Here is a 54955-nt window from a genome sequence, read left to right as displayed (position 1 = left end):
ATGTTTGATGAGGCGCGTATAGTAGCCCTTTATGCGTCTTGTAGTGGCCTTACAATGAGGGCAGATGTGTTCTTGAGGCGGCAGCTGAACCGCTAAAACCAAGGCTGATTCCGTTTCCTTTAAATTTTGAATCCATTCCTCTTTAATTCCTGTTAATTTTTCGATATAATCTAGAGAAGGCATATGTATTCAACTCACTTTCTTTATTGTTTGATCACTTTAATTGTAGAGGATTTGAGTGCATATGCCTATTTTTTTATTGAAAAAAAAGTAGGCGCTGAGAGGACACGCATCTGGACGGTCACTTTAGCGCCCCAAAATAAATTATAGAACCACAAAAAACACCCGGCAAGTCTCCAAAGACTTGCCGGGTGTTTCCTCTTCTTGTTTCTCTTATTCCCACTCGACAAATTCAAGTATATGAGGAAGTATTTCTCTTGAATCTACAGGTAAAGTATTCGCAAATTTGTTAATATTTTACCTGCTATTTTCGGCTGTCAATTTTCTTAGTATCAAAATAGTATCACAAGAGGCTGGAAAATGCAACAGAATTATGTGGAGCTCTACATAATTCTGTAACCTTCTTTGCTGTGGCGTATCAAGTAATCTTACTGAACATATGGCGCACCTTGTCCAGGCGGCTGTTTGGACGGCGGGGCTGGATGACCGGCTCGCCGACAGCGGCCTGATACCCTTTCAGTTCTGTAAGACATACGCTCCGCCCGTTGGTGTAAAAGGCCAGATCAGTACGGTATGCCTGTATATAGCGGGCGGGAATTTCGCCAGTAAAGACAACTTCATCCTTTTTTACCTGGGCCGTTTCGATGGTGGCACAGTATTTTGGCGCATCGTGATAAGCCCTGGAAAGGTATTCCTGGGGCGCATAGAGGGTGAAGGAGAGATAAGGTTCCAGCAACTGCGTTCCTGATTTCTTCAATGCCTGTTCCAATACAATCGGGGCCAATGAGCGAAAATCCGCCGGCGTGCTGACCGGGCTATAATAAAGCCCGTATTCAAAGCAAATCTTACAGTCCGTTACGTTCCAGCCGCACAAGCCTTGCTCCAGCCCGTAACGGATACCATCCATGACAGCGTTTTGAAAACTCTGGTTCAAGTATCCCAGGGAAACCCGGCTTTCGTATTGTACACCGGAGCCAAGCGGGAGCGGCGTAACAGACAGTCCGATGGATGCCCAAAACGGGTTGGGTGGCACCTCAATATGGATAGTGTGGTTGGCTGCTTTGAGCGGCCGCTCTAAATAAATGACGGTGGGTTCCTTCACCGCTGTTTCAATCTTGTACTTTTCCGCCAGCAAAGCGGAAACAACCTCCAACTGCACCCGGCCCAAAAAAGAAAGAATGATCTCATGGGTGATGGAATCCACCTCGTAGCGCAAAAGCGGGTCAGTATCCGCAATTTGCGTAAGAGCGTCCAGCAACCGTTCTCTTTGCGCTGCCGTTTTCGGCGCAATCGTCGTCCGCAGCATGGGGAGGGGGGCATCACGCCACCTTTCACGAGGGAGCCGGGTTTGGTCCCCCAATACATCGTTTAATCCCACGCTGTCGCTGGGAAAGATGACAATTTCGCCCTTATGGGCGGTGTCTGTCCGAACAATTTCCCCTTTGGATGGAATACGCATCTCTGTGATTTTCAGCTTTTCTCTCCCGGCCAGGGCCACCGTATCCCGCAGGCACAGCGTTCCGCTGTATAGCCGCAGATAGATGAGCCGCTGGCCACAATCTGTATACTCCACCTTAAAAACGCTGCCGCATAGGGCGGCGCTCCCCTGTTCCCCAATCGGTTGGAACAGCCCTGTCACTGCATCCATCAACGGTTGAATGCCAAGGCCCTTTTTGGCGCTGCCATGATAGACTGGGAACAGGGAAGCGGCTTGAACCCGCCGCTGTTCCTCCTGCGCAAGTTCTTCCTGACTGATTGGCTCTCCTGCGATATACTTTTCCAATAATCCATCGTTATTTTCGATGACCGCATCCCATGCTTCTATGCCGGTATTTTCCTCCAGGACTATTTCCGGGGACAGCGATACCGTCTGCTTGATGATAATATCGGCGGAGAGCTTATCCCGAACAGACTGATACACGCCCTGCAAATCAACGCCAGCCTGGTCGATTTTGTTGATAAAGATAACGGTGGGAATGTTCATTTTCCGCAGGGCATAGAACAGAATACGGGTCTGGGCCTGCACACCATCTTTAGCGGAGATCACCAAGATAGCCCCATCTAAAACAGCCAAAGAGCGGTACACCTCCGCCAAAAAATCCATGTGGCCGGGCGTATCCACTATGTTGACTTTACATCTGTGCCACTGGAAGGAAGTGACTGCCGCTTGAATGGTAATCCCACGCTGCCGCTCCAGCAGCATGGTGTCCGTCCTCGTTGTCCCTTTTTCGACGCTCCCCGGTTCTGAAATGGCTCCGCTGGCATATAGCAGGCTCTCTGTCAAGGTCGTCTTTCCAGCGTCTACATGGGCAAGAATCCCAATATTGATAATGTTCATGTCTATCCTCCATGCAAGGCCCAAATGGGCGCAAAAATCCCCAGCGGCTAATACTTTTACCGCTGGGGATCATGACTTCGGACACACAAAAACACACACGGCTTACATAAGCTGCTGTCCGTCACGATATTTGCTTAAAAGGCAAAAGTATTCTTAAATTGGGTACAAAAACCAAGCCCCTGCAAGGGGCAAGCATTTTTGCGCCCATTATCAAATTTTATTTAAGAATACCTTGCCGCATATTTGGTAGACTCCTCAAATCAGGATAATAACAGTATATCATAGTACGCTCTAAAAAGCAAGAAATTATTTTACCCGATTCCACAAATAAAATCGGAGGGTATTCACTGAAATACCTTCCGGTTTTGGTGATTATCGTGCGCCTACCCTTGTTTTTTGCCTTGCGGCCCGTTTCCGTTCCTTTTCGGCCTGTTCCTGCTGGTAAGCTGCCTCTAATATTCTGTCCGCTTGTTCCAGACCAATGGCCCGCCTGACCCGCTCGTAGTCCCTGACCTTTCCCTTTAGACTGTCTCTCTCGGCGCAGACCTCGTAAATCCTTTCTGACAAAGAACTGTTTTTGCTGACCTCCCGGCCATAGTCCGCTTGTAGCCGCTCAAATTTGGATTTGAGGTCGAGATAGGCCCGGTAGACCGAGCGCAGCACCTTGACGATCTTCGCCCAAAGAGGCTTGGCCTTTTTCTCCCGGTAGGACTTGGCGCTCTCCAGCGGCCCCGGCTCTGGTAAGACTTCCTCTGGGTCTGCCGAAAACTCCGCCGCCAGCCGTTCCATGTTCTTTACTGCCGGGGCCAACTCCTTCAACCGCTGTTCCTGCCCCGCCACCTCTTTTTGCTTCTTGGCCTTGAACTTATCCAGTTGGGCGATCTCCTTGGCCCTCTGCTCCTTTTTGTAGTCCAGCACAGACAGGTGCTGGTCGTGGGTGCCCTTGTCCTCCCACTCTATCCCGTGGCGCTCCATCACGGCGGCAAGCTGTTCCTTTTCAGAGCGTACCCACTGGCTCCATTCTGTGTCCCCTCTGGTGCCGCCCTTGAAACCCTGGGCCGCTAACGCCTGTTTAAGTGATACCCTGGTGTCCAGACCCCGCTTGCTGCCGGTGGTGAACGGCACAAAATCAATGTGCAGATGGGGTGTGGCCTCGTCCATGTGGAGGTGAGCCGAGAACACCCGAAGCTGGGGGTTGCGCTCTTGAAAGCCCCTCATGTACTCGTCCAGCACCGCCGCCGCAAGCTGGCCGTCCTCGCTGCCAGCACTCATGTCGTCCTTGTTGCCCACTTGCAGGATGATTTCGTGGAACGGCTTTTCCTGCTTACTGGAGCGTATCTTCTCATAGTAGTTCTCAATCCTGCGGTCTGCCCTGGTCTGCTTGTCGTTGTACCGCTTGAGGGCCTCGTCAAACATCTCATGAAAAACTGCCTTGATATTTTCCTGGCAGTAGGTTATATTCAAATGGGAGCGTTCCGGGTCGGTGTTCTTGGCGTTGAACTTCCTGCTGTTGTGGTTCACCGAGCCTTGCCCCACCATCGCACTAATCGTCCTTTTCAAATCAACACTCCTTTCGCCGCGCCAGCGGCGGCCTTTGTTACTTTCTGCGAAAGTAACGCAAAAGCACTTTTGACAGCCTGTCGGCCATCAAAAGCGCATTTGCGCCCTACGGGGTGGAATGGGGGCTTTGCCCCCGCCGTCTGCGGACGGCTCCCCCAGCAGGGCCGCCCTTTGAAAAGGTCACCCTGCACCCCGCCTAAACTTTGCCACTCGCCGTTGGGCAGGTGGGAAAGGCACGGCCTTTCCCACCACCCGGCAAGTGTTCTCCGTGGGCCAAAAGTCAAGGGGTACGGGTTGTATTGCCTTGCGGCAATCTCCACCCGCAGGTATGCCCCCTTGACTTTTGACCCCGCTCCCCGTGACGGCCGTGACGACCGTGACAATGTTTCAGACACCGCCCCCGCCCTCAAAAAGCCGTCACAGCCGTCACGGTCGTCACGCCTGGGACGGTTCCAGCGTCAGGCTGATACTTCTCCCGGCGTGGCTCCTGCTGTTCTCATAGCGGATGTGGTAGTCTGTCAGCAGCTTCCCGGCCCGGACATTCAGCCGCATTGCCAAGGCGTTGGGCTTCATGTCGGTCTGGAGCGCCGCCGCCAGTTCCGTGGCCGTCCCTCCCCAGGAGGGGCTTTCCGCCGTCACAAGGGCGGCTACGGCCTCCAGCACCGGGTCGGGCGGCTCTGTCCATGCCTCCGTTTCCGTACGCTCCAGCGTCCATATCAGCCGTTCCTTGTCCTTGGTAAGATAGAATCGCTGGTCTTGCTGGTCACGCCCGGCCACGTCCAGAACGGCACTGCCATCTGTCCGCTTCTCCTTTTGAAGAAGAAAGGCCCCGTCCGCCGCTCCCAGCAGACCGTTGGTGCCGGAGATCATATCGAATTTGTCATCTGCCTGTTGCTTTCGAGTGTGGTGTACCAGCAGGAGGCAGACGCCGCAATCATCGGCAAGGCGTTTCAGCTTGCCCACTACCTCGTAATCGTTGGCGTAGCTATACTTCTCACCGCCAGCCTCCCGTATCTTCTGGAGGGTGTCAATGATAATCAGCTTGGTGTCCGGGTGTTCCCGGACGAACTTCTTTAGCTGTTCTTCCAGGCCAACGCCAAGCTGCTTTGCGTAGACCGCAAAGAGCAGATTGTCGGTGCCCTCTGTGCCGAACATTCGGTACAGCCGCCCCTGCAAGCGGCGGTGGTCGTCCTCCAACGCCAGATAGAGGACAGTCCCCTTGTGGACAGGGTAGCCCCACAGGGGGAGGCCCATGCTGACATGGTAGGCAAGCTGGGCCATCAGGAACGACTTGCCCACCTTGGGCGCTCCCGCAAAGAGGTACGTCCCCGGATAGAGCAGACCGTCAATAATAGGCGGTCTGCTCAGATACACATTCTGGTAAAGGTCATTCATGGAAACCGTATGGAGATAGGCTGGGTCGCTCTTGCGCCGCATATCCCGGAGCATTTCCTCCAAACTTTCCTCTTGGGGGTTGTTTTCAGCCGTTCCCTCTGCTATACTTTGGGTAGTTGTTTGAGAATTGGGCTGTTCCCCGTCTGTTGGCGCAGACGGAATCGGGACAGTCCTTTTCGTCTCTCTGGAATCCATCAATCTATCAATCCTCCTTCATGCCGCCCAGCGTCACCGAGATAAGGTCAATGGTGGAGAGAAGTTCATCCCCCACGCCGCCCCCGGCCTCAATGAGCCGCAGTTCCTCCAGGACGGCGGCGAGTTGGTCACGCAGGGCCTTGTAGACCCTGGGATTGCCCTGCACCACCACGGCCCGGTCTAAGAGCCGTCGGGTGATGTAGTCCTGCTTGGTCAGCCCGGAGAGGCGGACGGCAATCTCAATCTGTTCATTTTCCTCCGGGGACACCCGGAACGCTATGGTCTTGCTTCTCCATCGGTTGTGGTTGTCGAGGTTCTTTACAGACATGATTTAAGCCCCCTTTCGCTCCATGTCCAGCTTGTCCGCCATCTCCGCCTGCCGGGTGGGGAACAGGTGAGCGTAGCGGTAGGTGATGTCGATACTTTCATGCCCCACCCGGTCAGCGATTGCCAGAGCCGTAAAGCCCATGTCAATCAGCAGGGAAATGTGGCTGTGTCGGAGGTCGTGAATCCTGATACGTTTGACCCCCGCCGCTTTCGCTCCTCTGTCCATCTCCCGGTGAAGATAGGATTTCGTCACCGGGAAAATACGGTCTGTCGGCTCTGCGGCATACAGGCTCTTGATGTAGTCCTCCATTTCTTCACAGAGGAAAGCGGGCATTTGAATGATCCTGTTGCTCTTGGCGGTCTTGGGGTCGGTGACTACATCCTGGCCCTTGATACGCTGATAGGATTTTGAGATGGAAACCGTCTGCTTCTCAAAGTCGAAGTCCCCAGGGGTGAGGGCCAGCAATTCCCCCTCCCGGATACCGCACCAGTAGAGCATTTCAAAGGCATAGTAGGATAGGGGCTTGTCCATCATAGCGTCAGCAAATTTCAGATACTCCGCTTTCGTCCAGAACAGCATTTCCCGGCCCTTGGCCTTGCCCATATTGCCTACCTGGGCGGCGGGGTTGGTTTTCAGCTTGTAGTGCCTGACTGCATGGTTGAAAACGGCGCTCAACTGATTGTGGAGCGTTTTCAAGTAGACAGGCGAGTAGGGCTTGCCGTTCTTGTCCCGGTAGTTGAGCATTTCGCTTTGCCATGCCATGACCTCTTTCGAGCCAATCTCGCTCATTTTCCGCTTGCCGAAATAAGGCACCAGCTTCTTGTAGAGGATATGCTCTTTCGTCCCCCAGGTGTTCTCCTTGATACGGCCTTTCACGTCCGCAGCGTAGAGGGCCACGAAACTCTCAAAGGTCATGTCCAGGTCGGCGGTCTGCTGTTGCAGGAATGTCCGTTCCCACTCCAGCGCCTCCCGCTTGGTCTTGAAGCCCCGTTTCATCTTCTTTTCCTTTTTCCCCGTCCAGTTCTCAAAGTAAAAGGACGCATACCATGTGCCTTTGGCCTTGTCTTTGTATGCTGGCATTTTGTTCCCTCCTTACTGATTTTCCCGCAGTCCATAGAACTTTTCCTCGAAGTAGTTCCTGCTCACCCGTCCGGGGATGGTGAGGAAACCTTTCTGCTTCAGTTCCTCGTTCATCTCCCGCACCAGCTTGTAGGCGTAGGGCTTGGAGATACCCAGCACCCCGGCCACTTCCTCGGCCCGTACAAACAGTTCCTTGCTCATGTTTTCACCTCCTTGCTTCTGGTTCGCAAAATTGTTAATGCCCACGTTCTTATTATACATTCGCATGGTTGTTAATGTCAAGAGGAAATTTCGCAATTTTGTTAATTTTTCTCTTGCATATTTCGCTTATTTGCGCTATACTATGTTCAAAGGCGGTGGAACATATGACAGTAGGAGAAAAAATCAAGAAAATCCGAACTTTTCGAGGCATGACGCAAAAGGAATTGGGGCTGGCTGTCGGTTTTGAGGAAAAGGGAGCGGACAATCGTATCGCCCAGTATGAAACAAACTACCGTGTTCCGAAAAGGGAACTGCTGGACAAGATTGCCCAGGCACTTCGGGTAGAGAGCCAGAACTTCTACACGCTTCGCCCTGGCTGCGCCGAGGACTTCATGCGGACATTCTTCTGGCTGGACGAGGACAGCCCCGGCTCCATCCGCCTGTTTCAGCTTGTCCGCAATCCCGGCAAGACGGGGGCCTCCGATGATACCGCCGTCCGATACAACGACACGGACGACTGGCCCGCTCAACCTCCCGTGGGCATTTACTTCAACTATGGGCTGGTAGACGAGTTCATGCGGGAATGGCTCTTGCGCCAGCAGGAACTTCACGCCGGGGAGATCACCAGGGAGGAATACTTTGAATGGAAAATCAACTGGCCGTGTACCTGCGATGACAGCAAACGGTTTGACTACTATGTTCCTTGGAGAAAAGAAAAATAGGACAAGCAAAGCCGCCCTGCTGAATTTGTCGTTCAGCAGGGCGGCTTGCTTGCCCTTTGCAATCATTCTCTTGTGTGGCCGGGTTGAAACGAATAGTATCAATCCAGTATCACAAGGCAAAGTGACAGGTCAAAAACCCTGTATTCATGCGGGTTTGAGCCGTTTTGACGGTTATTCCCACTCAATCGTTGCAGGCGGTTTGCTCGTGATGTCATAGACGACACGGTTGACGCCAGGCACTTCATTGACGATGCGGCGGGAGACGATATCAAGGACATGGTAGGGGATATGGGACCAGTCACTTGTCATGCCGTCGGTGCTGTTGACGGCGCGCAGAGCGATGGTGTTGGTATAGGTTCTGAAGTCACCCATGACCCCAACACTGCGGATGTTCGGCAGGCAGGCAAAGTACTGCCAGATACTGCGGTCAAGACCGGCTTTGGCAATTTCTTCGCGGAAGATGGCATCGGCTTCGCGGACAATGGCAAGTTTTTCTTCCGTGACTTCACCAAGGACGCGGATGGCAAGACCCGGTCCCGGGAAGGGCTGACGCCAAACAAGTTCACTTGGAATGCCGAGTTCTTCCCCAACGGCACGGACTTCATCCTTAAAGAGCGCACGCAGTGGTTCGATGAGGTCAAGGTCCATGTCTTCCGGCAGGCCGCCGACGTTATGGTGGCTCTTGATAGTGGCACTGGTGCCGGTGCCGCCCGATTCAACGACGTCCGGGTAGATAGTGCCCTGAACGAGGTAATCGACATGACCGATTTTCTTGGATTCTTCTTCAAAGACGCGAATGAATTCTTCGCCGATAATCTTGCGTTTCTTTTCCGGATCGCTGACGCCCTTGAGTTTCGACAGGAAACGTTCCTTGGCGTCAACACGGATGAGGTTCATGTCAAAGTCTCGTTTGAAGACTTGTTCCACTTGGTCGCCTTCGTTCTTACGAAGCAGGCCATGGTCAACAAAGACGCAGGTGAGCTGCTTACCCACGGCCTTGTGGACGAGAACCGCAGCAACCGAGGAATCAACGCCGCCGCTCATGGCGCACAGGACATTCTTATCCCCCACTTTTTCACGAATGGCTTCAATCTGGGTCTGGGCAAAGCTCGACATGGACCAGTCACCGGAAAGGCCGCAAATATCAAAGAGGAAGTTGCTGAACATTTTCTTGCCAAAGGGCGTATGCATGACTTCCGGATGAAACTGGACGCCGTAGAAGCGTTTTTCCTCGTTCATCATGGCCGCAACAGGGCATTCTTCCGTATGGCCCGCCACAACAAAGCCTTCCGGTACGGTTTCGACATAATCCTGATGACTCATCCAGCAGATGTTGTTCTTTTCGATCCCGGAGAAAAGGCGCGTTTCGTTATCGAGGGAAACCGCGGTCTTTCCATATTCACCGGCAGAACCCGCATGGGCAACGACGCCGCCCAGTTTCTTTGCCATGAGCTGATGGCCATAGCAAAGACCGAGGATAGGAATACCCAAGGAGAAAACACCATCGTCGATAGACGGCGTATTTTCAGCATAAACACTGTTCGGTCCACCGGAGAAGATCAGGGCTTTTGGATTCTTGGCCTTGATTTGATTGATGGTATAGCTATAAGGAATGATTTCGCAGTAAACGCCACATTCACGGACACGGCGCGCAATCAGCTGTGCATACTGGGCGCCAAAGTCAACGACCAGGACAAGTTCATGCTGTAAGTTTTCCATGTTCTTCCTCCCTATTTGTTATATTCAGAACAATATATCATAATTCTATCATATTTTCAATGAAAGATGCGCCCATTTTGCGCTCATTTGCGAAAAAAGTTCGTCCTTTATTCCCGTTCCACCCAGCCGATTTTTTCAAAAATCAGGAAGGCAAGGCTGGCAAGGATGGCGACGACCGTAGCAAGGCCCATTCCCTTAAGCTGAACAGGACCAATGACGATGGTGGCACCGCTAAGACCGGAAATGAGGGTCAGGGCAGAAAGAATCAGATTCTTCGGTTTAGTGAAATCCACCTTGCGATCGACCATCATGCGCAGGCCCGACGAAGCAATGAAACCAAAAAGTAGGATGCTGACGCCACCCATAACAGGACCGGGAATATTGTGGATAAGGGCAGCAATCTTTCCTACAAAGGAAAAGACAATGGCGAGGATGGCAGCGCCGCCAATGACCCAGGTGCTGTATACGCCGGTAATAGCCATAACCCCCATGTTTTCCCCATAAGTCGTGTTCGGCGTGGAGCCCGCAAGCCCGGAAAGCACGTTCGAAAGTCCGTCGGCAATGAGTGAGCGGTGAAGGCCTGGGTCCTTGATGAGATCACGGCCGACAATGTCGCTGGTCACAAAAAGGTGTCCCAAATGTTCGGCAAGGACGACAAAGACGGCCGGCAGGATCATCATGATGGCGTTCAGATGGAAGCTGGGACGATAAAAGGTTGGAGCCGAAATCCAAGCCGCGGCCGCAACGCTTTCAAAGGAGACAACGCCGAGACCATAGGCAATGGCGTAACCGCTCACCACGCCGATGAGGATGGGAATGATGCCGATAAAGCCCTTCCCCAGGAGGGTCGCAAGGATGGTGATGATGAGCGTTGCCGACGAAATCTCCATGGCCTGGATGTTCGTCATGCCCTTTACAGGATCCATAAAGCCTGCCATGTTCATGGCCATCGGTGCAAGTTCAAGGCCGATGATGGCGACAATGGCCCCCATGGCAGCAGGCGGAAAGAGTACATCAATCCACTTGGTCCCGATTTTCTTCACAAGAAGGCCCACAAGGATGAAACAGAGCCCAAAAGCAATGAAGCCTCCCTGCGCGTCCCCGTACGTAAGGCCCGCCGTGTGCGTAACGGCAAGGACAGGAGAAATAAAGGCAAAGCTTGAACCCAGGTAGCTTGGCAGGCGCCATTTACAAATGCTGAGATACAGCAAGGTGCCTACCCCGTTCATAAAAAGTGCCGTTGATGGGTCGACATTCAGCAGGAAAGGTACAAGGACCGTGGCGCCAAACATCGCAAATAGATGCTGCAGGCTAAGCGGCAGCGTCTGAAGAATAGGCAGCTTTTCTTCGACTTCGATAATGCGTCTTTCTTTCATTAAGATTGATCCCCCTCAGCAAATTTGTTGGTACTGCGCTACTAGTGTATCACAATGGATTCCCCGTGGTACAGTCATTTTTTAGGTGTTCTGAAAGCTTCGTGTCTCTTATCCATCCCAAACAGGATGCAAAAATTCTCCCACCAAAACAAGATCCGCTTTGCTGGGAGAACGCTTGTTATTTGTTCGTGAAGTGCTTCACAAGTTCCGTCACGGTATAGACGCTAAGGGGAAGGACATCTTCGTTGAAGTCAAATTCACTGGTGTGATGACCCGAAGCTTCTTCCGTCCCATAGAGCATGTAAACGGCCTTGCCGCCATGATCCTGGACGCGGCTCATAAAGTACGAGCAGTCCTCACTGCCACTGACAGTATGATTTTTTTCAATGTCGCTGTAGACGCCAAGCCCCTTGACGACTTCATAGACTTCTTCGCCCATGTCAGGAGAAGAATTGCCTGACGCCGCACTCCCGCGGGCGACCATCTTCACGGTGACGCCGTACATATCAGCTGCGGCCTTGATCATGCGGCGGGCTTCTCCTTCCATAAATTCATTGATTGCCGTCGAACCGCCACGGGTCTCAAATTTGATGACCGCGTTGTCGGGGATGACGTTTCGTCCCGTCCCTGCCTTGAGAATTCCCACATTAATGCGGGAAGGGCCGTCGCTGTGACGGGAAATGGTATGGAGGGCCAGCGAAGCTTGGGCCGCTGCAAGAAGGGCGTTGCGGCCATTTTGGGGATTGGCACCGGCATGGGCCGGTTTTCCCGTAAAGAACGCATCAATCTTGCTTGTTGCAAGGAACCCTTCGGTCATACAGACTAGGCTGTTATTTTCGCCATTGCCAAGACCAATATGCCCGCTCAGGAAATAGTCCACATCATCGACAATCCCGCTTGCCACCATCCCGCGGGCTCCCATGACCCCTTCTTCACCGGGCTGGAAACAGAGCTTTACAGTGCCGGCCATTTCATCTTTGTGAGCGGCAATAAGGCGCGCCACGCCAAGACCGATAGCTGTATGTCCATCGTGCCCGCAAGCATGCATCAGACCCGGATGGGTCGACGCAAAACCATCCCGGGTCGGCCGATGGGCGTCCGTTGGGTTTTCTTCAACTAGAAGGCAGTCCATGTCAAAGCGCAGACCCACGGTCTTCCCTGGTTTTGCAAAATGCATGATGCCCACGACGCCCGTCTTGCCGCCTTCCATCTTTTTCACAAGCTCCGGGTCCGCCCCTTCTTTAATGGCCCGCCCCATGGCGCGGGAAAGTTCCGCTTTATCAGGCACGCCCATCATTTCATCTGCCTTCATGCAGGCATCCCCCATGAGCACTTCATAGCCCAAGGCCTTGAGGGATTTTGCTACATGAGACGCGGTGCGAAATTCCGTCCAGGCAAGTTCCGGGTGGGCGTGAAGATCACGCCGGCAGGCCACCAGCTCCTCTTTCATCTGCATGGCTTCATCATATATCGTCATGGTTCTCCTCCTCCGCCGCCATAAGGCAGCCCATTCATTTCAGTGTCTTTTTGACCACCGAGACTTCAAACGTCCGGTTCCACGGCAGGTCAAAGGTGTAGTCATCCACACGCTGACCCAAATAAGGAAAAGCCTGTTCCTTCATTTCCTTTTGAAGGGCCGTATGGAGGATGCCCTTTTCCTTTGGGGTAAACTTTCCTTCCTGCCATTTATTGGGATAGGTGTATTCAGCACGCAGGCGCTGCCGCACGACGGCTTCATAGGCCCAATCGTCAAGATAGCGCACGTTCAGAAGATCCTTTCTTTCCTGTGACAACATATGCCGCGCCATAAGGCCCTGTCCCAAGGTGTAGCCCAGGGAATTGCTTGCCGTATTCCAGCCGGCATAGGACGCCAGGTCATAAGCCATCGGCTCATCGCTGTGAGGCAGGCGACGTTCAAAAAGCCCCTTGATGAGGCCCTTGCTGCTGCCGTTGCCAAAAGCAATATCTGCAATGCCCACGGCATAGCCCGCCCTGAGATAGGCCTCCGCCTGATCAAGAAAAGCCGTCATCCCCAGCGTCACAACGTCCGTGTTGCTCATCCCATCCGCTCCGCGCGTCACGCCGTCCTGAGGCGTATAGATTCCCGCCACTAGATCCGCCCGCTTGGCCCGTTTAGCTGGATATCCGCCAAGGGCCCAGACATGTTCCCGGTAACTATGGGCAATGGTTCCATCTTCGTAATCAGGGACAGTCTCTTTTCCCGCACCGGGGGCATAGAACCCATACACAAGGGGAGTGAGGCCTCGCGCTTTGTAATAGGCCCTCGTCAAAAGAATCATTCCCATCTCATCGGTGCCCGAAAAGGAGCGGATCGTATAGGACTTTTTCCGGCCCTGGAGCAGACTGCGAGCATCATGGTGGGCCTCGGAATAAGGCGCCGAGTCGTCCCGTGCAATCAGAAAATAATCAAAGGTTCCTGCTTCTGCCGCGTCGTACAACTGGGAAAGGACGGCTGCGTTTTTCTGCCGCCGCTGCAGCAGGTCCTCTTGGATGGAGACCGGGATTTCCTTTTGCAGGGCCGCAAGTTTCTTATCTTCCTTCCGGCTAAGCTGCCCCATCGCCTTTTTATCCCGCAAAGCGCCCCACAAAAAGAGCTTCGGCCCCCACTGCGCATAGTACTGAGGCTCCTGAGGGGCGCTGCTCCACTTGGGGGAACGCATGATCGTCGCAAAGGCGTAGATGGGAATATCGATATGACGGGCCTTGAAATCGAGCAAGACCTTGACCCGTTCATTGAGCACAGCCTCACTGAGTTCGTGGGTTCGGCTCGTGGTAAGGCCCCCATAAATGAGGGAATCGGCGGCAACAACAGCAGCCTCTGCAAAGGGGCCTTCTTCTTGGAGCCATTTTCCTAGGGCATCGGGATTGCCCTTGCGCGAGGCCGAACTTAGAAGCTCAGATGGCGGCGTTACAACATCGACCCCCGCTTTTTTAAAAGTATCCACCGTATAAGCAAGGTTAACGGGGCGATCATCAAGGGGAATATATAAGATTCGTTCTGCCGCCAAAACTGTCTCCCCCCTTGTAAGGGTCCCAAAAAGCAGGGACAGGAAAAATGCCCCTATGAGTTTCCTGCGGGCCCAAGTAAACACAAGCGACCCCTCCTTCTTATGTTTTCCTCTATTATAGCAGGCAAAAAGCCACAAAAAAAGTCCCTGCCAGCAAAGCCAGCAAGGACAGTGCGCAACAACTTATCCTTCAGGACCTTTCGTGTGCACATGCTCGATGGGAATCCACTGGGCATTGGGCCGGAAAAGCGAGTACACACTTAACAGGGAAATGAGGATACAGAAAAAACCGCCCGTCAGGATGCCCTTAGCAAAATGGCGGCTTTTGTAGCCTGCTCCCGCAATGGCGGCATGACCTACGTAAAGGCTCAAAAGGTACAAAAAGATCCACCAAACAATATCCTTGATGTGGAAAAGCGGCAGCCCGCAAAGAGCATTATAACAGAGCCAGAACACATTCAAGATAAAATAAAGGCCAAACACAACACTCATCAAGTAGGGAATAAAATTATCGATGAGGCGTCCATCCCGATGCACTTTAAAATGGGGCAGCCAGATTTTTCCATAGACCCGGGCAATCTGGTAGTTTCCCGTAAACCAGCGCCGGAACTGATGGACCAAGGTCATGAAATGGATGGGCTGTTCATCATAAAAGCGCGCGTCTTCCTGAAATTCCGAAAAAACATCCTTAAAATTCATCTGCATGGAAAATTCCATATCTTCCGTAACCGTAACCGTCTGCCACCCATCAGGCTCAATGAGGGAAAGGTCAAAACCAAAACCCGTTCCGGAGATAATGCTCGGCATGTGGACATTAAAACGGGGTTTGGAAAATAGCACGTCCACGCTGAGCCAGTACATCGAATACCACTGCGAAATCAGGGAATCATAAGGATTGAGTGGGAGCCGGTTTCCCATGACAAGGCGGGCGCCGCTGTCAAAAGAGCGGTTCATGGCCTTGAGAAAGTAAGGATCTGCCACGTTATCGGCGTCAAAGATCACGGCATACTCAAAAGACTCCGGCCACTCCTGCCTTATCTTTTGAAGCCCCCAGGAAAGGACCGCCCCCTTTCCCGTTCGAGGGCCTTCGTCTCGTTTCCAGACCGTGATATTGGGAAACGCTTCCCCAATGGCAGCCGTATCATCCGTGCAGTGATCGGCACAAAGGAAGATATGGTAGGACGAGTGTGGATAGTCCTGCTGCACAAGGCTTTCGAGCAATTTTCCTACAACCCGTCCTTCATTGTGGGCGCAAATGAGGACCGCCATGGTATGGGAATGTCCGGCAGGCGGCAAGATCCTTTTTTTTGTTATGAAACCCACGAAAATCGTGCTGACGCCCCATAAGAAAACAAGAAGCAATACGACTTGCACGGCAAGGGTGAAAAAATACATGAAAAGACCCTCACATTCCGCTCAGGATAAGAAGCACGGCGGCAAGTCCTCCTGAAACGTATAGGACCACAGGTTCCCCCAATTGGGGTGGAAAAATCAGGCAGAACCCTGCACCGACTGCAAGGGCCGTCAGGGAAATCCGCAAAAGGGCAACCGAAAGGAGATGACTGGTCCATTTATCATCCCGCACAGCTTCCCACCATTTTATCCCGCCGCCGCGGCAAAAATAGCGGCCGCTCCAAGATAGGACGGTCTGCCCGCCCAAAATGGATAAGCCCAGTGCAGGGAGCATGATGGGAAAATAGGTCAGCTCAAAAGGGATAATCTGGAAAAGATCACCAGCAAAGGCAAGTGTGAGCCCCAAGGGCGCTGACGATGCCAGTGAAAGGACAAGGGCCATCATACGAGTCCGCTGATCATAGACAAGAAGGACCGGTTCATTTTCGCTTCTCATTCCCTGCCAAATGCGGAAAGGAACGTAGCTAGACAAAAAGACGGCCAAAAAGTGAATGGGCAGAAGCATCGTATGAAGTCCGCCAAAAGAGCAACCGATCACCGCGCCAATTCCTGCGGAAAAAGCCCCCAGACGGCCAAAAAGAAGGCCAAAGGTCAGTGCGAAAAGTGCACCCAAACAGAGACCGGAGACACTGGGCACCATCATGACCCGCATGCCAAGATAAGTGACGGCGCTATAGACCAGAACCAAAAGAACCGCCGTTTTTACACGTTGAAGCATTGCATCGACCAGCTTTCATTGAGATTGGCAAAAAAGCCTTACTTTCCTTTTTTCTGAAGCTCATGCCAGAGTTCCAGCATGCTGCGTTTCAGGACAGGATGTTCCTTTTGGGGGGCAATCTCCGCCAAGGGGCGGAGGACAAAATCCCGGTTTTGCATGTCCGGATGGGGCAGCGTCAAAAATTCAGTCTCCATGATCTCATCCTCAAATAAAATCAAATCAAGGTCGATGTTCCGTTCGCCCCAATGGCGCTTGCGCTCCCGCCCCATTTCCTTTTCAATGGCAAGAAGCTCCATAAGAAGGCTCTGTGCATCCTGGTCCCATATCACTTCAGCCGCCCCATTCAGGAACTCCGGCTGGTCCGTTACGCCATATGGCGCTGTTTGGATCCATGTGGAAACTTTCTGGACCTTGATGCCATGTACCTTCATCCGGCTCAGAGCGTCTTCCAAATAAGCTTTTTTATCCCCTAGGTTGCTGCCAAGGGCCACATAGGCTACCGGCATGATAGAATCGCCTCCAACATACGGATGAGCCGTACATTTTCCTTGACATCGTGGACGCGAACCATTTGGGTGCCAGCAAAAACAGCTGCTGCGGAAAGGGCCATGGTCCCTTCAAGGCGCTCTTCCGGCGGAAGGTCTCCCAGGACCTTACCGATATAGCCCTTGCGGGACCCTGCAACAAGGACTGGAATCCCGTGTCCCGTAAGTTCCGCAAGACCGCGGGACAGTTCCAGGTTGCCGCTGACATCCTTGGCAAAGCCAAGACCCGGATCAAGCATGAGTTTAGTGCGACCAATTCCCATCGCTTCACAAGCCTCTGTCCGCGTTAAAAGATATTCCATGACATCGCCGACTACGTTATGATAGGCCTTCATGTCGGCGCTCATCATGGTCTTGGGCGTACCACGCATATGCATGAGGATGAGCGGCGCGTCTTTTTCTTTGGCAACGGAAAGCATGTCGGGATCACCCGTTCCCGCCGTAACATCGTTGATGATATCGGCTCCCGCGTCAAGGGCGGCGCGGGCCGTCGCAGCGTGGTACGTATCAACGGAAAGGATGGCCTCAGGATAAGCCCGGCGGATTTCCGAAATAGCCCCGACGACACGGCGGATTTCTTCTTCTGCCGGTACGGGATCACTGCCAGGGCGGACCGATTCACCGCCAATATCAAGGACATCGGCACCGTCATCCAGCATCTTTCCGGCCCGCTTCAAGATCAGGGAACCGGCTGTGACACGGGATCCTGAATAAAAGGAATCGGGTGTTACATTAAGGATTCCCATGATCCGCATCTTTTCATACGTAAGGGTCCGTCCGTCCGCAAGGATCGTCGCGAGCTCATGGTCTGTAAGATAGTCCTCGATATCCCTTATGACTTCATCAAGACCGAACCATCCCTGATTGGCCCTGAGTTTGTGAGCAAGGTGCCGGTACTGGGTACGGCTTCCAAGTAAAATCACATCCGTCCGTTCTATACTGCAGTTGATGGTTCCTTTGGCATTAGCAGCGTCCGCCCCCATGGCGAGCATTTCCTGTTTGATGATATTGGCGCCGGGAGCCCGTACCCCGACAAGACGCAGCGGTTCCACAACCGCCTTGGGTGCCATGAGGGCAATCCCAGTCGGATGGACCCCCATTTTTTTTAGTTCAAAGCTGACTTGATCGCAGGGAATCTTGATATACAAGGCCTAGTCCTCCTTTTCCACACAAGCAAAGGCATTGTGGTTATGGATGCTTTCCTCACTTTCTACGGTCACGCGGTACCAATCAATCCGCTCATCTTGATTGAGCCGCAGGGCGATTTCCCGGGCCGCGTCCTCAACAAAACGAGGATTTTCATAGGCTTCCTCGGTGACAAACTTTTCATCAGGACGCTTAAGCAACGAAAAGATAGGAGACGAAGCAGAAGCCTCGGCCATTTCCACCAGTTCTTCGATCCATACAGGTTTCGTGCTACGGATCGTAATCTTGGCACGGGCCCGCTGATTGTGCGCACCATATTTGCTGATTTCCTTGGAGCAGGGGCAAAGGGTGTGGATGGGGACATTGACGCCCACATCCAGATGGAAGGTCTCCCCTTTTTCCGCATGGTAATGGCAGGAAATATCAAGATAACCTGTTTTCCCCGATACAGGTGCCTTTTTTTCAATAAAGTAAGGGAAACGCATATCCAACATGGCCTTCTTGGCGCCTAGCTTTTCCTTGAGCCCATCAAGGACGATTTCCAGATCATGAGGATGAATGGGTCCCATTTCCTTGAGACACTCCACAAATCGGCTCATATGGGTTCCCCGCTGCTCATGGGGGAGGTTCACGCCGAGAGAAATCACCGCCACTGAATGCTGGACGCCCTTATGGGGATCCTTTAAGGTAATGGGCCAGCGGATGTCGCGGATGCCCACTTGTTTCAGTGCAATATGGCGCTGGTCGACTTGGCCTTGTACGTCTTTTAGCATGTTTCACCTCGATAGATAATCCCGCTCGTCTTCGTTTCCCAGACTTCCACTTCAAAAAGATGGTAGTTCGGCCCATGAAGCGGCGTTTCCAGCTGTTGCCAGACCCAGACGGCAATATTTTCCGCCGACGGCTGAGGCAGGATGTCGTTGATGAAGGCGTGGTCCAGCTTACTTACAACAAGTTCCTTCACGAGGTTCTTGAAGCGCACGAAATCAAGAACCATGCCCTCATGGTCAGGCGTGCCCTCAACTTTGACAACAAGTTTATACGTATGGCCGTGGAGATGTTCACATTTTCCGTTGTAATTGGGGAGAAAATGGGCGGCGTCAAAATCAAATTCCTTTAAGCAGATCATATGGTACCCTCCTCTAAATCAAAATGTACTTGGCGGAGTGCTTCGTAAAGCACGATTGAGACAGAATTGGCAAGGTTGAGACTGCGGGCTTCAGGCACCATGGGAATACGGATACATTCATCTTCATGGGCCATCCGAAAGGCTTCGGGAAGACCAGCCGATTCTTTGCCAAAAATCAGCAGGGAATCCTTGGTATACTCCACACGCGTATACGAACGATGCGCGTGGGTCGTCAGAAGAAAACGCGGTGCGTCAGGATAGGCCGCAAGAACTTCCTCCACACTGTCATAGTAATGAATATCGACTAGATGCCAGTAATCAAGACCAGCACGCTTCAAATAGCGGTCATCGACAGAAAAGCCCAGGGGGCGCACCAAATGAAGGGAAGCCCCCGTTGCCGCACACAAGCGGGCAATATTTCCCGTATTGCCTGGGATTTCCGGTTCAACAAGAACAATATGCAAAATGGCTGCCTTCTTTCTAATCCGTACCCATGATGGCAATCATGCCCTTCATCTGTTCATGGATATTCATGATTTTTTCAGCATAGTAGCTGCCTGTCGCCCATTTTCCGTTAAGCTGCTTCCACGTTGTCGCGTATCCCGTCTCCTTTTTGATGCGATGCACCAAATCATAGCGGGGATCGATGATGGCGGTCTTGGGAAGCCGATCCGTCGTATAGGCCATCAGATGCTGGATATGGGCCCTCACGCCGTCCTTTGGCGTAGGAAAATAAGCACCGCGCACAGTCGCACTGGTTGTGCCCAAGCCGCAGAAATTGTTCTGTTCCGGTACCACCGTACCGCCAAAGGCAAAGAACCCCGTTTCAAGGAGGGCCTGCGAAAAGGCAAGATCCCAGCGAATGCCTTCCCGGCTCGCTTCTTCGTAGTAAGCATCCACGATTTCTTCCGGCGTCGCCTTGATGGGAAGCTGCGGATTATAGAGCGTCAGGAGTGCAATGGCCTGGGAGCGCCGCACTTCGGGCTCACCAAAGATGCTCACCTTGTCGTAGTTTTCAGGGATCTTCCAAATCTGTCCCTGCGTCATGAGCCGCTTTGAAATGACAAGGAGGTTCGGGTCCGTGACGACGCGGTGCGCCATGGCCCGCTGGCGGCGCACCAGGGGCGGCTCCGTCTGGGGAATGTCCATAGGCGCCCCATAAATAAAGACCACGGCCCCTTTGGGCGGCTTCATGGCGGTTTCCTTTTTGAGCACCGCTGTCTGGGCAGGACGCTTTTCTTTCTGGGTCCGTTCCCCCATGATGCGTTCCTTGAAGGAACCCGCCTCCGAGGATTGGATTCCCGAAAGGAGCGTCACCATGGCAAGGGGCAGGACCCATCGTTTCAAATGATATGATTTCACGATTTATGCCTCTTTATTAGGAGAAAATACGAATAGACTCAAGGCCATGACAAGGGCCGCCACAAGAATCCCACAGCTTGTCGCGTTGAGGATGCCGATGCCCATTCCCCCATTGAAAAGGCGCAGGCCCATGACTACGGCAACGCCCAAAACGGCCGAAAGGAAAGCTCCCTTCGTCGAAGCCTTCTTGGTAAAAAGGCCAAAAAGGAATGGTGCCGCAAGGGACACTGTCATGAGGGAATAAAAAATAGCCATGGCCGAAATGATGCTTGCAAGATAATAGGCAATGATGATGCCCAATGCGCCGCAAACAGCCGTAATCTTTCGCGTCATGGAAAGGAGCTCCGCGTCCGTTGCGTCCGGTTTGATAAAGGTCTGGTAGAGATCCTTTGACAGGCTCGTTGCCAGCATATAAAGCACCGTGTCACAAGTGCTGACCTCAGCTGCAAAAATAGCGGAAAGAGCCAGTGCCGAAATGCCAAAGGGCATCATTTCCTTCATCGCCTTGGGCAGAGCCAGTTCCTGGTTGGAAAGATCCGGAAACGCCGCAAAAGCGCACATGCCGATGAGCATCGGGAAAAAAGCAAAAAAGAGCTGCACAATTCCGTTAAGGAGCGTCCCCTTGCGGATGGCCGGTTCATCCTTGGCACTGTAAACCTTGCCAATAAGACCGGGGGAAATGCAAAAGGCCGGCGTCAGCATAAGGAAATAGCCCAAGATCGTTGAATTTCCCATCCCGTTCCAGGAAAAATAAGAAGCCGTTTTTGCCGTATTGCCTAGGTTTGCCGCAATTTTTGTCTCCAGACCGTTCCAGCCGCCGACATAGTTTAACGCATAAGGTGCAGCCACAATAAAGCCCACGAGGATCACGGCAAGTTCAATGATGTTCACCACAGCAGCCGATTTCAGGCCCCCCGATGAAAAATAAAGGGTCACCACAATCGCCGCCATCATGATGCCATAAAGTTTCGGCATACCTGCGACCACATTAAGGATCCAAGCAATGCCCAACAGCTGCCCCGAAAAAAGGGCCAAGGTCCCGATGGCCATCATGGTCGATGTCACGCCGCGAAAAGCATGGGAATAGCGATGATCCAAATAGTCGCCCATGGTAAAAAGATCATATCTTTTCGCCACGCGCCACACGGCAGGGCCGACCACATAAGCAAGGATGAGGGACCCCAACCCGCTGCAGCCAATCCACCACCAGCTCGATACACCATGCCGGTAGGCAAGCCCCGTCACGCCCACCGTCGAACCAGCGCCGATGTTGGCCGCAATGAGTGTCGTAAAGAGCAGCTTCCAGGAAAAGCTCCGGCCGCCGACAAAAAAGTCCGATGCCCCCTTGACGTGCTTTCCAATACCGTAGCCGAGCAGAATCAAGAAAAGAGCATAACCAACAATGACAACAAGATAGGAGTTCACAACGTCACCTTCCCGAGGTAAATTCATACTGCATACAATTTTACTGTACTTACTGCAACTTGTAAAGTTAGGTTGTCCTTTTAGCGCCTGAAACGGCTTAACCTTCCCCTTACCCATCCCAACCCGTCCCTTTTCCTTTCGCCGAAGATGCGCTACAATAGAGAAAATACCTGGGTTTCATGCCCTAAAGGAGGAGTTTCCATGACCGTCCTGCATTATATCCATCATGCGGCCTTTAGCCTCAACGATGGCAAGACAACATTGCTTTTTGACCCCTATCTTGAAAATAATCCCGAAGGCTTATCGTCTGGTGACCTCAAAGCCGATTATATCTTTATCAGCCACTTCCACGGCGACCACGTAGGAGAAGCCTATGCCATTGCCAAAAGAACGGAGGCGCTAATCATCACGACTGCTGAAATCGCAAACGACGCCAAAGCCCATGGCCTTAACGCCCACGCCATGCATATCGGCGGCAGCCATGAATTCCCTTTTGGCAAAGTCAAACTCACCTTGGCCTTCCATGGCAGCGGCATTGCAGGCGGCCACGCCTGCGGCTTCATCGTCCACTTTGACGGCAGCGTCTTTTATTTTGCCGGTGACACAGGGCTTTTTGCGGATATGGAACTCATCGGCAAACGCAATGCCATCGACTACGCCTTCCTCCCCATTGGCGATAACTTCACCATGGGCCCTGATGACGCCGCCTATGCCGCCGGGCTCCTTAAGGCCAAGACCGTCATCCCCATCCACTACAACACGTGGCCCCTCATCGATCAGGATCCAGAAGAATTCAAGAACGTTGTGGAGAAGGAGACAAGTTCGAAGGTATTAATTGTTCCTTGTGGCACTAGAGTAGACTTGTAGGTTATTGCTCAGCGCATAATCGCTCCGGTAAAGCGGTTGTGAGCAAAAAAACTGTGACGCTTTGATGCTAAAACCTGTAATGCCGCCCAAACCGCCCCCTGCGGGGAACTGATCCAAAATGATTCGCCAGAAAACATGTTCCTGCGCCCTTCCGCTAAAATTTAAAGGCCCTAACCCGAACCTGCGTCTACGTTCGGGTTAGGGCTTCTCTTATGATTTTTTGCCCTGGAGCTCGATTTCTTTGATATCGACCAGCCTTACCAAAGCGGGGATATCCACCAAGCAGGCCTGGTGGGTGGTAGATGAGGAGGGGTGTTTTTTGTCAGGCGTCTTCGAATCAGCGAGTGCGAGAAACATTTTTCGATGGGTCAAAGCCTCTAATCATAAGATGCTGTCAAAGCGATTCATCTGCTGGACCGTTTAATCGAAAAATCAATTCGGCGCCCTCCCGTAGGGCGGTTTGACGCCGTGCGTTCAGCCTCTTAAGACCTTCATAGGCAGCTGTAAGGCGCACCTATTTTCCACCACAACTTCCCTCCATTGCCTTATTTTTTTTTCGGATGCCATGGAGGGACGTCTGTTCGTACGATGTTTCGTTCCTGATTGGGAATAGCTATCGTCTAGGCGCCTTCATGCCTCCTCTTATTCTTCGCTGAATATTCTTATATTTTATTTAATTTTATTATGATAAACTTATCATATATAGGTAGATGACTGTTTATAATAATATATAAAAATTGTAGATAACAGTACTTACCATAAAATACAATGATCTATATCACTCTGGTGAGAAAGAGGAGAAAACCATGAAAAACTCACTTAAACGCACTACTTTACTCGTCACCTTAGCCTTAATGTCTTCAGCGTTAGCGCGGCCCGTCATTTCTATGACAGCCATACCGCCATCAACGGCGTCATGCCACGCTACAGGGAAAAAGGCAGCACCGACAGGAAGAGCTTTTCTGAGCCGGAAAGCAGCATTACCTTGGATTGGTCCAATCGGGGAACAGATACAGGGCTTCCTCGCCCTACCGGTATTTCACTAATTTTTAACACACCGGAAATCACAGCTAAAAAAATTACGGTCATTGCCAACCAAAAAGGAAACCAGTGGAACGATAAAGGCATCATTTATGACCAGAAAGATGTTTCACACGGCAAAATCACTGCAGCGGGAATCATTTTCGTTGAAACCTATGATGACTGCATCTACATGAACTCTCCCGCCCACACAGTAGATATTACAGGCTTCAAAAAGCTCATTTTCAAATCGACAGGAACGCCGCTTAAAGGCAGTTCCGGTTACGCCATCATGAACAATGGAATCGATAACTACCTCAATATCATTGGCAGTGAAAATAGCGAAATTGAAATGACCAACACGGGGCAAAGAGCCGTTATTGCCGATAACAGCAGTACAGCGAGGTCCACGAAAACGACCCCCACAGCAAACGCCATCCATCTTCATGCCAATGCTTCTTCTTACGCTATTGTACAGACGAAAGCGCACCATTCCTTTACAGGCGGCCAGATTGAAATCAACGGCATCGATAAAACAATCATCACAAATGAAAAAGATGGCGGGACCGCTGTTAGCGCCCAGGCGTCAGGGGAAGGAAAAGGTCTCATTGAAATTAATAAAAAGACCTCTGGCGTCGTTGAAATCACAGGTGCTGTCACTGCCAGCAACGGTACGGCCGATATTGATTTTGCCGGGGACCCATCCTTCCTTAAAGGCAACATGACGTCTTCTGGTGAAAAGGGAAAAATCTTGGCAGACTTCAAGGACGCTGATTCCCAGATGACCGGGGATATGAAGACAAGCAGTACAGCAGCCATCGATGCCACATTCTCCGGTGAAAATGCCGTCTTAACAGGCAATATCAATACGATGGAAACAAGTTATCAGTGGGGATATGGCTATGTGCCTAACCGGTCGACCGTAACGGTCACCTTCTCCGGCAAGAACGCTTCCTTTGCAGGAAATATTGATACGACACAAACGTCTAGAACCGGTACCTGGGGAAATTATATTGATTCCCCCAATCATAGTACTGTTACGGCCAGTTTTTCGGGCCTTGGCGCTTCTTTTACTGGCGACCTTGCCTCGGCCGGTACGAGCAAAGCCAATATCGCCCTTACAAAATCAGGGTCTCTGGAAAGGCAAAGCTACAACGACGGAAGACGCCACGACGGCACCGGGAGTTCCTTTATAGTCCAGCCCACGGACATTGCCTCCGTCGACGCCATGAAATTCGGTGATAAGCTCTACTTTGCTCAGGTAAAAGAAAGGGCTGCCGCTTTCAAAGTAGATCATGACATCAAGCTCCAAAACAAAAACAGCCTCTTTGACAACACCCTTTCCATCAATAAAGAAAGGGATACAGAAAAGGCCGACTATGAAGACTGGTTCATCACCCCTGTCGGTGACGGCAAGACGCCGAACTCGAACGCCTTTACGCCCGGTTCCGCCCACCATGCCGCCATCTCCATTTGGCGTGAATCAGATACGCTTTTGAAACGCTTGGGCGAGCTCCGCTACAACCAGGAAGACCAAGGCCTCTGGGCACGCTACATCAATAGCAAGCTTACTTGGGACGGAAAAATAACTTTGATACGACCATGAAGACCCTGCAAGTGGGATATGATAAAAAAGACACGGGCACGAAATGCGACTGGTACTACGGCGGTGCCATTGAGCACACCTGAGGCAGCAGTGAATACGCAGGCAACGGGGACGGCAATCAGCACCTCACCAACATGGCCTTTTACGCAACACAGATTGGTAATAAAGGACACTACCTTGACCTTGTCACCAAAGTAGGCTACCTCAGCTCCAACTATCAGACGACCTACGGCGACAGCGCTGACTTTGACAACTGGGCTTTCAGTGCCGGTGCTGAATATGGCCGCAAGAAAGCCCTGGGAAATGAATGGTTCGTCGAACCTCAGGCCCAGCTCACCTACTACTTCCTCAAAGGCGACAACTATACGACGAAAAACGGCGCCACCGTAAACCAAGACAACACGGATAACCTCGTTGGCCGCCTCGGTGCCGTCCTTACCAAGGAATACGACAAAGAAACAAAGAATCCGAAACGCTTCTACGTCAAAGCCTCTGTCCAGCACGACTTTCTGGGAGGCAGAAGCCAGCATCTCCAGCAAAACGGCATGTCCTACTATGACAGCAACGACTTTAGAGATACGTGGTACACCGTGGGGATCGGTACGAACGTCCATTCTGACGACAAATATGCCTTCTACTTCGACGCAGAAAAGAACTTTGGTGCCGACTTCAAATCAAAATACCGCGTGAAAGTGGGATTGAGATATGAGTTTTAAAGGCTGAAGGTGGGACGCTTTGAGGCTGCAAAACTAGTCTCAAAGCGCATCGCTGAGGCGGTTATGAATTTTGAGTAAGACATACGGCCGTTTCTGCCAAAATCATTTATTTCTAGACCCAGATCTGATAAGAATATGACTAAAAGATAATATGGAAAAATGAGGAAAAACCTTAACCCGAATTTGCGAATTGATTCAGGTTAAAGCTTGATTTATATGCGGTTGGATAGGGTTGATGCAGAGGCTTGAATCTAAAGAAACGAAGGAAAAAAATAACACCAGCAGCACAAAATCCTTGGTAGTAGAAAAAAGATTTGTCCTTAAAAGCCAAAACGAGCAATCTGCAAGGAGAAGGCAACCCACCAGCTCTTTTTCCTTAGGGCTCAATGCTTTGCCGGCTCTAAGGCGTAACGAAGAAGGCAGAAGACCTGAAATCAAAAGATTTGATTGCCTCATTTATCGTGAAATTTTCGGCGACTTTTTTAAGCGTCCAATCACGATCTTTCACTTTTCTATTCCAAGGTACAGGGAGCTTACGAATCATTTGGCGATGAACGTACCGCCTTGGTAAGAAAAATTGACTCTACGAGTCAAGTTCTAAGAAAAAAGACCGTAAGGGAAAAGATTACCACAGCCTAAACTTAAGTACGAGTTCAGGCTGCGGCAGTTAGATTGCGTCCATTTGACGCATGCACCTTCAGCTTATCGGTAAGCAGCGTTTTTAGTTAGGAGTCTTACCTATGAAGTTATTGGAATCGATGCTGCTTGTCGAATCCTTAGACGAAACGCCTGGGGAAAAGATCTAAAAACACAATAATCCAAAATTCCATAAGGAAACCTTGCCTTATGCTGCGCTTGCGTCGGCATGATAAGGGAAAAAGTACCTCCAGTTGGCTGAGATGATACGGTCATAACGGATACTTTTGCTTTTTTGTTTGAAGGTAAATGGCAATCAGGCGCCAGCTAGGTGCGTTTTTCTTTTTTTCTAGTCCCTGCTGCATTTTTCGGCGTCCACGGCAAGGACAAACATGAGGACGTAGAGGGCGTCAGCAGGGGTTGCTACATCAAGGACATAGGCATCGGTGAAATTGAGCAGTTCTTTACTGATGCTTGCAATACGGTTCCCTTTTCTATCGCGAATGGTGTAGTCCCATTCAAAGATATTGCCTTTTGCTTTCCAGCCCAAAAAATCAAGGGAGTAGCTTGGCGAAAAGAGGCTGAAGTTCTTTTTAACGCTGCCCAAGTGGCGACCGTCTGCAAATAGTTCAAATTTGGGCAGGAATGTGACTATCTTTTCTTTGACTTTACCCACTTCTTCTCCAAAGGCGTCGTAAATCTTAAGACAGTGACCCCAGGATAACTGGCCCCTTACGACAAAAAGGGTTTCTCCCTTTTCGTTATAGATGTCATAGCTATCGAGCCAGGAAAAGATGCGCTGACGGAACAGTAGTTTCATGGGGTTCTCCTTCTAATAATCAGATTGCATGTACGAGTTCACGGATTTCATCAAGTTTTTGTTCGCTCTCGGGATTTTGGGAATGAAAGTCCAGGAGCTTGGCATAGTTTCCTTCCTCCCAGGCAATCTTCCGGCTGATGGGAAAGTTCAGGTCAAAATAAAAACACAGGGCCCCGACGTAAAAGTCCATAAAAGTCGCTTTGCTTTGCGTCTTGACAAGGCGCCTTGCCCTCGCCTGCGCCATGACGGAGTCGGAGATGGACTGCTTTTCAAGGTCCGACCAGTCGACGTTCCAAACGTTGATGTTCTTTTCCCTGTACATGACATAGACGCGAAAGATATCAAGCTTGTCGGCGTCCCGGATGAGGCGGGCAAAATGAAGTTCCCGTTTGGATAAATCCCCTCTCACTTCATAGACGTTATGTTCCCCAATGGCAGCCCGGATGACGTCATTTTCCTCAGAGGACGCAATAAAATCCTTGATATGGCCTTCCTCAAAAAGAACATGGACGCCGTATTTCGCATGATCCATGGAACGATAATCGAAAAATGTCTGGTAGCGCCGCAGCTGTTCAAAGCGGCCAATATCATGAAGGATGCCAATGAGCCAGGCCAAATCAATGTCCTCTTTTTCCATGGAAAGGCTTTGGGCAATCCGTTCAGAAAGCGCTGCCACGCGCAGGGAATGGGCATATTTGAGGTTCACCCCCGGCCCAATGCCGCAAAATCCATCCACATAGGATTTAAAGGTATCCAGGATGTTTTTTCTTAAGATTTCCATCGTCATACTCCTATTAGGTTGGGGCACGCCCCCACTCTCGTAGTATACCCGTTTTCATGGATTTGAGCAAAAAAGAACCCCCAAAGCAGTTAGGGCTCTGGAGGAATTGCGTAATCAGCCGGGAAGGTGATCAATGATGAGCATCATGACGGGCGCCACGCCGGCAAAAAGGAGGGTACTAAAGGCAACGAGACTGGTTGCATAATGAACGTCGCCCTTCCCTTCATGGGCAAGGACGGGCAGGACCGTAAGTGCGGGAACGGCGGACTGCATGATAAAGGTGCCTTTTTCTGTCGCGTCAAGGGTCACACCGCCCTGTGCGGCAGCCATCAGGACAAGAATCATGGCAAAGGGCGCAACGGCAAACTTTCCCACAAGGGCAAGGGCCGTATCCCGATCCATCCGCAGGGAAGCAAGTCCTGCATGATAAAGGACGATGCCGATATAAAGAAGCGCCAAGGGCGTCACAAGACTGCCCAGATACTGGGTGGTCGTCAGCACCGCAACAGGTATCCCAACATTCCCAAGGATGAGCAAAAGGGCTGCAAAAAACGCCAATAGTGGCGGAGATAGGACCTGTTTCAAGGTGCTTTTAGGATTCCTCTCCTGAAGGCTTCCTGCCTCCGTGGGGTCTCCTGTAATGAGGAAGGAGCCAAAGGCCCATGTCGATAAGGTATTAAGGACGTAATACGCAAGAAAGGCGCTTTCCCCTTGAGGGCCAAATAAAGCAAGGTTCAGGGGCATACCAATGAAAATGGTATTGGCATTAGCAAAGGTATTGATGAAGGTGCCCCGCCTGCCATGCCGCACCTTAAAGAGCCGGCACAAAAGGAATCCCGCCGCGTAACTGAGGAGGATCGCGGCTCCGCCGAGCACCAGACCGCCGCCAAAAGAAGCAAGTTTTGACGCGTCAAGCTGACGGATGACGGAGGTAAAGATGGATGCTGGCAGGGCAATCTTCATGATAAGCCTTGAAAGCTCCGCCGAAAAGGAGGTGCTGAACCAATGAGCGCCTTGGAGCTTGTAGCCAATCCCGATGATGGCAAAGATGGGGAATATACCTAGTAGGACTTCCATGAAAATTTGCAGCATTTTCCCCACCTCTTTTCTGATTATTTATATTGCGGTTCCCATTTATAGGCCTTAATGCACGCGTCAGGATCATTGACTTCATTCCGGTTGAGGCCTTCCTTTTTAGCTTCCGCCGCCACAGCGGCCGCCACGGTTTCAGAAAAACGGTCCAATTGGGTCACCGGCGGAAGGACGGCTGCACCCGGTTTGGTCGGATCGACAATGCCGCCAATGGAATGGGCTGCAACAGAAATCATGCGGTCTGTCAAAAGCTTTGCCCCGGACGCAATGACGCCAAGACCAAGGCCCGGATAGATGAGGGCGTTATTAGCCTGCCCGATTTCGTACGTCACGCCCTTATATTCCACCGGCTTGGAAGGAATCCCCGTAGCGACAAGGGCACGGCCTTCGGTCCAGGCAATGAGGTCACTGGCCCTAGCTTCGGCAAGTTCCGTCGGGTTGCTAAGCGGAAAGATGATGGGCCGCTTCGTATGGGAAGCCATTTCCTTGACAATCGTTTCTGTAAAGGCCCCTGATTGTGTCGATGTCCCAACAAGGATAGTCGGATGAATGACTTTTACTGCGGCTTCTAAGGTCGTCAGATGAGACGCATCGGCAAATTCACTGCGTTTCCGGGCAAAGGGCTTTTGCTCTGGTGTCAGGTCATCCATATCTTCAAAAAGCAGGCCCTGCCGATCAACAAGGTAGAATTTCTGACGGGCTTCCTTTTCCGTAAGACCCTGGTCGAGCATTTCCTGGTAAATCCGATGGGCAATGCCGCAGCCGGCCGTCCCAGCGCCAAAGCACAGATAGGTCTGGTCCTTGAGGGCCTCACCGGAAATCCGGAGGGCGCCCAAGATACCGGCAAGGGAAATAATGCCGGTTCCTTCAATGTCGTCATTAAAGACGGGATAGCGATCCACATATCGGTTCAGGATCTTGGCAGCATGTGACCGTCCAAAATCTTCAAAGTGCAGATAAAGGTGCGGGAACATCCCTTCCACAAGGGCAACAAAGCGATCAACAAAATCATCATAGGCGGTGCCGGTGACGCGTTTTTCGTGAAGTCCTAGGTAGAGTGGATCTTGAAGGAGGCTTTCCCGATTGGTTCCGGCATCGAGGACAACGGGCAGGACGCGGGCTGGATCAAGACCGGCCGCGGCTGTATAGACCATGAGCTTTCCCACGGAAATACTCACGCCATTGGTGCCCCAGTCCCCAATACCGAGGATGGCTTCCGCGTCCGTGACGACAATAAGGTCAATGTCACGGCCTTCCGCGGCATTTCGGATTGCCGTTTCCATCTGTTCTGGATGGACAATGGAAAGATAGGCCGCGTTTTGCGGCGTTACAAAAAATTCACTGTATCCGCGGATGCTTTCAGCAATGCCCGGATCATAGACAATGGGCATGAATTCCGCAATATGCTCTTTAAAGACACGGAAGAACAAGGTCCGATTACGGCTGAATATATTCATCAGATAATGCCGTTTTTCCGTCACATTCGGCTTTTTTTCGACATTGGCATACACCTGACTAGCCTGTTCTTCCAGGGACTGGACGGTTGGAGGGAGGATACCTACCAGCCCGTACTGCTCGCGTTCGGTTTCTGTAAAGGCCGTTCCTTTGTTAAGAAATGGATCGTTTAATAAGGCATATCCTTTTTTCATGTTATCCTCTCCTTTTCCGTTTCCCTTCTCTTTTAAACTACTTCAATAAAGAAAATGACCCATACCAAAACTCATATACGGGAAAGTAAGTCCAAGGCGGGCCTATCTTCCAAGAGCTTCCGCCATGAGGGAAAACGCCTTTCAGGATGTTTCCCTCATGGCGGAAGCTCTTCCCTTATGGGGATGAGATCCTTTCCTTATTTTTATATTATATCAAAAGAAACTTTTTTGATGAAGTCTCATTCTGACACCTCTTCTCTTTCAAATTGACATATCCTCTAGCTTTCAATCTATGATATAGTTGGAAGTAGTCTGATCACAATCAGATTCGCTTTATTGACCGATCAGGAGGAAAGCCCTATGGTGACCTATGATTATTACCGCATCTTCTATTACGCCGCCCTTTTCAAAAGTTTTTCCAAAGCGGCGGAAGTCCTTACCAGCAATCAACCCAATATTGCCCGAACCATTACCCGCCTGGAAAGTGAACTGAGCTGCAAACTCTTCATCCGCTCCCATCGCGGGGTCACACTGACGCCAGAAGGAGAAGCCCTCTTCAAGCATGTAGCCATTGCCTGTGAACAGCTTGACCTGGGAAGAGAAGTCATTTCTGAAATGCGAGGACTCAAGACGGGCATCGTTTCCATCGGAGCCAGTGAAACGGCCCTGCGCCTTTTTCTCTTGGACCGCATCGTATCATTCCACAAGGCCTATCCCGGCGTCCATCTCAAGATCCGCAACAGCCAAACGCCCGATACCCTTGAAGCCCTTGAGTGCGGACAAGTGGAAATGGCGATCATTTCCGCTCCTTTCAAGATTGGGAAGGAATACCACGATGAGACCATCTATCAGTTTGAGGATATCCTGATTGCAAGCGCTGAGGCGCTGCCGGTTGTAAAGAACATTCATTCCCTCAAGGATCTTGCCGCGCTCCCCCTCATTTCTCTGCCAAGAAACAGCAGCAGCTATGAATTTTATGTGTCCTATTTCTTTAAAGAGCAACTGAAATACCAACCCATGATTGAAACAGAAACGGCCGACCAGGTTCTGTCCCTTGTGGAACATAATCTGGGCGTTGGCTTTTTCCCGGCCTCTGCGGCGCAGGAATTCATTGATGCCGGCCGGATTGTCAAGGTTCCGCTTGACCTATCCCCCATCCTGCGTAAAACGCATCTTGTCTATCACCCGCAACGGGTTCGGGGTCTTGCCGCCTTAAAAGCCATCGAATTCATCACAAACCCGGCCACCTTTTAAAAGCCGTGGGAAAGGGAAAAATCCTCGCGGTTTTCTCGTTTTCCCAATTTAAAAAACAGCCCACACCAGGATGATCTGGCAATGGGCTGTTTCTTTTTTCGTAAAGGGCTCACTTTTTTTCACGGGGACAGGAAATATCGACGAGCATTTCAATCATATGGTGAAGAAGACGGGAAGCCTCTCCGTCTGCCGCCGTATAATACATTTCCTTACCGACGCGACGGCTTTTGATGAGCCCCTGCGCTTTAAGGACTTTTAAATGATGGGAAAGGGCCGGACTGCTCATCCCCATCAGGGCAGACAGGTTGATGACACATTCTTCATAGTGGCAAAGAAGCCAAAAGAGTTTCAGCCTTTTGGGATCCGACACACTGTGAAAGATTTCCGATACAGCGGAAAAGTCGCCGTCCTTGGGCATATCTTCAAGAACATAGCTTGGGTTCTTCCCATGCTGATGCGGCAGTTGGACCATCAGCATCGCTCCTTTCGATGTTCACACATAAATCAGCGGTTGTTGGGGATGATTTCCAGCCAATAATGGTCGGGGTCTTCGATAAAATAGATGCCCATCTGCGGGTTTTCGAAACAGATGCAGCCCATTTCCTCATGTTTCTTGTGGAAGGCTTCAAAATCATCCACGCCAAAGGCGAGATGGAATTCATTATCTCCCAGATTATAGGGTTCTTTGCGGTCCTTGAGATACGTCAGTTCCAATTCATGGCTCGTTTGTCCATCTGTCAGGTAAACAAGGATGAAGCCCGGCGTTTCAAGGCGGCGTTTTTCCGTAAGACCCAGGGCCTCCTTGTAAAAAGCAAGGCTCTTATCAAGATCAAGGACGTTAAAGTTATTATGCAGAAATTTTGCTTTCATGGAAGTCACTCCTTATTTTGCCTTCAATTTAGGATAGAGGTTCGTCAGGGAACCAATAAGAATCAGCCCTACGCCAACAAGCATATTGGGCATCACAGTTTCCCCTAGGAACATGGCAGCAAAGAAAGTCGCAAGAATCGGTTTGATGAAAAAGGCCAAAGAAGCCGTCAAGGGATTCGTCAGCTCGATGGCCATAAAATACGAAGCGTAGCCTGCCCCAGTGACAGCAAAGGCAATGTAGCAAAGGGCAGGAAGGTGTGACGGAGTAAGCGTTTCAAGAAGCGGGACGTCAGCAAAGACGGAAAGACCGGCAGAAGTCAATAGATGGCCTATAGGCGCAGTACGTCCCAAAAGGACAAGGACAAGCAGTTCTGCCGCGCCAAAGATAAAGGAATAGCTCGTTACCGTCACTCCGCCCAGTCGCTGGCAGGCCGGCCGCCCCATTACGCTGTAGAGGCCAAAGGTGACAGCGGCGAGCATGATGAGGATGACGCTGAGATAAGTCCCACGAAAGTGAAAGGGATTGACGATGGAAAGGATACCCACGGCACTGAGGACAAGGGATGATATGACATAGCGGTCAATGGTCTCGTGGAGAAGAAAATGGGCCCACACGGCCACAAAAATAGGGTTGCAGCTAAAAAGGACCCCGCTGACAGTGGCTTTTCCATAAACCACGGCCAGCTGATAAAAGATCATACTCACAAAAACACCAATAAAGCCGGCTTTGGCAAAGAAAAGGTAATCCTTTTTGGTAAGCACGGCACCGTGCGTTTTTAGGGCTGCCCGGGCAAGGGGCAGGAGCATGAAGCCGCCAATGAAAAAGCGCAGCACGGTGATTTGGATGGGATGGAAAAGGCTGCCAAAAAATTTCAGGGCCGTCTCCATAGTTCCAAACAAAAAAGCCGTGGTAAGGATGAAGAGATATCCTTTGTTCACGATGGCCTCCCCTTTCTATACGTCTTCGCCGATGATCATGACTTCCGGTTCGAGGCGGACGCCGCTTTTGGCAAAGACCTTGTCCTCTATGGATCTCATGAGCAGCAAGGTATCGCGGGCCGTTGCCTTCCCGCAATTGATGACAAAGCCAGCGTGCTTTGGGGAAACCATGGCATCCCCCACACGCATACCCTTGAGTCCTGCCTCGTCGATAAGGGCCGCTGCATAGTGTCCAAAGGGCCTTTTGAAGGTGCTACCGGCACTGGGGTAGTCAAGAGGCTGTTTGGTACGGCGCCGCCGGGAAAAGTCCGCCATCTTCGCTTCAATGATCTGCTGCTCTTCTGGCTTTAGGACAAAGGAAACGGACAGGACGACTAGATCCTGATACTGCAGCGCACTATGACGGTAGGAGAAATCAAGGTCCTTTTGGGTAAGCCTTACGATTTCCCCGGTTCCATTGAGAGCCGTCACGCTTTTGACGACATGCCCCATATCACCATCATAGGCGCCGGCATTCATGATGACGGCACCGCCGAGACTGCCGGGGATGCCAACAGCAAATTCAAGGCCAGAAAGGCCTGATTCCGCGGCAAAGCGGGCGGCTTGGGCAAGGGATACGCCGGCACCGGCTTCCATCGTGACGCCGCAGGCAGACAGTCCGTTCAAGTGATTGCCGAGCTTGATGACAAGACCCCGAATCCCGCCATCCCGGACAAGGAGATTGGAGCCGTTTCCCAAGATAAAGGTCGGAACAGCGTATTTTTTTGCTTCCTTGAGGAGCCCTTGGAGCTCGTCCACGCTTTCCGGCGCCACCAACAAATCGGCAGGGCCGCCAATGTGAAAGGAAGTATACTGGGCCATGGGGACCTTTTCCCCATAGCGATTTGGGAAGTGTTCCCGTACATAGGCTAGGAGCGCTTCGATGTTCATCATTCCACGGCTTCCTTAATGGTATCCCCCAAAGTCTTGGACAAATCCCCGATCATCATCTGAAACCGGATATAGTTTTGGATATACTCATTGGCTACAGGGTTCAGCTGAAGGACTTCATAAAGTTTCTGCATCTTTTTCACCGCTTCTTCGTCCGGTTTCTTGCCCTGGTACTGGAGCAGTTCAAGTTGGGACTTTTGCTGCAGGAAATCCTTGACCATGGCTTCTGCGTCTTTATCGGCGGATAGTTTCTTTTTGGCTTCCTGGATCTTGGTGAATTCGTGGGTTTCTTTGATGCCTTCACAAAGTTTATTCATTTCATCGTATACGTTCATGGATGATTCCTCCCTACTATATGCTCATCTTATCATTTTATCATAGTTTTCAGCCGCTTCCAATAACAGGAAAGGCACGCAAAAAATCGGCCCGGACTTCATATCCTGACCGATCTTGCTGATTCTTATCTTTTTTGAAGAAGCCTTGCGTATTCCTTTTTGAGGACGGCGAAGGTTTCATCACTGATATCATGCTCCATCTTACAGGCGTCCTCGGTCGCGTGTTTTTCAGAAACACCGAGTGCCATCAGGACATGGGAGATGACTTGATGCCGTTCATAAATCTTTTCGGCAATATCCCGACCTTCTTCCGTCAGATTGATGAAGCCTTGATCGTCCATGGAGACCAGCCCATCTTCGCGGTACTTTTTCATGGCAACGCTGATGGTGGGTTTGGAAAACCCCATTTCATTGGCAATATCGATGGAGCGCACAAGACCGAGGCGATTTTTGAGGACCAGGATGGTCTCCAGGTACATTTCACCTGATTCGTGTAATTCCATAAGCTTTCACCTTTTTTCGGCCGCATTTACGGCATTTAATAATCATATGTACCTTATTTTACTACAAATCCTCAAGGGATGCAAACAAGTAGAGATTCCTGCTATGAAGATAGGGCAACAGCATCGAAAAAAGAAGCTGCGAGGTTGTCGCAGCTTCTTTCAGTCAAGGCATCATTCAACTGTAACGGATTTTGCCAAATTTCTCGGTTTATCCACATCGCATCCACGGGCAAGAGCTGCATAGTAAGCAAGGAGCTGCAGGGGGATGACGGCGAGGATCGGCGCCAGTTCCTGATCTGCTCTTGGGATGGTAATCACGCTGTTGGCGTGCTTTGCCAGCTCCGTATCACCATCCATGCCAATGCCGATGACGATAGCACCGCGGCTCTTGACTTCCTGCAGGTTGCTGATGGTCTTTTCGTAGACATGCGCCTGGGTAGCAAGAACAATAACAGGTACCCCCTCTTCAATCAGGGCAAGGGTCCCGTGCTTTAGTTCACCTGCCGCATAGGCTTCTGCATGGATATAGGAAATCTCCTTGAGTTTCAGGGCGCCTTCAAGGGCGACGGCATAATCAAGGGAGCGGCCCAAGAAGAACGCGTCTTCACAGTTGCCATAGTTAGTGGCAAAAACCTTGATGGGATCCACGTGATCCAAGATCACATGCATCTGTTCCGGAATGGTCCGTACCCCATCGATGAGTTCTTTGATGCGTTCCGGCGTCAAAGTTCCCGTAAGCTGGGAAATATACAGGGAAAGGAGCAGCATGACAATAAGCTGCGTCGTATAGGCTTTCGTTGAAGCCACGGCGATTTCCGGACCGGCATAGGTATAGACGACCTGATCTGCTTCGCGGGCAATAGAAGAACCTACTACGTTCGTAACGGCCATGGTCTTGGCCCCGCGCCGTTTGGCTTCTTTGAGGGCTTCCAGAGTATCGCTGGTTTCACCGGACTGACTGACGACAATGAGCAGGCAGTCTTCCCCGATGATAGGGTCACGATAGCGGAACTCGCTGGCAATGTCGACTTCCACAGGAATGCGAGCCATCTTTTCGATGTAGTACTTACCGACCAGACCGGCGTGATAAGCCGTTCCGCAGGCGACGATGAAGATTTTCTTAAACTTCTTGAATTCTTCCGGCGTCCAGGAAAGTTCCGGCAGGACAATCTTTGTTCCATCTTCGCTGATGCGGCCCCGCAGGGTATCCTGGACAGATTTGGGCTGTTCATAGATTTCCTTCAGCATGAAGTGCTCAAACCCGCCCTTTTCTGCAGCTTCGGCGTCCCAAGTAACACGGAAGACCTTTTTATCAATAGGGTGACCTTCAAGATCCTTGACAACCACGCTGTCAGCTTTGACGATAGCCATTTCCCCATCGGAGAGGATATACGTATCCCGCGTCTTGCTGATGATGGCCGGAATATCGGAGGCAATATAGTTTTCCCCTTTACCAAGGCCAATAACAAGGGGATTGTTCTTTTTGGCACAGATAATCTCGTCCGGTTCCTTGGCGCACAGGAAGACCAAGGAGTAGGAACCTTGGATGATATGAAGGACCTTGCGCACGGTCTCTTCAAAGTTGCCATTATACTGGTCCGCCATAAGATGGGCGACCACTTCTGTGTCAGTTTCGGATTTGAATTGATGGCCCTTCTTCAAAAGATCCAGTTTGAGGGGCATGTAATTTTCGATGATGCCATTATGGACAACCGCAAATTCACCGCTGTCATCCGTATGGGGATGGGCATTGACGTCGGACGGTTTTCCGTGAGTGGCCCAGCGCGTATGGCCAATGCCGACCACTCCTTCCGGTTCATGGCCGATGAGTTTTTGACGCAGGGCATCAAGACGGCCCACACATTTTTCCACATCGATCTTACCGTCATGATAAACGGCGATACCGCTGGAATCATACCCGCGATATTCCAATTTACTCAGTCCATCAATCAAAAACGGGGCAGCCTGATGGCGCCCAATATATCCAACAATTCCGCACATAGCTTGTGCCTCCTCATGAAGTGATTTGCCGTCTGCCCCAGACTCTCTGTTCTTCCCGTTACCGGAAAGGTTTGTCATCTGTTTACGGTTGCAGCACACCGAGAGGTATCCGCTGACGGTTCGATAAGCCTCTTCCTCGTCTGCCTATCAGGATAGGCACTTGCGCTCTAGGCCTTGCAATCCCTTTAAAGGGCCCTCCCTGCCCTTTTGGTGTCCCGGCTCGGCACGCAGGAACACTTGTTGCTTTAGCTCCCTAATCATACTATGTTTGGGGTGGGACGTCAAGCGTCCCTTTTCCTATAACTCAGCCCGAAAATCGAACTGAATTGATGCAGAATGCGAAGCCGGAGCCAAACCGCCTCCCCATCACTCGTAGGCACCGAATTGATTTTTCGACCGAAGACCCATCAAAAAGGGTTCCTCATTTTACGTAAACCAAGAGGCAGTGAAGATGAATTCTCATCTTCACTGCCTCTTGCTGTTTCAAGTCCCGTTCTATTTCAGATTATAGAATACGGCTTTGCCGTTATACTGGGCTGCTGCGCCAAGGTCTTCCTCAATGCGCAGGAGCTGGTTATATTTAGCGACACGGTCCGTACGGCACGGAGCCCCGGACTTGATCTGACCGGCGTTGGTGCCAACAACGACATCAGCAATGGTCGTATCTTCCGTTTCCCCGCTGCGGTGGGAAACAATGGCCGTATAGCCAGCGCGTTTTGCCATTTCAATGGCGGAAAGGGTTTCTGTCAAGGTCCCAATCTGGTTCAGTTTGATCAGAATGGCGTTAGCTACCCCCATTTCAATCCCTTTGGCAAGGCGTTCCACATTCGTGACAAAAAGGTCATCGCCCACGATCTGGACTTTCTTGCCCAGGCGATCCGTAAGAAGCTTCCAGCCATCCCAATCATCTTCACCAAGGCCATCTTCGATGGAGATGATGGGGTATTTTTCGCAAAGGGCTTCATACCAGTCAACCATCTCAGCGCTGGTCTTTGCCACACCTTCTCCTTTGAGGACGTATTTGCCATCTTCAAGAAGACCGGAAGCAGCCGTATCGATGGCAAGGACAACCTCCTTGCCCGGTTTGTAGCCGGCTTTTTTGATGGCGTCGACAATGACGGCAAGGGCTTCTTCGTTGCTGTCAAGGTTCGGGGCAAAACCGCCTTCATCACCCACAGCGGTTGCAAGGCCTTTTTCCTTAAGGACCGCTTTCAGGGCATGGTAGATTTCAGCGTTCATGCGCAGGGCTTCGGCAAAGTTCACGGCCCCAATCGGCATGACCATGAATTCCTGGATATCAACGTTGTTATCGGCATGGGCACCGCCATTAAGGATATTCATCATAGGAACAGGCAGTTCCTTGGCGTTGACACCGCCCAGGTATTGGTACAGGGGAAGGCCGGTGTCTTCGGCGGCTGCCTTGGCGCAGGCAAGGCTGACGCCCAGGATGGCATTGGCACCAAGTTTGCCTTTATTTTCGGTTCCATCAAGGCTCAGGAGCGCTTGGTCAATCTCGATTTGACGAGACGGTTCAAGGCCAATGAGGGCATCGCAGATGACGTCGTTGACGTTATCCACAGCCTTCAAGACGCCTTTACCGAGGTAACGGTTCTTATCCCCGTCACGCAGTTCCACGGCTTCATGAACACCTGTGGAAGCACCGCTCGGAACAGCAGCGCGGCCGATGATGCCGTTATCAAGGAGGACTTCCACTTCAACGGTGGGGTTGCCGCGGGAATCCAGGATTTCTCTTGCACAGATATTTTCAATAAGTCCCATTGTTATGCACCTCTTCTTTTTGCTGGGATCAGTCAGGATTTTTTACAAGCAGGCTGTGTCCTGTCATGGCTTCCGGTTTTTCAAGGCCCATGAGGGAAAGGAGGGTCGGCGCGATGTCCGACAGTCCGCCATCCATGACGGCCGTTCCCGCCTCGGCTCCAATGACCAGGAAAGGAACAGGGTTTGTCGTATGGGCCGTCATGGGCATGTGGCTTACAGGGTCCTCCATTTCTTCCAAGTTGCCATGGTCTGCCGTAATGCAGACGGCACCGCCTTTTTGAAGGATCTTGTCCACGAGGCCGCCGACACATTCATCTACGGCTTCCATTGCTGCTACGGCGGCTTTCATGACCCCCGTATGCCCCACCATGTCAGGGTTTGCAAAATTCAGTATGATGAGATCATAAAGGTCCTGATCCAATGCTTCCTGAAGTTTTTCCGTGACAATATAGGCACTCATCTCAGGCTGTAGGTCATAGGTCGCGACATGCGGCGACGGAACAAGGATGCGGTCTTCCCCAGGGAAAACTTCTTCCCGCCCACCATTGAAGAAAAACGTAACGTGGGCGTATTTTTCCGTTTCTGCAATATGTAGCTGGCGAAGGCCCTTTTTGGAAACCGTTTCTGCCAGCGTATCGGCAATATGTTCCGGTGGAAAAGCCACGGGAATGGGCAGCGTGGCATCATATTCCGTCATGGACGCCACCGTCACAGGAAGCTCCCCGTCGCGGCGCGTCACTTCCGTAAAGGAAGGATCGGCAAAGGCACGGGTGATTTCCCGAGCCCTGTCGGGACGGAAGTTAAAGCACACAAGGCTATCGCCAGAAGCAATGGATCCTTCTTTTCCCAAGATGGAAAAAGGTTCGACAAATTCGTCGGTTACGCCCCGCTCATAAGCGGCTTGGAGCCCTTCCAAGGCGGACGGCGCCGTAAGGCTCTCCGCCCCGGTCATGGCATCATAGGCTTTTTGGATCCGTTCCCAGCGTTTATCGCGGTCCATGGCATAATAGCGTCCGCTCACGGTAGCAATCTTTCCAATGCCAATCTCCTTGATAGCATCCTGAAGGGCTTTCAGGTACGTACCGGCACTTTGGGGCGGCGTATCTCGCCCGTCCAGGAAGGCATGGATATACACTTCGGAAAGGCCTTCTTTTTTCGCTAAGCGCAGCAGGCCCAGCAGATGATCCATATGGCTGTGGACGCCGCCATCACTCAAAAGTCCCATGACATGGAACTTATGGCCTGTTTCCTTGGCTTTGTTCATGGCTTCAAGAAGCACGGCATTTTGCTCAAAGGATCCATCTTTGATGGCCCGAGTGATGCGCGTCAGGTTTTGATAGATAACGCGTCCGGAACCAATGGTCAGATGACCCACTTCAGAGTTTCCCATCTGCCCAGTCGGCAGGCCAACAGCTTCACCGCTTGGCTGGAGCTTACCATGGGGATAGCGATGGAAATAGAAATCCAGATGGGGTGTTTGGGCTTTGGTCGCCGCGTTCGTAGATGAAGGCGGTGCAATCCCCCACCCATCAAGGATCATAAGTACAACAGGTTTCTTCATGATGCGCCTCAAAACGTATTGCAGATGGCGGCAAAGGATTCAGCCGAGAGGCTGGCCCCGCCAACAAGAACGCCATCAATACCAGGCTGATGGAAGGCATGCGCATTTTCGGCCGTTACGGAACCGCCATAAAGGACACGGACACGGCGGCTTGTTTCATGATTGAACCGTTCTTCAACGGCGCGGCGAATGATGGCACTGACAGCAAGAGCATCTTCTACGGATGCCGTCTTGCCCGTGCCAATGGCCCAGAGCGGTTCATAAGCAACGACGAGTCGGCGTGCCTCGTCGTCAGTCAAGACGGCAAGAACCGGTAGGAGCTGGCTTAAGATTGTACTTTCCGTACGGCCTTCCGTCCGTTCCTCTTCGTTCTCGCCAACGCAGAGAACAGGATCGAGACCATTTCGATAGCAGGCCTGGACCTTCTTGACCACAATCGCATCTGTATCCCCAAAGTAAGTTCTCCGTTCGGAATGGCCTACGATGGAATATTCGGAACCAATTTCGGCAATCATCGGGCCGGAAACTGCGCCAGTGAAAGCGCCTTGATCCATGTAGAACAGGTCCTGGGAACCATATCCCAGATGGGATCCTTCCACCGTTGCCGCTACAGATTCAAGAGCCGTAAAGGGCGGGAAAAGAACGATTTCACAATTTGCCTGTTCCGTGGTATGCATCAAGGTATGGGCCAATTCCATGGCCTCTTCCACGGTCTTATTACATTTCCAGTTTCCGGCCACCATAGGGTCCCGGAGATCATCCAAGGCAGCAACGCCAGGAAGCACCTTCCCTTCAAGATATTCAAGGGAAGCACCGCCGCCTGTCGACACATGCTTCATCCGGCTGTCAAGACCCATGTGCTTGACAGCAGCCGCACTGTCACCGCCGCCGACGATAGTGATGCCTTCGTTATCGGCCATAGCTTCGGCTACACGGCGCGTACCGGCAGCGAAAGGCGCCATTTCAAAGACACCCATCGGTCCGTTCCAGACGATGGTCTTGCAGTTCTTCAAGGTATCGGCATACAGCTGTGCTGTCTTGGGTCCAATATCAAGGGCCATCCATTCCGGATTGAGCTGATCCAAGGTCTGGGAAGCATGTTCACTGTCGGCCGAGAAAGAAGCCGCCATTTCAAGGTCAATCGGAAGCAGCATCTTCTTATTTTTTTCCTTGGCAAGGGCGATGAGCTCTTTGGCCACGTCAATGCTTTCTTTTTCGACAAGGGATTTTCCCAAGTCGTACCCTTGGGCAGCCAGGAAGGTATTGGCCATCCCGCCGCCAATAAGGATGATATCCGCTTTTTCAATAAGGCTGCGGATGACACCGATCTTATCTGCCACCTTAGCACCGCCGACGATGGCGGCAAAAGGACGGACCGGATGATCGACGGCATTGCCGAGGTACTTGATTTCTTTTTCCAGAAGGAAACCCGATACAGCCGGCAAATAGTGGGCAACCCCTTCTACGGAAGCGTGGGCCCGGTGGGACACACCAAAGCCGTTGTTGACATAAATGTCGGCTAAGGAAGCCAGGGATGCGGCAAAAGCCATATCGTTCTTTTCTTCTTCCGGATGGAACCGCAGGTTTTCCAGCATGAGGATTTCGCCGGGCTGCAGTTCACGGGCAGCTTCGGTTGCTTCGGGACCAATGCAGTCCGGAGCAAACTTCACTTCTTTTTTCATGACCTGGGACAGGTATTCCGCGCAGGGTTTGAGGCTCATGGACGGAACAACCTTCCCTTTTGGACGGCCCAGGTGCGCCATCAAGATGATGGCGGCCCCTTGGTCTAGGAGGTAGTTCAGCGTCGGCAGGGTAGCATCGATGCGAATGGTATCGGTGATTTCCCCCTTGTCATTCATAGGGACGTTATAGTCCACGCGGACGAGGACCTTTTTCCCTTTGACATTGATATCTCTTACGGTTTTCTTTTCCATGAAGGCATGCTCCTTTGATCTTAGAGGCCTTTTTCAGCAACAAAGAGGGCCAGTTCAACAAGGCGGTTGGAATAACCCCATTCGTTATCATACCAAGCAACGACTTTAGCCATCTTCGGGCCAACCATCATGGTGGAAAGGCCATCAACAATGGAGCTCAGCGGGCAGCCTTTATAGTCGCTGGAAACAAGGGGCAGTTCGCTGTAACCGAGGATGCCTTTCATGGTCGTTTCGGAAGCAACGCGCATAGCTTCGTTGATTTCTTCCTTCGTTGTTTCTTTCTTGAGGGTAACCACAAGATCGGTCAAAGAAACATCCGGAGTCGGGACGCGGACACTCATGCCGTTCAGTTTACCGGCAAGTTCCGGAAGGACAAGACCCGTAGCCTTGGCTGCACCAGTCGTGGTCGGAATGATGGAGCAGGCACCGGCACGAGCGCGTCTCAGGTCTTTATGGGCAGCATCAAGGATCTTCTGGTCATTCGTGTAGGAATGAACCGTCGTCATGAGGCCCGTTTCAATCCCGAAGTTGTCCAGAAGGACTTTAGTGAAAGGAGCCAGGCAGTTTGTCGTGCAGGAAGCATTGGAAATGATATTGTGTTTCTTTGGATCGTACATATCATCATTGACACCAAGCACGATGGTCAGGTCTTCGCCTTTAGCCGGAGCCGCGATAAGGACCTTTTTGGCCCCGTTATCCAGATGCGGCTGGACCTGTTCACGGTTCTTGAACTTCCCCGTCGTTTCAAGGACAACATCAACACCCAGTTCACCCCAAGGAATTTCCTTCGGTTCGGTGAAGCGGGTAAACTTGATGCGGCGATCGCCAACAATCATGACATCGCCGTCAACGCGGACATCCTCATCAAACGTCCCATGAAGGGTATCGTATTTGAGCAGATGAGCATAGGTGTCGATGCCGGAACGGGCGTTTACTGCAACAACTTCGACTTCCGGATTCTTCACAGCAATGCGGAGTGCACAGCGACCGATACGACCAAAACCATTGATACCAACTTTTACCATTTTACTACCTCCCAAAGATACCATTAGAAAATCATTTTGATTTTGCAAGCAACGTTAAGATTTCGCGGGCAGCGGCCTCGTCCGTAACCAGGATCTGGTCATGACCGCTGCGCAGGACGGACAAGATGGCGCGGCCTTTGGAAGCACCGCCGGCAATCCCCATGACCGTAGGGATTGTCGCAAGGTCATTGGCCATAAGGCCTAGGGAATCTGTACTGTAGACAACCTTCCCGTCAAGGTCGAAGTATTGTCCCAGGGCTTCCCCTTCAGCACCGGCTTCCTTGAGCTTTTGGATCAGCGTCTCCGAAACACCGCGCTTTTTGGCCATGACAAAGGCCTCACCCATACCATGAATCAGGATATCAGCACTTTTGATGGTGTTGATGACATGCTTGACACCGGCGTCCTCTTCAAGAATGCGGTCCAAGACGGATTCACTCACACTATCGGGCACGTAGAGCTGAAGGTACTTGGTCTTCAGTCTGCGTGCAAGAACCGTAGCAATCGTATTGGCCTGGAGCTCGATGCGATCCCCCAGCCCACCACGGGCCGGGACAATGGTCGCTTCCGGTTCCTTGCCATAGATGTTTTCTGCCATGGCCGCCACGGTCGTGCCGCCTGTCACTGCCACCGTATGAGGTTTCTTATCCGCGAGGAGACGAAGCAGGATTCCGGCGGCTACGCGGCCAATCTCCTGGACAACAACGGGATTATCATCCGCATTGCCAGGGATCACGTAAACCTTTCGGAGCTTCAGTTTCTGGACGAGGATTGCTTCCAAGGAAGATAGATTCTGGAGACGATTGACATAGTCCCGCAGTTCCTGCAAAAGATGGTTGCCTTCTTCGGTGAGCGTCATGCCCGTCAGGCCAAACTCCAAGAGCCCAGCTTCTTTCAGGAAATCGACATGGCTTCGCAGTACCCGCTCGCTCAGCGAGAGTTTGCGTGCGAGGCTCCTCCGTCCAATGGGCTGATCATGACTGATCTGACGCAGGATGCTATAGCGTTCCGTGAGCAGCTGGACCATTTCTGGAACAAGTTTGTTTTGTAGGTTGATTACCTTACCCAAATCAATGCTTTCCATTTTGTCCCACGTGGTACGTTTTGCGTCCCACCCTCCTCGTAAAAAAATAGCAACGATGGCTACTCGTATTATACCATATTGTGAAGAAGATGGGGAACATTTTTGTTTTTGTGCGGTAGAAAAATGGACGGAGGAATAGGAAACAAACGGTTTTGGACGTTTCTAGGTTGAAAGGGATTTGACCGTGGCGCATGGCGCCAAACCGTCTGCCTATCGGCCATGGACGCCGAATTGATTTTTCGATTACACGGTCCTGCAAGCAGCTAGGAAACAAGCTGCTTCCTGCGCAGCCGTTTTGGCCCATCGAAAAATGTTCCTTGCTCTCGCTCGTAATGAGACGTCGGGCCCCTTTTATTTTTACTCGGAGCAAAAATCGCTCCGCTTCGATGGAGCTACGCGTCATCATTGGCCTTTAAAAGATTGATTTGATGCCAATGATGGCATGCTCCGCCGCAAGAAGGTGCGTACCACAATCTCATTTTTAAGATGTCCGAAAAATGCTTTCGGCGGGCGAGCCACTTCTTGGAATTTTTTCGGTTTTTAGAGGAAACATGATTCGCCTGAGGCCCATATCGTCCCCATCTGCGTTGTCTAAAAGACGTAATAACGGGAAATTCCGCCGTCGTCGGTAGAAGCGGAGGCTCCTGGCAACTGAACCCATCTGAGCTAAATTCGCAAAAAACAAATAGAAGAAAGACCGGAAGGGATAAGACAACAGAGCATGACCTAAACCGAAGGTAAGCGCAGGTTCGAGTGAGGACTCTTAGTGTCTATTTGGCTTTTGCGAGTGGTTAATCTTTTGATTAGAAAGAACACGATACCTCCCGGAACAACCTGTGTTCGCTTTTTTCCTCTGAGCTCGACTCTACGAGTCGAGCTCAGAGGGCATAAAACCACAAGGCAAAGGGATGGTAAGGCAAGCTGAAAAAGGATGGCAAAAACCTTGTTTAAGAGTGCTATCGATTACGGCTGGCTTGTCCACGACCAATAAATAGGCCCTGGCTTCGCAGCTCTTTCTAGACAGCATGCTGCTTTTCTTTATGACCAACGATGATGGTACCGGACAGGTCACCTAAGCAATTGATCATGGTCATGCCCATGTCATTAAAAGCATGGACGCCAGCAACAAGGCCTACGATTTCAAGCGGAAAGCCCAGGCTCTCCAATAAAATCGCCAGGATGACGAGCATGCCGCTCGGTACTGCACCGCTCCCCGTTGTTAGGATCAGGCCAATTACAAGGACTTTGAGCATCAGACCAACGTCGACCGATACACCAATAGCCTGAGCAGTCATAATGAAAACCGTGGTCAGACACACGCAGGTCCCGTCTTTATTGATTTGGGCACCCAGCGGAATAGTAAAGGAGTAGACCTTTTTCGGGGCGCCCAAGCTTTCGGCGCATTCCATGTTGATTGGAATGGAACTGGTGCTCGAACAGGTGCTGAAAGCCGTAACCATGATACGTGAGGCCTTGCGGAAAAATTCACCTGGCCGAATGCCCGTAAAAACAAAGACCATGAGGGCATAGAGGCAGCACATGATGAAGATTCCCAAATAGACGCTGCCAATGTATTTGGCAAGTGTTCCAAAGATAGCACTGCCGTATTTACCCACAGATTGGGCAACAAGGGCAAAAATTCCGTAAGGCGCAAGGATCATGATGATATGGACAAGCTGGTTCATCAGATCCGACAGGTCTTGAAAGAGCGTTGTCAGGCGTTTTCTTGGAGCGTCAGGCATCATAAGAAGGGACACGCCCGTAACTGCACTGACAATAACAACCTGGTCAAATCGGCCTTCCATCATGGCTTTAAAAATGTTGCTTGGCACGAGGGCAAGGAGCGTTGAACCAATGGTGGGGATTTCCCCAACGACGCCTTTGTAGGTGCCCGTCAAAGGTAGATTTATTCCCGGTTTGATGAGGGTCGCAACGCCAAAACCAACGATCATGGCGGCGGCACTTGTAAGGATATAGTAGAGGATGATCCGTATGCCAATCCGGCCAAAGGATTCCGGGTTATCTAGGTTTGAGATTCCCGCAATGAGGTTTACGATGACAAGCGGCATGGCAATACATTTGAGACAGGTCAGGAAAAACTTGCCAAGGGGAGCAAAAAGTTCTGTCCCCGCCCCCATGAGCCAGCCAGCAAAAATCCCTGCAAGCATCCCCGCAATCATCTTATAGATGAGCGGAATGGACTGGTATTTTTTCCACATCATCAATCATCCTTCCCTTTATGAATTTTACAAAATGTTCATATTAAGTTTTTTCATTATATCACGAAATAGGGAGGAAAGGACTATGCAAGGATTTCATGAATGAAAAAGTGCCTTTGAGGAAAATCTATGGATTGGAAGGGATGGCAATAAAGGTATGCTGCATCGTAACATATTGCGGTACACAATTTCATCGTCGTTGGTGGAAGCGGAAGTTCCTGGCAACTGAACCCATCTGCGCCAAATTCGCAAAAAGCAAATAGAAGAAAGACCGGAAGAGATAAGACAACAAAGCAAGCCCTAAACCGAACGTAAGCGCAGGTTCGGTTTAGAGCTATCATCTTATATTCGGTTTCTGTAAAAGGGCAGTCTTCTGGAATATTCGTATTTCCTTTTGTGCTCGATAAAACGCATCATTCTGATAGACCATGAGCCCCTTGTGCACTCCAATCTTTTCTAGAGCAAAGGGCTCACATTCTCAATCAAACAGGTTGTTATCATAACAGCCCTATATGCCGCTTTATTTTTCCACGTCCATTTTGTCTTTGAGAAAAGTACCTGTTTCAAGTTCCTGAAAAGCAGTGAGCAGGCCTTCACGAGTATCCATGACAATGGGGCCGCCCCAATGGATGGGGTCATCAAGTTCCAGGGAACTCATGAACATGAATTCCACAGGATCCTTCCCAGCCGTGATGGTGACTGTATCGCCTTCCGTAAAGCGAACGGCAGTCTTTTCAGGAATAACATTTCCGGCTACAATGACTTCACCTTGAAGGGTAAAGCCCATTGCTGCCCGCTCCCTGTCAACTTTCCAAGTCAAAGATGCCCCTGGGTCCAGATGGATATCGTAGTAGTCAAGAGGCAGATGATGTGATTGATAGCCCTGGGTTCCCTCGTAGTTTCCCATGAGGACGCGGACTTTGCCATGAATAAGAGGGACTTCCGGGATTTCATTCTTTTTGATGGCCTTGTAACTCGGCTTTGTCATTTTATCCTTGGCCGGAAGGTTCAGCCAAAGCTGAAGGCCGCACATCCGCGGTGACGCGGGGATGGTTTCTTCGTGAAGGATGCCCGATCCAGCGGACATGTACTGCACTTCCCCATCCTGAACGATATCTTCAAAGCCCATGCTGTCCTTGTGCCGCATGTTCCCATGAGCCACGAAGGTGATGGTCTCGATGCCGCGGTGGGGATGCATGGGAAAGCCAGCCACATAATCCTCGGGGTTTGTTGAGTCAAACGAGTCCAGCATGAGGAAAGGATTGAATGCCTTTACCGTCGTATTGCCGAGCACCCGCACGAGATGAACGCCGCCCCCATCAATGGCGTGGAATCCTTTAACCTGTGTTTCTATTTTTCTTTCCATTATTCATTCCTCCTTAATCCAGTTCCAGCAGGGAAAGGAGCCGAAGCACGGCTTTTCTTTCCTCATGGTTCCATTTTCCAAAAATCGCGTCGAGCATCGCTTCATTTTCTGGATAGACTTTGGCAATGAGAGCGCGGCCCTTATCGGTCAGCGTCATAATGGTCCGGCGCCTATCCTTGGAGTCTGTTGTCCCTACTATAAGCCCCTGCTGCTTGAGATGCCGTGTCACCACGGGAATGGTCCCATCTGTTGACAGAACGCTTTCTTTCAGTTCTCCCACGGATAGGTCCCCTTTATGGTAAAGAGCCTCGAGCACGGCAAACTGAGGTAAGGTTAGCCCGTATTTACGGGCAATGGCCGCCGTCCGCCTATCCAATTCATTGACAATTCGATGCATGGCAATCAGTTCCACTTGTTTTTTCATAGGGCTCCCCCGCTTTTACATCTAGTTAGTTATATTATACTCTAGTTAGATGATTTGTCAACTTTTCCCCTGGATTCGCGTCCGGGCAGAAAAAAACAGCCCCTTTCTTCATGAAAAGAGCTGGAACAGATGCTCATCTAAAATAGGTCACAATGCCATAAACGACAAGGAACCCGACGATACAGGGCAGGATATATTTAAAGTACCATTGGAATTTTCTAGCTACAGAAAGTCCCTGCCCTTCGTTTGCTTCTTCGATAAAGCGGTCGAACCCCCACCCCAACTTCCAAGTACAGAAAAGGGTGATGATAAAGGAACCTACAGGAAGACAAATATTGCTGACAAAGAAGTCTTCCATGTCCATGACCGTATTGCCAGGCCGCAGGGGCTGGAAAGAAGCCCATAGGTTAAAGCCCAGGGCGCAGGGAATGGAACCGATGGCAATGATAATTCCATTTACAAGCCCCGCCGCCTTCCGGCTCGCACCTTTAAGGTCAATGGCAAAGGCCTGAAGATTTTCGAAAACGCCAATCATGGTCGAAAGGGCGGCAAAGGACAGGAAGATGAAAAAGAGCGATCCCCAGACCACACCGCCGGCCATGGAACTAAAAACTCGCGGCAAAGTAAGGAAAATCAGCTTGGGACCTGCGTCTGGTGCAATGCCGTAGGCAAAACAGGCAGGGAAAATAATGAGGCCTGCTGTAATGGCAACAAAGGTATCAAGGGCCGTCACGGTGACGGCTTCTCCCATAAGGCGCTTATCTTTATCAATGTAGCTGCCAAAAATTTCCATTCCGCCCATGCCGATGCTGAGGGTAAAGAAGCTCTGGTTGAGGGCTGCATAGACCGCGTTCCAGATGCCGTCCTTTTCCATATTAGCAAGATTGGGTTTGAGATAGAAGGAAATGCCTTCCATGGCACCGGGAAGGAGCAGGCTCCGGATACCCAGAATGACCATAAGAGCCAGAAGGGCCATCATCATGAACTTGGTTATGCTTTCAACGCCTTTTTTGAGTCCCATACTGCAGATGACGGCCGTGAGGACAACCACGACGAGCATGACCGATACGAGAATCCGCGGGGACCCCATCATCCCGCCGTAGATGGCCTCAACCTGAGCCGTATCAAGTCCCAGGAAGGTGCCTTTCATCATGAGATAAGCGTAGTAAAAGATCCACGCCGAAACCACGGAATAATACATGAGCAGGACATAGTTGCCTGCCATGGATAGATATCCCATGAGGTGCCAGTGACTGCCTTTCGGTTCAAGCAGGCGGTACGCCGGCAGGATACTGCGCTTTGTGGCCCGCCCCATGGCGTATTCCATGGTCATGATGGGAATTCCCAAGATGGCAAGGAAAAGCACATAGACGAGAACGAAGAAGCCGCCTCCATACTGTCCTGTAATGTAAGGGAAACGCCACACATTGCCAACGCCAATGGCGCATCCTGCACTCAGTAAAATAAAGCCAAGCCGTGATCCAAGAGTTTCTCTTTCCTTCATAACTGCTGCCCTCCTACAATACTGCTGAATCAGTCTCTTAGTGCAATTTTTTCCACAATCATGCTTTCAAGTATAACGGATTGTACGGGAGAAAGCAAAACTTTTCCGTTTTTTGGGAGTCCGTTCCGCCCCATTTGAACCGTTTTCGTAAAAGACGTGAGAAAACTGTAAAATCACGGTAAATCGCTTGCTATTTATTTTGCTGTGAATGATAATAAAAACAAAATCACAAAGGAGGGTCAATATGAGAGATCTTGAAATCATTCGTTCCAAACATGGCTTTATCAGCGATATGGATGGTGTCATTTACCAAGGTTCCCAGCTTCTTCCTGGTGTCAAGGAATTTGTGGACTGGCTCAGGAAGGAAAAAAAGCAGTTTCTCTTCCTCACCAACTCCAGCGAACGCACACCTCTTGAACTCCACAAAAAGCTCCTTGCCATGGGGATTGACATCGACGAATCCCACTTTTACACAAGCGCCCTGGCAACAGCTCAATTCCTAAAGACACAGGCACCCGGTTCCAGCGCTTATATCATCGGTGCCCACGGACTCATGAACGCGCTCTACGATGCAGGGATCCCCTTTAATGATGTGAACCCTGATTATGTCGTTGTGGGTGAAACGACAGGGTATAATTATGAAATGATCATTAAGGCAACGCAGCTCATCAATCAAGGAGCTAAACTCATTGCCACAAACTCCGATCTTACGGGGCCCAGCGACCGAGGCATCATCCCCGCCTGCCGCGCCCTCGTTGCCCCGATTGAACTAGCAACCGGGGTAGCTGCCTACTTCATCGGCAAGCCAAATCCTCTTATGATGCGGACAGGTCTAAAAAAATTGGGGGTCCATTCCGGAGATGCCGTCATGATTGGTGACCGCATGGATACGGACATCATCGCCGGTGTAGAAACAGGGATGGAAACGGCACTCGTCCTTTCAGGCGTGACAACGCGGAGCACAATGAAGCACTACTCCTACCAGCCCCATTATGTCCTTAATGGAATTGGGGACATCGTCCCCAAAAAATGAAAAAAGAAACCTGCAGAAAAGGAGGACTCCTCTTGCTGCAGGTTTTCTATTTGCGGGGAAATTATTTGGCAGCAGCCAGCGCTTTTTCCACAGCTTCGCAGATGACTTCATACGTATCGCCGGGATGCGCCTCGTAACTCTTATCGTGATTCACAAAAAGGGTCGGTACATAGTAATACGCACCGGCATAAGGTTTTACTTTGTCGGCTTCACTTGTTTCATCGACAAGTTCCACCTGGACATCTCGATAGGCTGCCTCTTTCTGAAGGGCTGCCAATGCCTTTTTGGCATTAGCACAGTAGGGACAGCCCGGCATGACGATCATTGTTACTTTTTTCATGGAAATTCCTCCTTTTACCAAGCGGCGACAGTGCCGTCCGCCCGGGGTTCTGTGGCTCCAGCAAGGGACCCGTTTTTTTGACGCATGATCATTTGACCTCGGCCAAAGCTGGTAAAATCCTCTTTGACCGTCACTTCATGGCCGCGGCGTCTCAGGTCTTCAATCACAGCAGGGCCAAAGCCCGGCTCAATTTCAATCTTTTTGCCGCCCATCCACTGCCAGCGCGGTGCATCAAGGGCTTCCTGCTCATTAAGGCCAAAATCGATATAGTTCATCATGACCTGGAGATGACCCTGGGGCTGCATATAGCCGCCCATGACGCCGAAAGGGCCAAGGGGTTCTCCCTGTTTCATGAGGAAACCAGGGATAATGGTGTGGTAAGGCTTTTTACCCGGTACGAGGACATTGGCCGCCTTCTCATCAAGACGGAAGGAACTTGCACGATCGTTAAAGGAAATGCCATACCCAGGAATGACGATTCCGCTGCCAAAGCCACGGAAGTTGCTCTGAATAAAGGACAACCATATTACCTTCCCCATCGGCCGCGCAGAGATAGACTGTACCGCCGCAGTCCGGATCGATGGCGCGCGGCATTTCGGCGTCTTCCGTAAGACCTTGGGCACGACGATCAGCATAAGCATCGCTTAAAAGATCGTTCACGTCCACTTTCATGTAACGGGGATCGGTAATATATTCCATACCGTCCACAAAAGCACGCTTCATGGCTTCAATGGCATAATGAACGCTCCGCGGCTCCGCTCGGTTCTTGATGGGAAGACGGCTTGCAAGGGCAAGGGCCATGAGGGCCACAATGCCATGCCCATTGGGCGGGATTTCGCAGATTTCAAAGCCGTGATAAGAACGGGATACAGGCGTCACCCATTCCGCTTCATAGGTAGCCAGGTCTTCTGCGCGAAGATAGCCGCCCGTCTTTTTGGAAAAGTCATCGATAGCCCGAGCAATCTCACCGCGGTAATAGCTTTCGCAGTGGCTTTCAGCAAGAAGGCGCAGGGTCTTTGCGTGATCTTGAAGACGGACCAAATCGCCAGGGCCAGGGGCCCCGTTCTTGAAGAAAGTTTCAAACAGCGGGGCAAACACTTCGTCCTTCTTTAAAGGCGCAAAGGTTTGGACGCTCCGGTTCCAGAGGAGACTTGTCACAGGCTGGACAGGATACCCTTCTTCGGCGTAAGACAGCGCCGGCTCGAAAAGACGCTTGAAGGGCAGCCTGCCAAAACGACGATGTAGGACGGACCATGCTGAAACAGCACCTGGAACGGTCACGGAAGCCCAGCCCCGCTCCGGCATAGCAGCAACGCCTTTTTCGCGCATGGCCTCAAGCGTCAGTGCCTGGGGCGCCCATCCGCTGCCATTAAGGCCAAAAAGCTGATGATCTTTTGCGCTCCAATAAAGAGCAAAAGCGTCACTTCCCAGGCCGTTACTCGTTGGTTCAAGAACGGTCATGGCAATCGCCGTGGCGATAATGGCATCGGCCGCGTTCCCGCCCTGTTTCAGCATGGCAAGACCCGCCTGCGCCGCAAGGGTTTGGCTGGTAGCCACCATGCCGCGTCTGCCGTAGGTCACGCTGCGGCGCGAAGGATAAGGATGCCTTATTTGCGAAAAGTCCATGAAAGGACCTCCTTTACGTATCATGAAGCAAGTCCATGGAATCTGACAGCACATTCTTGCTCTTCATTATATCATGAAGAACACTGGAAAACACAGCATCTTCATCAAGATTCATTTTTTTCGATTTCCTTGTTCACGCATAGCTAAAAAGGTCGAAGAAACGCCTTTTTTCAACGAGTTCAATTGTCAAATTTATTACATATTTTACTTTTATCTCTTGAGCTCTCCCTTTTGTCATTGTGTCTCCCTACGCGCTTTGCTATAATAAAAAGCAAGGAAGCACCCATAGAATTTTCTTAAGATTTCCGTGGAGCAAACTTGAACGAGGGGGTCCTTATGTATTTACGGAGATTATCTCAACCTGCAAAGGAAGTTTTTATTGATATTGCCAAATATTTGTGCAATGCCGATGGAATTGTCGATAAGCGGGAAGAAAAACTGCTCGCAGCCTATGGCGAGGAACTGCAGATGACCATTTCCCTTGACGCGCCTCAGAAATCCCTGGAAGCCCTAGCGACGAACCTCAATGCCGCAACGGACCGCATTCAAAAACGTATTGTTGTCTTCGAACTGATGGGGCTTGCCCTTGTGGATGGAACCTATGCCGATGAAGAAAAGGCCTTCTTCAAGCTTCTTGGCGAAAAACTCGACCTGCGCCCCACCTTCACGGAGCGGTGTGAAGCCTCCATTCGGGAGTATATGGCCGTGCAGAAAGAGATTGATGAAGTCATTTTTGGGTAAGGAAATAACTATCCACCCGCATAGCGGGTGGTTTTTCATTTTCGGGCATAGCCATCATATTACTGGCGACGTACAAGTACGTTAAAAAATTGGTTCTTTGTCAAATGTTGGGGTGCCCCACAACTAAATCGCCTTTTAGGAACTCGGCAAGGCATTTGCCGAGTTCCTTTTTTGCCAATTCACATAGAGAATCCGGTTCCTAAATCTGTTGAAATCACGCATTCCAAATGCAACTCTCTTAACCGTCTTAATCAGGTTGTTACAGCCTTCTGTGAATCCATTGGAGTATGGCTGGATAATTGCTTGAATAATTGCAGCCTCCCAATCTTTAAAAGATCTTAAAATCCCTTTAAAAGCATCTAAGTTGTAGCCCATTACCATAGCTAACCATTTGTTTAGCTCCCGCTTCGCAGCCAATTCAGTCTTCTGCCTCAATACT

The 54955-nt window shown here is 51.1% G+C and carries 47 protein-coding genes and 3 pseudogenes; 7 read left to right on the top strand and 43 right to left on the bottom strand.

All coding sequences use genetic code 11. The annotated features are described in order from the left end of the window. From H503_RS12940 to H503_RS0105325, 7 genes and pseudogenes are all read right to left on the bottom strand, one after another. Window positions 1–183, bottom strand: a pseudogene (locus H503_RS12940) (transposase family protein); the annotation flags it as partial. Between the two features lie 415 nt (window positions 184–598). After that, complete coding sequence (gene tet, locus H503_RS0105355) at window positions 599–2518, bottom strand: TetM/TetW/TetO/TetS family tetracycline resistance ribosomal protection protein (RefSeq protein ID WP_026385517.1); 1920 nt, start codon at window positions 2516–2518, stop codon at window positions 599–601. A 372-nt stretch (window positions 2519–2890) separates the two neighbouring features. Then, a complete protein-coding gene (locus H503_RS0105350; RefSeq protein WP_024724610.1) occupies window positions 2891–4057 on the bottom strand; it encodes a plasmid recombination protein in 1167 nt (388 codons plus the stop codon). Window positions 4058–4513: 456 nt separating this feature from the next. Then, window positions 4514–5668 (bottom strand): helicase RepA family protein, encoded by a 1155-nt coding sequence (locus H503_RS0105340; protein WP_024724609.1) that lies wholly within the window; start codon window positions 5666–5668, stop codon window positions 4514–4516. A 7-nt stretch (window positions 5669–5675) separates the two neighbouring features. Then, entirely contained in the window at window positions 5676–5996 is a 321-nt protein-coding gene (locus H503_RS0105335; RefSeq protein ID WP_024724608.1) for a plasmid mobilization protein, read from the bottom strand. 3 nt (window positions 5997–5999) lie between these two features. After that, complete coding sequence (locus tag H503_RS0105330) at window positions 6000–7076, bottom strand: site-specific integrase (protein ID WP_024724607.1); 1077 nt, start codon at window positions 7074–7076, stop codon at window positions 6000–6002. Between the two features lie 12 nt (window positions 7077–7088). After that, entirely contained in the window at window positions 7089–7277 is a 189-nt protein-coding gene (locus H503_RS0105325) for a transcriptional regulator (RefSeq protein WP_024724606.1), read from the bottom strand. 164 nt (window positions 7278–7441) lie between these two features. Here H503_RS0105325 and H503_RS0105320 point away from each other — a divergent pair, with 164 nt between their 5' ends. Beyond that, window positions 7442–7999: a helix-turn-helix domain-containing protein gene (locus H503_RS0105320; protein ID WP_026385515.1), complete on the top strand. Its 558-nt coding sequence runs from the start codon at window positions 7442–7444 to the stop codon at window positions 7997–7999. A gap of 171 nt (window positions 8000–8170) precedes the next feature. Here H503_RS0105320 and guaA read toward each other — a convergent pair whose 3' ends face one another. The 13 genes from guaA to H503_RS0105255 all read right to left on the bottom strand — a co-directional run bounded on the left by guaA (window position 8171) and on the right by H503_RS0105255 (window position 21861). Then, window positions 8171–9718 (bottom strand): glutamine-hydrolyzing GMP synthase, encoded by a 1548-nt coding sequence (gene guaA / locus H503_RS0105315; RefSeq protein WP_009016357.1) that lies wholly within the window; start codon window positions 9716–9718, stop codon window positions 8171–8173. Window positions 9719–9825: 107 nt separating this feature from the next. Next, complete coding sequence (gene uraA, locus H503_RS0105310; RefSeq protein WP_009016356.1) at window positions 9826–11094, bottom strand: uracil permease; 1269 nt, start codon at window positions 11092–11094, stop codon at window positions 9826–9828. Window positions 11095–11272: 178 nt separating this feature from the next. Beyond that, complete coding sequence (locus tag H503_RS0105305) at window positions 11273–12571, bottom strand: amidohydrolase (RefSeq protein WP_009016355.1); 1299 nt, start codon at window positions 12569–12571, stop codon at window positions 11273–11275. Between the two features lie 34 nt (window positions 12572–12605). Further along, entirely contained in the window at window positions 12606–14207 is a 1602-nt protein-coding gene (locus H503_RS0105300; RefSeq protein WP_014128658.1) for a DUF4127 family protein, read from the bottom strand. Window positions 14208–14306: 99 nt separating this feature from the next. Then, window positions 14307–15518, bottom strand: a complete 1212-nt coding sequence (locus H503_RS0105295) for a glycosyltransferase family 2 protein (RefSeq protein ID WP_009016415.1) — start codon at window positions 15516–15518, stop codon at window positions 14307–14309. 10 nt (window positions 15519–15528) lie between these two features. Then, window positions 15529–16254, bottom strand: a complete 726-nt coding sequence (locus tag H503_RS0105290; protein WP_009016414.1) for a hypothetical protein — start codon at window positions 16252–16254, stop codon at window positions 15529–15531. A 38-nt stretch (window positions 16255–16292) separates the two neighbouring features. Continuing rightward, window positions 16293–16760, bottom strand: coding sequence for a 2-amino-4-hydroxy-6-hydroxymethyldihydropteridine diphosphokinase (folK, locus tag H503_RS0105285; protein WP_009016413.1), 468 nt, complete (start codon window positions 16758–16760; stop codon window positions 16293–16295). Further along, complete coding sequence (gene folP / locus H503_RS0105280; protein ID WP_248604838.1) at window positions 16751–17947, bottom strand: dihydropteroate synthase; 1197 nt, start codon at window positions 17945–17947, stop codon at window positions 16751–16753. Before folP ends, folK begins: the two co-directional genes overlap by 10 nt. A gap of 3 nt (window positions 17948–17950) precedes the next feature. Beyond that, window positions 17951–18718, bottom strand: coding sequence for a GTP cyclohydrolase FolE2 (gene folE2 / locus H503_RS0105275; RefSeq protein ID WP_009016411.1), 768 nt, complete (start codon window positions 18716–18718; stop codon window positions 17951–17953). Next, window positions 18712–19074, bottom strand: coding sequence for a 6-carboxytetrahydropterin synthase QueD (gene queD, locus H503_RS0105270; protein ID WP_009016410.1), 363 nt, complete (start codon window positions 19072–19074; stop codon window positions 18712–18714). The genes folE2 and queD overlap by 7 nt, the downstream gene beginning before the upstream one ends. Next, window positions 19071–19538 (bottom strand): tRNA (cytidine(34)-2'-O)-methyltransferase, encoded by a 468-nt coding sequence (locus H503_RS0105265; protein ID WP_009016409.1) that lies wholly within the window; start codon window positions 19536–19538, stop codon window positions 19071–19073. Before H503_RS0105265 ends, queD begins: the two co-directional genes overlap by 4 nt. 16 nt (window positions 19539–19554) lie before the next feature. Further along, window positions 19555–20436 (bottom strand): glucosaminidase domain-containing protein, encoded by an 882-nt coding sequence (locus H503_RS0105260; protein WP_009016408.1) that lies wholly within the window; start codon window positions 20434–20436, stop codon window positions 19555–19557. A gap of 3 nt (window positions 20437–20439) precedes the next feature. Continuing rightward, window positions 20440–21861 (bottom strand): sodium:solute symporter family protein, encoded by a 1422-nt coding sequence (locus H503_RS0105255; protein WP_026385513.1) that lies wholly within the window; start codon window positions 21859–21861, stop codon window positions 20440–20442. A gap of 201 nt (window positions 21862–22062) precedes the next feature. Between H503_RS0105255 and H503_RS0105250 the strand changes: the two genes are divergently transcribed. From H503_RS0105250 to H503_RS0105240, 3 genes and pseudogenes are all read left to right on the top strand, one after another. Beyond that, window positions 22063–22728: a metal-dependent hydrolase gene (locus H503_RS0105250; RefSeq protein WP_016459489.1), complete on the top strand. Its 666-nt coding sequence runs from the start codon at window positions 22063–22065 to the stop codon at window positions 22726–22728. A 985-nt stretch (window positions 22729–23713) separates the two neighbouring features. After that, window positions 23714–25354, top strand: a complete 1641-nt coding sequence (locus tag H503_RS0105245) for an autotransporter outer membrane beta-barrel domain-containing protein (protein ID WP_248604837.1) — start codon at window positions 23714–23716, stop codon at window positions 25352–25354. 107 nt (window positions 25355–25461) lie between these two features. Continuing rightward, window positions 25462–26070 (top strand): annotated as a pseudogene (locus H503_RS0105240) (autotransporter outer membrane beta-barrel domain-containing protein); the annotation flags it as partial. A gap of 985 nt (window positions 26071–27055) precedes the next feature. On the opposite strand, the gene H503_RS0105230 reads toward H503_RS0105240, so the two are convergent. The 4 genes from H503_RS0105230 to H503_RS0105215 form a co-directional block, all read right to left on the bottom strand. Further along, window positions 27056–27526, bottom strand: coding sequence for an LURP-one-related/scramblase family protein (locus tag H503_RS0105230; protein WP_009016336.1), 471 nt, complete (start codon window positions 27524–27526; stop codon window positions 27056–27058). A 19-nt stretch (window positions 27527–27545) separates the two neighbouring features. Then, window positions 27546–28307: an HD domain-containing protein gene (locus tag H503_RS0105225; RefSeq protein ID WP_016459487.1), complete on the bottom strand. Its 762-nt coding sequence runs from the start codon at window positions 28305–28307 to the stop codon at window positions 27546–27548. 114 nt (window positions 28308–28421) lie between these two features. Further along, window positions 28422–29399, bottom strand: coding sequence for an AEC family transporter (locus H503_RS0105220; RefSeq protein WP_016459486.1), 978 nt, complete (start codon window positions 29397–29399; stop codon window positions 28422–28424). A 20-nt stretch (window positions 29400–29419) separates the two neighbouring features. After that, a complete protein-coding gene (locus H503_RS0105215) occupies window positions 29420–31048 on the bottom strand; it encodes a malolactic enzyme (RefSeq protein WP_009016339.1) in 1629 nt (542 codons plus the stop codon). 360 nt (window positions 31049–31408) lie between these two features. Here H503_RS0105215 and H503_RS0105210 point away from each other — a divergent pair, with 360 nt between their 5' ends. Further along, window positions 31409–32302, top strand: a complete 894-nt coding sequence (locus tag H503_RS0105210; protein ID WP_009016340.1) for a LysR family transcriptional regulator — start codon at window positions 31409–31411, stop codon at window positions 32300–32302. 109 nt (window positions 32303–32411) lie between these two features. Here the strand turns inward: H503_RS0105210 and H503_RS0105205 are convergent, their stop codons facing one another. The 16 genes from H503_RS0105205 to H503_RS0105130 all read right to left on the bottom strand — a co-directional run bounded on the left by H503_RS0105205 (window position 32412) and on the right by H503_RS0105130 (window position 50776). Next, window positions 32412–32774: an ArsR/SmtB family transcription factor gene (locus tag H503_RS0105205; RefSeq protein WP_009016341.1), complete on the bottom strand. Its 363-nt coding sequence runs from the start codon at window positions 32772–32774 to the stop codon at window positions 32412–32414. A 32-nt stretch (window positions 32775–32806) separates the two neighbouring features. Continuing rightward, on the bottom strand, window positions 32807–33172 hold the full coding sequence (locus H503_RS0105200; protein WP_014128667.1) for a VOC family protein: 366 nt from the start codon (window positions 33170–33172) through the stop codon (window positions 32807–32809). A gap of 12 nt (window positions 33173–33184) precedes the next feature. Next, window positions 33185–34111 carry a DMT family transporter gene (locus H503_RS0105195; RefSeq protein WP_026385509.1) on the bottom strand — a complete coding sequence of 309 codons (927 nt, stop codon included), beginning with the start codon at window positions 34109–34111 and terminating at the stop codon, window positions 33185–33187. 15 nt (window positions 34112–34126) lie between these two features. After that, window positions 34127–35044 carry a UDP-N-acetylmuramate dehydrogenase gene (murB, locus tag H503_RS0105190; protein ID WP_014128668.1) on the bottom strand — a complete coding sequence of 306 codons (918 nt, stop codon included), beginning with the start codon at window positions 35042–35044 and terminating at the stop codon, window positions 34127–34129. Beyond that, window positions 35041–35376, bottom strand: coding sequence for a YlbF/YmcA family competence regulator (locus tag H503_RS0105185; protein ID WP_009015809.1), 336 nt, complete (start codon window positions 35374–35376; stop codon window positions 35041–35043). The genes murB and H503_RS0105185 overlap by 4 nt, the downstream gene beginning before the upstream one ends. Before the next feature lie 125 nt (window positions 35377–35501). Further along, window positions 35502–35879: a metal-dependent transcriptional regulator gene (locus tag H503_RS0105180; protein WP_009015810.1), complete on the bottom strand. Its 378-nt coding sequence runs from the start codon at window positions 35877–35879 to the stop codon at window positions 35502–35504. Window positions 35880–36050: 171 nt separating this feature from the next. Then, window positions 36051–37880, bottom strand: coding sequence for a glutamine--fructose-6-phosphate transaminase (isomerizing) (glmS, locus tag H503_RS0105175; protein WP_014128670.1), 1830 nt, complete (start codon window positions 37878–37880; stop codon window positions 36051–36053). 495 nt (window positions 37881–38375) lie between these two features. After that, the gene (eno, locus tag H503_RS0105170) at window positions 38376–39659 is read right to left on the bottom strand and encodes a phosphopyruvate hydratase (protein WP_009015812.1); all 1284 of its coding nucleotides are present in this window, start codon (window positions 39657–39659) and stop codon (window positions 38376–38378) included. A 28-nt stretch (window positions 39660–39687) separates the two neighbouring features. After that, entirely contained in the window at window positions 39688–41220 is a 1533-nt protein-coding gene (gpmI, locus tag H503_RS0105165; RefSeq protein WP_009015813.1) for a 2,3-bisphosphoglycerate-independent phosphoglycerate mutase, read from the bottom strand. Between the two features lie 8 nt (window positions 41221–41228). Continuing rightward, window positions 41229–43154 carry a triose-phosphate isomerase gene (gene tpiA / locus H503_RS0105160; RefSeq protein ID WP_009015814.1) on the bottom strand — a complete coding sequence of 642 codons (1926 nt, stop codon included), beginning with the start codon at window positions 43152–43154 and terminating at the stop codon, window positions 41229–41231. Window positions 43155–43174: 20 nt separating this feature from the next. Next, on the bottom strand, window positions 43175–44179 hold the full coding sequence (gene gap, locus H503_RS0105155; protein WP_009015815.1) for a type I glyceraldehyde-3-phosphate dehydrogenase: 1005 nt from the start codon (window positions 44177–44179) through the stop codon (window positions 43175–43177). Between the two features lie 31 nt (window positions 44180–44210). Then, complete coding sequence (locus H503_RS0105150) at window positions 44211–45263, bottom strand: sugar-binding transcriptional regulator (RefSeq protein ID WP_009015816.1); 1053 nt, start codon at window positions 45261–45263, stop codon at window positions 44211–44213. 1016 nt (window positions 45264–46279) lie between these two features. Beyond that, window positions 46280–47485: a dicarboxylate/amino acid:cation symporter gene (locus H503_RS0105145; protein ID WP_009015817.1), complete on the bottom strand. Its 1206-nt coding sequence runs from the start codon at window positions 47483–47485 to the stop codon at window positions 46280–46282. Window positions 47486–48002: 517 nt separating this feature from the next. Continuing rightward, complete coding sequence (locus H503_RS0105140) at window positions 48003–48848, bottom strand: pirin family protein (RefSeq protein ID WP_009015818.1); 846 nt, start codon at window positions 48846–48848, stop codon at window positions 48003–48005. A 13-nt stretch (window positions 48849–48861) separates the two neighbouring features. Further along, the gene (locus H503_RS0105135) at window positions 48862–49272 is read right to left on the bottom strand and encodes a MarR family winged helix-turn-helix transcriptional regulator (RefSeq protein WP_009015819.1); all 411 of its coding nucleotides are present in this window, start codon (window positions 49270–49272) and stop codon (window positions 48862–48864) included. A 133-nt stretch (window positions 49273–49405) separates the two neighbouring features. After that, the gene (locus H503_RS0105130; protein WP_016459482.1) at window positions 49406–50776 is read right to left on the bottom strand and encodes a sodium-dependent transporter; all 1371 of its coding nucleotides are present in this window, start codon (window positions 50774–50776) and stop codon (window positions 49406–49408) included. Window positions 50777–51020: 244 nt separating this feature from the next. Here H503_RS0105130 and H503_RS0105125 point away from each other — a divergent pair, with 244 nt between their 5' ends. After that, window positions 51021–51809: an HAD-IIA family hydrolase gene (locus H503_RS0105125; RefSeq protein WP_014128671.1), complete on the top strand. Its 789-nt coding sequence runs from the start codon at window positions 51021–51023 to the stop codon at window positions 51807–51809. A gap of 61 nt (window positions 51810–51870) precedes the next feature. On the opposite strand, the gene H503_RS0105120 is transcribed toward H503_RS0105125, so the two are convergent. Continuing rightward, window positions 51871–52149, bottom strand: coding sequence for a glutaredoxin domain-containing protein (locus tag H503_RS0105120; RefSeq protein ID WP_009015822.1), 279 nt, complete (start codon window positions 52147–52149; stop codon window positions 51871–51873). Window positions 52150–52163: 14 nt separating this feature from the next. Continuing rightward, window positions 52164–53775, bottom strand: a pseudogene (locus H503_RS12830) (gamma-glutamyltransferase family protein). A 336-nt stretch (window positions 53776–54111) separates the two neighbouring features. Between H503_RS12830 and H503_RS0105100 the strand changes: the two are divergent. Beyond that, a complete protein-coding gene (locus H503_RS0105100; RefSeq protein WP_009015824.1) occupies window positions 54112–54516 on the top strand; it encodes a hypothetical protein in 405 nt (134 codons plus the stop codon). 135 nt (window positions 54517–54651) lie between these two features. On the opposite strand, the gene H503_RS0105095 is transcribed toward H503_RS0105100, so the two are convergent. Beyond that, a partial coding sequence (locus H503_RS0105095) for a transposase (protein ID WP_162141332.1) occupies window positions 54652–54955 on the bottom strand: 304 nt, incomplete at its 5' end.

The sequence above is a fragment of the Acidaminococcus intestini DSM 21505 genome (assembly GCF_000425045.1).
GTDB classification, from domain to species: domain Bacteria; phylum Bacillota; class Negativicutes; order Acidaminococcales; family Acidaminococcaceae; genus Acidaminococcus; species Acidaminococcus intestini.
This window is presented reverse-complemented; position numbering and strand designations above follow the sequence as displayed.

Coding starts and splice junctions, on each gene's coding strand:
- H503_RS0105335 (WP_024724608.1), bottom strand. CDS start 5,996: ATGTCTGTAAAGAACCTCGACAACCACAACCGATGGAGAAGCAAGACC.
- H503_RS0105100 (WP_009015824.1), top strand. CDS start 54,112: ATGTATTTACGGAGATTATCTCAACCTGCAAAGGAAGTTTTTATTGAT.
- H503_RS0105340 (WP_024724609.1), bottom strand. CDS start 5,668: ATGGATTCCAGAGAGACGAAAAGGACTGTCCCGATTCCGTCTGCGCCA.
- H503_RS0105330 (WP_024724607.1), bottom strand. CDS start 7,076: ATGCCAGCATACAAAGACAAGGCCAAAGGCACATGGTATGCGTCCTTT.
- murB (WP_014128668.1), bottom strand. CDS start 35,044: ATGATGAACATCGAAGCGCTCCTAGCCTATGTACGGGAACACTTCCCA.
- H503_RS0105325 (WP_024724606.1), bottom strand. CDS start 7,277: ATGAGCAAGGAACTGTTTGTACGGGCCGAGGAAGTGGCCGGGGTGCTG.
- gpmI (WP_009015813.1), bottom strand. CDS start 41,220: ATGAAGAAACCTGTTGTACTTATGATCCTTGATGGGTGGGGGATTGCA.
- folK (WP_009016413.1), bottom strand. CDS start 16,760: ATGCCGGTAGCCTATGTGGCCCTTGGCAGCAACCTAGGGGATAAAAAA.
- queD (WP_009016410.1), bottom strand. CDS start 19,074: ATGATCTGCTTAAAGGAATTTGATTTTGACGCCGCCCATTTTCTCCCC.
- H503_RS0105140 (WP_009015818.1), bottom strand. CDS start 48,848: ATGGAAAGAAAAATAGAAACACAGGTTAAAGGATTCCACGCCATTGAT.
- glmS (WP_014128670.1), bottom strand. CDS start 37,880: ATGTGCGGAATTGTTGGATATATTGGGCGCCATCAGGCTGCCCCGTTT.
- tpiA (WP_009015814.1), bottom strand. CDS start 43,154: ATGGAAAAGAAAACCGTAAGAGATATCAATGTCAAAGGGAAAAAGGTC.
- H503_RS0105320 (WP_026385515.1), top strand. CDS start 7,442: ATGACAGTAGGAGAAAAAATCAAGAAAATCCGAACTTTTCGAGGCATG.
- gap (WP_009015815.1), bottom strand. CDS start 44,179: ATGGTAAAAGTTGGTATCAATGGTTTTGGTCGTATCGGTCGCTGTGCA.
- folE2 (WP_009016411.1), bottom strand. CDS start 18,718: ATGCTAAAAGACGTACAAGGCCAAGTCGACCAGCGCCATATTGCACTG.
- H503_RS0105205 (WP_009016341.1), bottom strand. CDS start 32,774: ATGGTCCAACTGCCGCATCAGCATGGGAAGAACCCAAGCTATGTTCTT.
- H503_RS0105120 (WP_009015822.1), bottom strand. CDS start 52,149: ATGAAAAAAGTAACAATGATCGTCATGCCGGGCTGTCCCTACTGTGCT.
- H503_RS0105135 (WP_009015819.1), bottom strand. CDS start 49,272: ATGAAAAAACAAGTGGAACTGATTGCCATGCATCGAATTGTCAATGAA.
- tet (WP_026385517.1), bottom strand. CDS start 2,518: ATGAACATTATCAATATTGGGATTCTTGCCCATGTAGACGCTGGAAAG.
- H503_RS0105180 (WP_009015810.1), bottom strand. CDS start 35,879: ATGGAATTACACGAATCAGGTGAAATGTACCTGGAGACCATCCTGGTC.
- uraA (WP_009016356.1), bottom strand. CDS start 11,094: ATGAAAGAAAGACGCATTATCGAAGTCGAAGAAAAGCTGCCTATTCTT.
- H503_RS0105210 (WP_009016340.1), top strand. CDS start 31,409: ATGGTGACCTATGATTATTACCGCATCTTCTATTACGCCGCCCTTTTC.
- H503_RS0105125 (WP_014128671.1), top strand. CDS start 51,021: ATGAGAGATCTTGAAATCATTCGTTCCAAACATGGCTTTATCAGCGAT.
- H503_RS0105130 (WP_016459482.1), bottom strand. CDS start 50,776: ATGAAGGAAAGAGAAACTCTTGGATCACGGCTTGGCTTTATTTTACTG.
- H503_RS0105145 (WP_009015817.1), bottom strand. CDS start 47,485: ATGATGTGGAAAAAATACCAGTCCATTCCGCTCATCTATAAGATGATT.
- guaA (WP_009016357.1), bottom strand. CDS start 9,718: ATGGAAAACTTACAGCATGAACTTGTCCTGGTCGTTGACTTTGGCGCC.
- H503_RS0105200 (WP_014128667.1), bottom strand. CDS start 33,172: ATGAAAGCAAAATTTCTGCATAATAACTTTAACGTCCTTGATCTTGAT.
- eno (WP_009015812.1), bottom strand. CDS start 39,659: ATGGGACTTATTGAAAATATCTGTGCAAGAGAAATCCTGGATTCCCGC.
- H503_RS0105350 (WP_024724610.1), bottom strand. CDS start 4,057: ATGGTGGGGCAAGGCTCGGTGAACCACAACAGCAGGAAGTTCAACGCC.
- H503_RS0105230 (WP_009016336.1), bottom strand. CDS start 27,526: ATGAAACTACTGTTCCGTCAGCGCATCTTTTCCTGGCTCGATAGCTAT.
- H503_RS0105290 (WP_009016414.1), bottom strand. CDS start 16,254: ATGCTTCAACGTGTAAAAACGGCGGTTCTTTTGGTTCTGGTCTATAGC.
- H503_RS0105225 (WP_016459487.1), bottom strand. CDS start 28,307: ATGGAAATCTTAAGAAAAAACATCCTGGATACCTTTAAATCCTATGTG.
- H503_RS0105250 (WP_016459489.1), top strand. CDS start 22,063: ATGACCGTCCTGCATTATATCCATCATGCGGCCTTTAGCCTCAACGAT.
- H503_RS0105220 (WP_016459486.1), bottom strand. CDS start 29,399: ATGCTGCAAATTTTCATGGAAGTCCTACTAGGTATATTCCCCATCTTT.
- H503_RS0105305 (WP_009016355.1), bottom strand. CDS start 12,571: ATGACGATATATGATGAAGCCATGCAGATGAAAGAGGAGCTGGTGGCC.
- H503_RS0105295 (WP_009016415.1), bottom strand. CDS start 15,518: ATGTATTTTTTCACCCTTGCCGTGCAAGTCGTATTGCTTCTTGTTTTC.
- H503_RS0105215 (WP_009016339.1), bottom strand. CDS start 31,048: ATGAAAAAAGGATATGCCTTATTAAACGATCCATTTCTTAACAAAGGA.
- H503_RS0105150 (WP_009015816.1), bottom strand. CDS start 45,263: ATGGAAAGCATTGATTTGGGTAAGGTAATCAACCTACAAAACAAACTT.
- H503_RS0105185 (WP_009015809.1), bottom strand. CDS start 35,376: ATGAACGTATACGATGAAATGAATAAACTTTGTGAAGGCATCAAAGAA.